This is a genomic window from Citrobacter amalonaticus, assembly GCF_002918555.1.
Lineage (GTDB): Bacteria > Pseudomonadota > Gammaproteobacteria > Enterobacterales > Enterobacteriaceae > Citrobacter_C > Citrobacter_C amalonaticus_A.
The window spans coordinates 173,015-230,685 of the sequence record NZ_PQMB01000004.1 but is presented as its reverse complement, the minus strand read 5'-3'; the positions used below and the strand labels follow the sequence as shown (position 1 = coordinate 230,685).

51 protein-coding genes and 1 pseudogene (2 of these 52 running past the window's edge) are annotated in these 57,671 nt (G+C 52.3%); 31 read left to right on the top strand and 21 right to left on the bottom strand.

From position 1 onward, the window contains the following. A protein-coding gene (satP, locus tag C3432_RS18800) for an acetate uptake transporter (protein WP_103778083.1) crosses the window boundary here: on the bottom strand, positions 1-486 show its 5' portion. The gene continues 81 nt to the left of window position 1, outside the view; the window shows 486 of its 567 coding nt (coding positions 1-486); its start codon is at positions 484-486; the stop codon falls past the left edge of the window. Positions 487-658: 172 nt separating this feature from the next. On the opposite strand from satP, the gene C3432_RS27495 reads away from it, so the two are divergent. The 5 genes from C3432_RS27495 to nhaR all read left to right on the top strand — a co-directional run bounded on the left by C3432_RS27495 (position 659) and on the right by nhaR (position 6,588). Then, complete coding sequence (locus tag C3432_RS27495) at positions 659-982, top strand: hypothetical protein (protein WP_146050929.1); 324 nt, start codon at positions 659-661, stop codon at positions 980-982. A 168-nt stretch (positions 983-1,150) separates the two neighbouring features. Further along, a complete protein-coding gene (gene dnaK, locus C3432_RS18795; protein WP_103778082.1) occupies positions 1,151-3,067 on the top strand; it encodes a molecular chaperone DnaK in 1,917 nt (638 codons plus the stop codon). An 86-nt stretch (positions 3,068-3,153) separates the two neighbouring features. Beyond that, the gene (dnaJ, locus tag C3432_RS18790; protein ID WP_103778081.1) at positions 3,154-4,287 is read left to right on the top strand and encodes a molecular chaperone DnaJ; all 1,134 of its coding nucleotides are present in this window, start codon (positions 3,154-3,156) and stop codon (positions 4,285-4,287) included. A 175-nt stretch (positions 4,288-4,462) separates the two neighbouring features. Continuing rightward, entirely contained in the window at positions 4,463-5,629 is a 1,167-nt protein-coding gene (nhaA, locus tag C3432_RS18785; protein WP_103778080.1) for a Na+/H+ antiporter NhaA, read from the top strand. A 59-nt stretch (positions 5,630-5,688) separates the two neighbouring features. Next, positions 5,689-6,588 carry a transcriptional activator NhaR gene (gene nhaR / locus C3432_RS18780; protein ID WP_181012957.1) on the top strand — a complete coding sequence of 300 codons (900 nt, stop codon included), beginning with the start codon at positions 5,689-5,691 and terminating at the stop codon, positions 6,586-6,588. 21 nt (positions 6,589-6,609) lie between these two features. Here the strand turns inward: nhaR and C3432_RS28055 are convergent, their stop codons facing one another. Continuing rightward, positions 6,610-6,732: a hypothetical protein gene (locus C3432_RS28055; RefSeq protein WP_258041627.1), complete on the bottom strand. Its 123-nt coding sequence runs from the start codon at positions 6,730-6,732 to the stop codon at positions 6,610-6,612. A gap of 417 nt (positions 6,733-7,149) precedes the next feature. Between C3432_RS28055 and C3432_RS18775 the strand changes: the two genes are divergently transcribed. Together C3432_RS18775 and C3432_RS18770 are read left to right on the top strand one after the other, a co-directional pair. Then, on the top strand, positions 7,150-8,631 hold the full coding sequence (locus C3432_RS18775) for a glycoside hydrolase family 18 protein (RefSeq protein WP_103778078.1): 1,482 nt from the start codon (positions 7,150-7,152) through the stop codon (positions 8,629-8,631). A 260-nt stretch (positions 8,632-8,891) separates the two neighbouring features. Then, positions 8,892-9,620, top strand: coding sequence for a transcriptional regulator (locus C3432_RS18770; protein WP_103778077.1), 729 nt, complete (start codon positions 8,892-8,894; stop codon positions 9,618-9,620). 110 nt (positions 9,621-9,730) lie between these two features. On the opposite strand, the pseudogene C3432_RS28050 reads toward C3432_RS18770, so the two are convergent. Beyond that, positions 9,731-10,030 (bottom strand): annotated as a pseudogene (locus tag C3432_RS28050) (transposase domain-containing protein); the annotation flags it as partial. A gap of 160 nt (positions 10,031-10,190) precedes the next feature. After that, positions 10,191-10,454 (bottom strand): 30S ribosomal protein S20, encoded by a 264-nt coding sequence (gene rpsT / locus C3432_RS18760; protein ID WP_103778076.1) that lies wholly within the window; start codon positions 10,452-10,454, stop codon positions 10,191-10,193. A gap of 102 nt (positions 10,455-10,556) precedes the next feature. Between rpsT and C3432_RS28045 the strand changes: the two genes are divergently transcribed. The 9 genes from C3432_RS28045 to C3432_RS18715 all read left to right on the top strand — a co-directional run bounded on the left by C3432_RS28045 (position 10,557) and on the right by C3432_RS18715 (position 19,273). Next, positions 10,557-10,775 carry a DUF2575 family protein gene (locus C3432_RS28045; protein ID WP_103778075.1) on the top strand — a complete coding sequence of 73 codons (219 nt, stop codon included), beginning with the start codon at positions 10,557-10,559 and terminating at the stop codon, positions 10,773-10,775. 7 nt (positions 10,776-10,782) lie between these two features. After that, positions 10,783-11,718 (top strand): bifunctional riboflavin kinase/FAD synthetase, encoded by a 936-nt coding sequence (gene ribF / locus C3432_RS18750; protein WP_103778074.1) that lies wholly within the window; start codon positions 10,783-10,785, stop codon positions 11,716-11,718. A gap of 163 nt (positions 11,719-11,881) precedes the next feature. Further along, the gene (ileS, locus tag C3432_RS18745) at positions 11,882-14,731 is read left to right on the top strand and encodes an isoleucine--tRNA ligase (RefSeq protein ID WP_103778073.1); all 2,850 of its coding nucleotides are present in this window, start codon (positions 11,882-11,884) and stop codon (positions 14,729-14,731) included. After that, positions 14,731-15,219, top strand: coding sequence for a signal peptidase II (lspA, locus tag C3432_RS18740; RefSeq protein WP_103778072.1), 489 nt, complete (start codon positions 14,731-14,733; stop codon positions 15,217-15,219). Before ileS ends, lspA begins: the two co-directional genes overlap by 1 nt. Positions 15,220-15,309: 90 nt before the next feature. Next, a complete protein-coding gene (gene fkpB / locus C3432_RS18735) occupies positions 15,310-15,759 on the top strand; it encodes an FKBP-type peptidyl-prolyl cis-trans isomerase (protein WP_103778071.1) in 450 nt (149 codons plus the stop codon). 1 nt (position 15,760) lies between these two features. Continuing rightward, the gene (ispH, locus tag C3432_RS18730) at positions 15,761-16,711 is read left to right on the top strand and encodes a 4-hydroxy-3-methylbut-2-enyl diphosphate reductase (RefSeq protein ID WP_103778070.1); all 951 of its coding nucleotides are present in this window, start codon (positions 15,761-15,763) and stop codon (positions 16,709-16,711) included. A 206-nt stretch (positions 16,712-16,917) separates the two neighbouring features. Further along, a complete protein-coding gene (rihC, locus tag C3432_RS18725) occupies positions 16,918-17,832 on the top strand; it encodes a ribonucleoside hydrolase RihC (protein ID WP_103778069.1) in 915 nt (304 codons plus the stop codon). A gap of 102 nt (positions 17,833-17,934) precedes the next feature. Next, positions 17,935-18,498, top strand: a complete 564-nt coding sequence (locus C3432_RS18720; RefSeq protein WP_103778068.1) for a glucose-6-phosphate isomerase family protein — start codon at positions 17,935-17,937, stop codon at positions 18,496-18,498. Beyond that, positions 18,491-19,273 (top strand): glucose-6-phosphate isomerase family protein, encoded by a 783-nt coding sequence (locus C3432_RS18715; protein WP_103778067.1) that lies wholly within the window; start codon positions 18,491-18,493, stop codon positions 19,271-19,273. The genes C3432_RS18720 and C3432_RS18715 overlap by 8 nt, the downstream gene beginning before the upstream one ends. A gap of 67 nt (positions 19,274-19,340) precedes the next feature. Here C3432_RS18715 and C3432_RS18710 read toward each other — a convergent pair whose 3' ends face one another. The 5 genes from C3432_RS18710 to C3432_RS18690 are packed head-to-tail and all read right to left on the bottom strand — an operon-like array spanning position 19,341 to position 23,651. Then, the gene (locus C3432_RS18710; RefSeq protein WP_103778066.1) at positions 19,341-20,159 is read right to left on the bottom strand and encodes a PTS system mannose/fructose/sorbose family transporter subunit IID; all 819 of its coding nucleotides are present in this window, start codon (positions 20,157-20,159) and stop codon (positions 19,341-19,343) included. Next, positions 20,159-20,956, bottom strand: coding sequence for a PTS mannose/fructose/sorbose/N-acetylgalactosamine transporter subunit IIC (locus C3432_RS18705; RefSeq protein WP_103778065.1), 798 nt, complete (start codon positions 20,954-20,956; stop codon positions 20,159-20,161). Before C3432_RS18705 ends, C3432_RS18710 begins: the two co-directional genes overlap by 1 nt. Before the next feature lie 10 nt (positions 20,957-20,966). After that, on the bottom strand, positions 20,967-21,461 hold the full coding sequence (locus tag C3432_RS18700; protein ID WP_103778064.1) for a PTS system mannose/fructose/N-acetylgalactosamine-transporter subunit IIB: 495 nt from the start codon (positions 21,459-21,461) through the stop codon (positions 20,967-20,969). 11 nt (positions 21,462-21,472) lie between these two features. Continuing rightward, positions 21,473-21,901: a PTS sugar transporter subunit IIA gene (locus C3432_RS18695; RefSeq protein ID WP_103778063.1), complete on the bottom strand. Its 429-nt coding sequence runs from the start codon at positions 21,899-21,901 to the stop codon at positions 21,473-21,475. A gap of 4 nt (positions 21,902-21,905) precedes the next feature. After that, complete coding sequence (locus tag C3432_RS18690; RefSeq protein ID WP_103778062.1) at positions 21,906-23,651, bottom strand: class I mannose-6-phosphate isomerase; 1,746 nt, start codon at positions 23,649-23,651, stop codon at positions 21,906-21,908. 345 nt (positions 23,652-23,996) lie between these two features. Here C3432_RS18690 and C3432_RS18685 point away from each other — a divergent pair, with 345 nt between their 5' ends. Then, positions 23,997-25,025 (top strand): LacI family DNA-binding transcriptional regulator, encoded by a 1,029-nt coding sequence (locus C3432_RS18685; RefSeq protein ID WP_103778061.1) that lies wholly within the window; start codon positions 23,997-23,999, stop codon positions 25,023-25,025. Between the two features lie 137 nt (positions 25,026-25,162). Here the strand turns inward: C3432_RS18685 and C3432_RS18680 are convergent, their stop codons facing one another. From C3432_RS18680 to C3432_RS18670, 3 genes are all read right to left on the bottom strand, one after another. Further along, a complete protein-coding gene (locus C3432_RS18680; protein WP_103778060.1) occupies positions 25,163-26,872 on the bottom strand; it encodes a sugar phosphorylase in 1,710 nt (569 codons plus the stop codon). Positions 26,873-26,948: 76 nt separating this feature from the next. Further along, entirely contained in the window at positions 26,949-29,600 is a 2,652-nt protein-coding gene (locus C3432_RS18675) for a glycoside hydrolase family 38 N-terminal domain-containing protein (RefSeq protein WP_103778059.1), read from the bottom strand. 13 nt (positions 29,601-29,613) lie between these two features. Further along, positions 29,614-31,572 carry a fructose-specific PTS transporter subunit EIIC gene (locus tag C3432_RS18670; protein ID WP_103778058.1) on the bottom strand — a complete coding sequence of 653 codons (1,959 nt, stop codon included), beginning with the start codon at positions 31,570-31,572 and terminating at the stop codon, positions 29,614-29,616. 223 nt (positions 31,573-31,795) lie between these two features. On the opposite strand from C3432_RS18670, the gene C3432_RS18665 reads away from it, so the two are divergent. Beyond that, the gene (locus C3432_RS18665; protein WP_103778057.1) at positions 31,796-32,539 is read left to right on the top strand and encodes an oligogalacturonate-specific porin KdgM family protein; all 744 of its coding nucleotides are present in this window, start codon (positions 31,796-31,798) and stop codon (positions 32,537-32,539) included. 9 nt (positions 32,540-32,548) lie between these two features. Here the strand turns inward: C3432_RS18665 and C3432_RS18660 are convergent, their stop codons facing one another. After that, positions 32,549-33,208 (bottom strand): MurR/RpiR family transcriptional regulator, encoded by a 660-nt coding sequence (locus C3432_RS18660; protein ID WP_103778056.1) that lies wholly within the window; start codon positions 33,206-33,208, stop codon positions 32,549-32,551. A gap of 341 nt (positions 33,209-33,549) precedes the next feature. On the opposite strand from C3432_RS18660, the gene dapB reads away from it, so the two are divergent. From dapB to caiF, 4 genes are all read left to right on the top strand, one after another. Further along, positions 33,550-34,371 (top strand): 4-hydroxy-tetrahydrodipicolinate reductase, encoded by an 822-nt coding sequence (gene dapB, locus C3432_RS18655; RefSeq protein WP_103778055.1) that lies wholly within the window; start codon positions 33,550-33,552, stop codon positions 34,369-34,371. Positions 34,372-34,826: 455 nt separating this feature from the next. Continuing rightward, positions 34,827-35,975, top strand: a complete 1,149-nt coding sequence (carA, locus tag C3432_RS18650) for a glutamine-hydrolyzing carbamoyl-phosphate synthase small subunit (protein WP_103778054.1) — start codon at positions 34,827-34,829, stop codon at positions 35,973-35,975. Between the two features lie 18 nt (positions 35,976-35,993). Beyond that, positions 35,994-39,218, top strand: a complete 3,225-nt coding sequence (gene carB / locus C3432_RS18645; RefSeq protein ID WP_103778053.1) for a carbamoyl-phosphate synthase large subunit — start codon at positions 35,994-35,996, stop codon at positions 39,216-39,218. A 249-nt stretch (positions 39,219-39,467) separates the two neighbouring features. Beyond that, the gene (caiF, locus tag C3432_RS18640) at positions 39,468-39,863 is read left to right on the top strand and encodes a carnitine metabolism transcriptional regulator CaiF (protein ID WP_103778052.1); all 396 of its coding nucleotides are present in this window, start codon (positions 39,468-39,470) and stop codon (positions 39,861-39,863) included. Between the two features lie 231 nt (positions 39,864-40,094). Here the strand turns inward: caiF and caiE are convergent, their stop codons facing one another. The 6 genes from caiE to caiT form a co-directional block, all read right to left on the bottom strand. Further along, positions 40,095-40,688 carry a carnitine operon protein CaiE gene (caiE, locus tag C3432_RS18635; RefSeq protein ID WP_103778051.1) on the bottom strand — a complete coding sequence of 198 codons (594 nt, stop codon included), beginning with the start codon at positions 40,686-40,688 and terminating at the stop codon, positions 40,095-40,097. A 57-nt stretch (positions 40,689-40,745) separates the two neighbouring features. Continuing rightward, the gene (caiD, locus tag C3432_RS18630) at positions 40,746-41,531 is read right to left on the bottom strand and encodes a crotonobetainyl-CoA hydratase (RefSeq protein WP_103778050.1); all 786 of its coding nucleotides are present in this window, start codon (positions 41,529-41,531) and stop codon (positions 40,746-40,748) included. 246 nt (positions 41,532-41,777) lie between these two features. After that, on the bottom strand, positions 41,778-43,331 hold the full coding sequence (caiC, locus tag C3432_RS18625; protein WP_103778049.1) for a crotonobetaine/carnitine-CoA ligase: 1,554 nt from the start codon (positions 43,329-43,331) through the stop codon (positions 41,778-41,780). 57 nt (positions 43,332-43,388) lie between these two features. Then, on the bottom strand, positions 43,389-44,606 hold the full coding sequence (gene caiB / locus C3432_RS18620) for an L-carnitine CoA-transferase (RefSeq protein ID WP_103778048.1): 1,218 nt from the start codon (positions 44,604-44,606) through the stop codon (positions 43,389-43,391). Positions 44,607-44,719: 113 nt separating this feature from the next. Further along, positions 44,720-45,862, bottom strand: coding sequence for a crotonobetainyl-CoA dehydrogenase (gene caiA / locus C3432_RS18615; RefSeq protein WP_103778047.1), 1,143 nt, complete (start codon positions 45,860-45,862; stop codon positions 44,720-44,722). Between the two features lie 32 nt (positions 45,863-45,894). Further along, the gene (caiT, locus tag C3432_RS18610) at positions 45,895-47,412 is read right to left on the bottom strand and encodes an L-carnitine/gamma-butyrobetaine antiporter (protein WP_103778046.1); all 1,518 of its coding nucleotides are present in this window, start codon (positions 47,410-47,412) and stop codon (positions 45,895-45,897) included. Between the two features lie 470 nt (positions 47,413-47,882). On the opposite strand from caiT, the gene C3432_RS18605 reads away from it, so the two are divergent. From C3432_RS18605 to folA, 9 genes are all read left to right on the top strand, one after another. Continuing rightward, a complete protein-coding gene (locus tag C3432_RS18605) occupies positions 47,883-48,653 on the top strand; it encodes an electron transfer flavoprotein FixA (RefSeq protein WP_103778045.1) in 771 nt (256 codons plus the stop codon). A gap of 15 nt (positions 48,654-48,668) precedes the next feature. Continuing rightward, positions 48,669-49,610: an electron transfer flavoprotein subunit alpha/FixB family protein gene (locus C3432_RS18600; protein WP_103778044.1), complete on the top strand. Its 942-nt coding sequence runs from the start codon at positions 48,669-48,671 to the stop codon at positions 49,608-49,610. Positions 49,611-49,684: 74 nt separating this feature from the next. Beyond that, entirely contained in the window at positions 49,685-50,971 is a 1,287-nt protein-coding gene (locus C3432_RS18595; protein WP_103778043.1) for an FAD-dependent oxidoreductase, read from the top strand. Then, entirely contained in the window at positions 50,968-51,255 is a 288-nt protein-coding gene (gene fixX / locus C3432_RS18590; RefSeq protein WP_103778042.1) for a ferredoxin-like protein FixX, read from the top strand. The genes C3432_RS18595 and fixX overlap by 4 nt, the downstream gene beginning before the upstream one ends. Before the next feature lie 108 nt (positions 51,256-51,363). Further along, complete coding sequence (locus C3432_RS18585; RefSeq protein WP_103778041.1) at positions 51,364-52,695, top strand: MFS transporter; 1,332 nt, start codon at positions 51,364-51,366, stop codon at positions 52,693-52,695. A 242-nt stretch (positions 52,696-52,937) separates the two neighbouring features. Then, entirely contained in the window at positions 52,938-53,171 is a 234-nt protein-coding gene (locus C3432_RS18580) for a YgdI/YgdR family lipoprotein (protein WP_103778040.1), read from the top strand. A 282-nt stretch (positions 53,172-53,453) separates the two neighbouring features. Further along, a complete protein-coding gene (gene kefF, locus C3432_RS18575; RefSeq protein ID WP_103778039.1) occupies positions 53,454-53,984 on the top strand; it encodes a glutathione-regulated potassium-efflux system oxidoreductase KefF in 531 nt (176 codons plus the stop codon). Then, positions 53,977-55,839 carry a glutathione-regulated potassium-efflux system protein KefC gene (gene kefC / locus C3432_RS18570; RefSeq protein WP_103778038.1) on the top strand — a complete coding sequence of 621 codons (1,863 nt, stop codon included), beginning with the start codon at positions 53,977-53,979 and terminating at the stop codon, positions 55,837-55,839. Before kefF ends, kefC begins: the two co-directional genes overlap by 8 nt. Positions 55,840-56,036: 197 nt before the next feature. After that, on the top strand, positions 56,037-56,516 hold the full coding sequence (gene folA, locus C3432_RS18565) for a type 3 dihydrofolate reductase (protein ID WP_103778037.1): 480 nt from the start codon (positions 56,037-56,039) through the stop codon (positions 56,514-56,516). A gap of 42 nt (positions 56,517-56,558) precedes the next feature. Here folA and apaH read toward each other — a convergent pair whose 3' ends face one another. Together apaH and apaG are read right to left on the bottom strand one after the other, a co-directional pair. Continuing rightward, a complete protein-coding gene (gene apaH / locus C3432_RS18560; protein ID WP_103778036.1) occupies positions 56,559-57,407 on the bottom strand; it encodes a bis(5'-nucleosyl)-tetraphosphatase (symmetrical) ApaH in 849 nt (282 codons plus the stop codon). A gap of 10 nt (positions 57,408-57,417) precedes the next feature. Next, positions 57,418-57,671 carry the 3' portion of a Co2+/Mg2+ efflux protein ApaG gene (gene apaG / locus C3432_RS18555; protein ID WP_103778035.1) on the bottom strand. It continues 124 nt past the right edge of the window, so 254 of the gene's 378 nt are visible here — the last part of the coding sequence; its start codon lies off the right edge, out of view; the stop codon is at positions 57,418-57,420.

Here is a 57,671-nt window from a genome sequence, read left to right as displayed (position 1 = left end):
GGCACCACACACTAAGCCAACCCAACCTGCAACATGGATCACCGCTTCGTTACCTGCGATGTTGCCAACGGCCAGCAGGGCGAACAGGACGGTCAGGCTCAGGAAGACGAACTGTAATGCACGAGCGGCTTTCAGCGTGCCGAAGAACATAAACAGAGTGAACACGCCCCACAGCCCCAGGTACACGCCGAGGAACTGTCCGTTCGGCGCATCAGTCAGACCCATTTTCGGCATGAGCAGAATCGCGACCAGCGTCAGCCAGAAAGAACCGTAAGAGGTAAATGCGGTTAAGCCGAAGGTATTGCCTTTTTTGTATTCCAGCAGACCGGCAAAAATTTGCGCGATACCGCCGTAGAAAATTCCCATCGCGAGAATAATACCGTCAAGGGCGAAGAAACCCGCGTTGTGCAGGTTAAGCAGAATGGTGGTCATGCCGAAGCCCATCAGGCCCAGCGGTGCCGGGTTAGCCAACTTAGTGTTGCCCATAATTCCTCAAAATCATCATTGATTGAATGGTGAAATAGTTTCCCCAAAAAACGGTATTCAGTTTGGGGCGCGGCATAATAATCAGGGGCAGGGTGGCTGTCTATGATCTGATGAGGGGAAAATGAATTATTTTCCCCTGTGATGACTATCACACCTGGGGCGCGGCGATCGTTTGGCGCAAACTGGCGATTTGCAATTCTGTGAGGGACGGTGGTGCGGACTGGCGGCTTTTACACCGCTCAGCGCCGCGCAGAATGCGGGTTTCCGGGCAGGAAAGAGCAGGTACGACGCCTCTTTTACCCGCTTACGGTTTTTCATGATCGGCGGCAGTAATGCCTCCTGCTCTGCGATTTTGTCATCAAGCGCTGGCAGGAATTTCTGCTTTTATGTGAATGATTTTATTTTTGCCATTCCAGTTTTGAATGATTGCCGGGTGTTGGCTCTGCGTTTTCCCCCGCCGTGGCTATTTTTTGGCTCCTGGAAGCCACAATCATAAAAATTTTTTTCATCTCCCCCTTGATGACGTGGGTTACGACCCCATTTAGTAGTCAACCGCAGTGAGTGAGTCTGAAAAAAACGATTCAGGGTAGTTGAAACCGCATGTTTCGCCCTTATTACAGATTCACAACCACATGATGACCGAATTTTTAGTGGAGACGTTTAGATGGGTAAAATTATTGGTATCGACCTGGGTACTACCAACTCTTGTGTAGCGATTATGGATGGAACTCAAGCACGTGTGCTGGAGAATGCCGAGGGCGATCGCACCACGCCTTCTATCATTGCCTATACCCAGGATGGTGAAACTCTGGTTGGTCAGCCGGCTAAACGTCAGGCAGTGACAAACCCGCAAAACACCCTGTTTGCGATTAAACGCCTGATTGGTCGCCGCTTCCAGGACGAAGAAGTTCAGCGCGATGTTTCCATCATGCCGTACAAAATCATCGGCGCCGACAACGGCGACGCATGGCTTGATGTGAAAGGTCAGAAAATGGCACCGCCGCAGATCTCTGCTGAAGTGCTGAAGAAAATGAAGAAAACTGCAGAAGATTATCTCGGCGAGCCGGTAACTGAAGCGGTTATCACCGTACCTGCTTACTTCAACGATGCTCAGCGTCAGGCAACCAAAGACGCGGGTCGTATCGCAGGTCTGGAAGTAAAACGTATTATTAACGAACCAACCGCTGCTGCTCTGGCCTATGGTCTGGATAAAGAAGTCGGCAACCGTACTATCGCGGTTTATGACCTCGGTGGCGGTACCTTCGATATCTCTATTATCGAAATCGACGAAGTTGACGGCGAAAAAACCTTCGAAGTTCTGGCAACCAACGGTGATACCCACCTGGGTGGCGAAGACTTCGACAGCCGTATGATCAACTATCTGGTCGAAGAATTTAAGAAAGATCAGGGCATTGACCTGCGTAACGACCCGCTGGCTATGCAGCGCCTGAAAGAAGCGGCAGAAAAAGCGAAAATCGAGCTGTCTTCCGCTCAGCAGACCGACGTGAACCTGCCGTACATCACCGCAGACGCCACTGGTCCGAAACATATGAACATCAAAGTGACTCGTGCGAAACTGGAAAGCCTGGTCGAAGACCTGGTGAACCGTTCCATCGAGCCGCTGAAAGTTGCGCTGCAGGACGCTGGCCTGTCCGTATCTGATATCAACGACGTTATCCTCGTTGGTGGTCAGACACGTATGCCGATGGTGCAGAAGAAAGTTGCGGAGTTCTTTGGTAAAGAGCCGCGTAAAGATGTTAACCCGGATGAAGCCGTGGCTATCGGCGCTGCCGTTCAGGGCGGTGTATTGACCGGTGAGGTGAAAGACGTTCTGCTGCTCGACGTTACCCCGCTGTCTCTGGGTATCGAAACGATGGGCGGCGTGATGACGGCGCTTATCACCAAGAACACCACTATCCCGACCAAGCACAGCCAGGTGTTCTCTACCGCTGAAGATAACCAGTCTGCGGTAACCATCCATGTGCTGCAGGGTGAACGTAAGCGTGCGGCTGATAACAAATCTCTGGGTCAGTTCAACCTGGATGGTATCAACCCGGCGCCGCGCGGCATGCCGCAGATCGAAGTGACCTTCGATATTGATGCCGACGGTATTCTGCACGTTTCCGCGAAAGACAAAAACAGCGGTAAAGAGCAGAAGATCACCATTAAGGCATCTTCTGGCCTGAACGAAGAAGAAATTCAGAAAATGGTTCGTGAAGCAGAAGCGAACGCAGAATCTGACCGTAAGTTTGAAGAGCTGGTTCAGACCCGCAACCAGGGCGACCATCTGTTGCACAGTACTCGTAAGCAGGTTGAAGAAGCTGGCGACCAATTGCCGGCAGACGACAAAACGGCTATCGAATCTGCACTGAGCGCACTGGAAACGGCTCTGAAAGGTGAAGACAAAGCGGCTATTGAAGCGAAGATGCAGGAGCTGGCGCAGGTTTCCCAGAAGCTGATGGAAATCGCTCAGCAGCAGCACGCACAGCAGCAGGCGGGTTCCGCTGATGCTTCTGCAAACAATGCGAAAGATGACGATGTTGTCGACGCTGAGTTTGAAGAAGTGAAAGACAAAAAATAATCGCCCTGATGCAGGGTAGTTAATCGGCACGGGCGAAGAGGTTTCCTCTCCGCCCGTGCACGTATGTTAAGGGCAGATAAAAAGAGATGGCTAAGCAAGACTATTACGAGATTTTAGGCGTTTCCAAAACAGCGGAAGAGCGTGAAATCAAAAAGGCCTACAAGCGCCTGGCCATGAAATTCCACCCGGACCGTAACCAGGGTGATAAAGAGGCCGAAGCTAAATTCAAAGAGATCAAAGAAGCCTATGAGGTTCTGACCGACGCGCAGAAACGCGCGGCCTACGATCAGTACGGCCATGCTGCGTTTGAGCAAGGTGGTATGGGCGGCGGTGGCGGTTTTGGCGGCGGTGCTGACTTCAGCGATATCTTTGGTGACGTTTTTGGCGATATCTTTGGCGGCGGCCGCGGCCGTCAACGTGCGGCGCGTGGCGCTGATTTACGTTACAACATGGATCTTACTCTGGAAGAAGCGGTTCGTGGCGTGACCAAAGAGATCCGTATTCCGACGCTTGAAGAGTGTGATGTTTGCCACGGTAGCGGCGCGAAGGCAGGGACGCAGCCACAAACGTGTCCAACCTGTCATGGTTCCGGCCAGGTACAGATGCGCCAGGGCTTTTTTGCCGTGCAGCAGACCTGTCCGCACTGTCAGGGACGCGGGACGCTGATCAAAGATCCATGCAATAAATGCCACGGTCATGGCCGCGTTGAGAAGAGCAAAACGCTGTCAGTTAAGATTCCGGCAGGAGTTGATACCGGCGATCGTATCCGTTTGTCTGGTGAAGGCGAAGCGGGTGAGCATGGCGCGCCGGCTGGCGATCTGTACGTTCAGGTACAGGTGAAACAGCACGCTATCTTCGAGCGTGAAGGCAACAACCTCTACTGTGAAGTGCCAATTAACTTCGCAATGGCGGCGCTGGGGGGCGAAATTGAAGTCCCGACGCTGGATGGTCGTGTGAATCTGAAAGTTCCGGGCGAAACCCAGACCGGCAAGCTGTTCCGCATGCGCGGAAAAGGCGTGAAATCCGTACGCGGTGGTGCGCAGGGCGATCTGCTGTGCCGCGTTGTGGTGGAAACCCCGGTGGGTCTGAACGACAAGCAGAAACAGCTGCTGAAAGAGCTGCAGGAAAGCTTTGGCGGCCCGACCGGTGAGAAGAACAGCCCACGTTCAAAAAGCTTCTTCGACGGTGTGAAGAAATTCTTTGATGATTTGACCCGCTAACCACTTTCATCATTCTGTTAAAAAGCCCGGGATTGAGAAATTTCGGGCTTTTTTTGGGCTGTTATATTACATCGATAAAATCGAGCTATTTAGCATGTATTATCTAATTTTATCGATATGTTAAGTGAGGTAAGATAGTTCTTACGAAGTATTCACCAGTTAGAGAGAATAAAAAGTGAAACATCTGCACCGATTTTTTAGCAGCGATGCCTCTGGAGGCATCATTCTTATCATCGCCGCTGCGCTGGCTATGCTTATGGCTAACACAGACCTCACCAGTGGATGGTACCACGACTTTCTTGATACTCCTGTCCAGTTGCGGGTTGGTGCGCTTGAGATCAACAAAAACATGCTGTTGTGGATTAACGACGCGCTGATGGCGGTATTTTTCCTGCTGATCGGCCTGGAAGTTAAGCGTGAGCTTATGCAGGGGTCGCTCGCCAGCCTACGGCAGGCTTCTTTCCCGGTGATTGCGGCGCTGGGCGGAATGATTGTTCCGGCACTACTGTATCTGGCATTTAACTTTGCCGATCCGATTACTCGTGAAGGGTGGGCAATTCCGGCGGCAACGGATATCGCTTTTGCGCTGGGCGTACTGGCATTATTGGGCAGCAGGGTGCCACTGGCGCTGAAAATCTTTCTGATGGCGTTGGCGATTATCGATGACCTGGGGGCTATTGTCATCATCGCGGTGTTCTACACCAATGATCTCTCAATCGTTTCTTTGGGCGTTGCGGCGTTTGCCATTGCGCTTCTGGCATTGCTCAATCTATGCGGCGTAAGGCGTACCGGCGTGTATATCCTGGTCGGGGTAGTACTCTGGACAGCGGTGCTGAAGTCTGGCGTGCACGCGACTCTCGCTGGGGTGATTGTTGGGTTCTTTATTCCGCTTAAGGAAAAGCACGGTCGTTCCCCGGCAAAACGGCTGGAGCATGTTTTACATCCGTGGGTGGCGTATCTGATCCTGCCGCTGTTCGCATTTGCCAATGCGGGCGTTTCTTTGCAGGGAGTGACGGTAGATGGGCTGACATCAATGCTGCCGTTGGGAATTATCGCGGGCCTGCTGATTGGCAAACCGCTTGGGATAAGCCTGTTCTGCTGGCTGGCGCTACGTCTTAAACTGGCGCAACTGCCGGAAGGAACGAACTATCAGCAAATAATGGCCGTTGGCATTCTGTGTGGCATTGGCTTCACGATGTCTATCTTCATTGCCAGCCTGGCCTTTGGTAGCGTCGATCCGGAACTGATTAACTGGGCGAAGCTGGGGATCCTAATCGGTTCTCTGCTTTCAGCGGTGATTGGTTATAGCTGGTTACGTATGCGTTTAAGTCCGGCGATTTGATGGAACAGGGAGCCGAAAGAGGCTCCCTCTGCGACTCTGAGTCAGGGAGATAAATGAGTATGTCTCACATTAATTACAACCACCTTTATTACTTCTGGCACGTTTATAAAGAGGGGTCGGTGGTTGGCGCAGCGGAGGCGCTTTTTTTAACCCCGCAAACTATTACGGGTCAGATTAAAGCGCTGGAAGAACGTCTGCAGGGTAAGCTGTTCAAGCGTAAAGGACGCGGCCTGGAGCCGAGTGAACTGGGGGAGCTGGTTTTTCGCTATGCGGATAAAATGTTCACCCTGAGCCAGGAGATGCTGGATATCGTGAACTACCGCAAGGAGTCGAATCTGCTGTTTGATGTCGGTGTAGCGGATGCCCTGTCGAAACGTCTGGTCAGCAATGTGCTGGATGCGGCGGTCGTGGAAGAGGAGCAAATCCATCTGCGCTGCTTTGAATCAACCCATGAAATGCTGCTGGAGCAACTGAGCCAGCACAAGCTGGATATGATTATCTCCGATTGCCCAATCGACTCAACGCAGCAGGAAGGGTTGTTCTCCGTGAAGATCGGCGAGTGTAGCGTCAGCTTCTGGTGTACGAAGCCGTTGCCTGAGAAGCCTTTTCCGGCATGTCTGGAAGAGCGGCGACTGCTGGTGCCAGGACGGCGCTCCATGTTGGGACGTAAGCTGTTGAACTGGTTTAACTCACAGGGGCTAAACGTTGAGATTCTGGGAGAGTTTGACGATGCGGCGCTGATGAAAGCGTTTGGCGCGGCCCACAATGCTATTTTCGTCGCCCCAACGCTCTATAAGCATGACTTTTACGCTGATGATTCGATTATAGAGATAGGTCGCGTGGAAAATGTGATGGAAGAGTACCATGCCATTTTTGCTGAGAGAATGATTCAGCATCCGGCGGTACAGCGTATTTGTAATGCGGACTACTCCGCCTTATTTACCCCTGCGGGCAAATAATCAAGGCGTAATCGTCATACTTCACGTTGCGGGGTTGGCTTTGTTACCCGGCCCATTCCTGGGCCAGTCGGTGCATAACGACACCATTGGCACCACCAATACACCGATGACGCCAGCTCCGATAAGGTGCTGTTGACGATCCATATCGACTACCAGTACGACGTTTTAATCTGCTGGCGGTACACCACGCGCTGCTGCAAACCGGAGAGCCGCGAATTTCATCGCGACGTCTTCCTGGCGGGGCGGCAACCGTTTCTGATGGTTCCTGCTCTCTGCCACCCTGTGGCAGAGTCACTGGCGTGTGCTGAGCAAAGTGGATGCACCGACGCAAAAGATATAGCAAATCAAACAGAAAGAGATTTTCTGAGACCCTCCATCTCCCTTCCTGCCATATCACGTTACCTGTTTTATACAGAAAATGAGATCTCATCAAACCGATATCTCATGGTTTCAAAGCGTTTGTGATTAGCCCCCCTCGCATAATGGGAGCATTACATAGGTGTCCCGCCGGACGGATGGGACACGCTATTTCTTCTATGACTCATTAACGAGGTAAGCATTATGACGAACAGCAAACTGGTACAAAATGATTCGCTCAGTACAAAAGAGTACGAGCAGAACGGATTTGTGGCGGCCACGGAAACCAATGAGTTTAGCTATACATCGGCGCGCGTCGCGAAGGTAGCCTACAACGAGTACAAACCCAACGAATTTAAAGTGTCCGGTTACTGGACGGACTGGTCGCAATATGACGGTCGTCTCGACGGCGATTTTGCGCCTTCCAGCTGTGGGCGCGGCGTTGACCTGGCGTTATTAGACCCCTTTGCTTACGATAAAATTACGCTGGGTTTCTGCGGGATCGTCGGCGATACCGGCGAGAAAGCGACGACTATCAACAATGCCGCAGTCGACTTCCAGCGCACGCAATGGCAACCCACCTTTGTCGATGCGTGGGGAGATGTTGCCTCCTACCGCAACTGCGGCTTTGCGGGTTGGGTAAGCAACGATTACATGGCGCTTTTCCATCAGTACGATGCGCAGGGCGTTCTGGGGGGGTTACGCGACGTACAGAAAAAGAACCCGAATCTCCATCTTTCAATGAGCATCGGCGGCTGGACCATGAGCCAGGCGTTCCACTTTATGGCTAAGGATCCGCATAAACGAGCCCTATTCTGCGACGGCCTGACCGATCTGTTCACCCGATTCCCGATGTTTAGTGAAATCGATCTGGACTGGGAATATCCGGGCGCGCCGGGAAATACCGGTAATACCTACGATGATACTGACGCACCGAATTTTGCTGCCTTGATTAAGGATGTGAAAGCCGCGCTGAATAAAATCAATCGCAGTGATGTGAAAATTAGCGTTGCCGCGGCGGGTGATATCGAGAAACTGAAAAAAGCCAATATTCCAGCGCTAATTGATGCGGGGGTCTGGGGCATTAATTTAATGACCTACGACTTCTTTGGTACGCCGTGGGCTACCGAGCTGGCGCATCATACCAATCTCTACCCGAATGGCAGCGCGAATAACTGGAGCGTGGAGACCGCCGTTAATTATCTGGAGTCGATTGGGGTACCGCTTAAACAGGTCTTTATCGGTTATGCCGGTTATAGCCGTAATGCCCATGATGCGACGATCCAGAGCGTATCTCCGCTGAAAGGAACTTACACGCCAGGATATGGCACGACGGTCGGGACATTTGAATCCGGCTCAACGGAATGGTACGACCATATCGCAAATTATCTTGATCTGGAAAACCAGACCGGTCGCAATAATTTTATTGTTTACACCGATGAAGTGGCGGATGCGGATTTCCTGTATAACCCACAGTCTAAAGTCTTTATGTCGCTGGATACCCCGCGCACCGTGAAGGCCAAAGCCGAGTACGTGAAATCCCGCGGCCTGGGCGGACTGTTTACCTGGACGGCGGATTTGGACCGTGGCCCGCTGGTGAACGCGGCTCGCGAAGGGCTGGGCTGTGAAATGACGCGACAAGCTGTTGATATGAGACCGTTCTATTTTAAAGGTATTACGAAGTAAGTGCTCACGTCCCCCTGTAAAGGGGGACGTTTTCGGCTGTCTGAATCGTGTAAAAAACATAAAATAAGTAAATAAAAATTGAGTATCAGGTGAATTATTTTTATGGATGGAATAAGTAAATTCATATTATATATTTATGATATCGCCTTCTCCTTTTCGGAATTTTTTATGGTTTTTTACAGCAGGTTTGACAACTCTCTCAGTTAGATGATTATCTTTGGTACTAAAATAAATCATCTCAATAATTAATGGATTTTCAAATGGTTACATCATTCATGATTGGAAATGATTTATTGTTTGATACAAGTGAAATGGTTCTTCACCATCTTAAGGACGGGGAAAGTATTCATTTATCCGGCGTGAAAGGTCGCTGTTTGAAGTGTCTCATCTCGCATACCCAACAAGATATAACGACAAAAAAGCAAATTTGCGATGAGGTATGGGGACAATTTGGTTTATTCGCCAGCGATAGTACGTTATTGCAGACGATTTATGCTTTGCGGCGTGATTTGCGGGATATAGAGATGACGGATTTAATCATTACCCATCCCCGACTGGGCTACCAGATCAATCCGGCCTATAGCATTACACCAGTTGCTGAATTAGGCGCCGAAAAAAATGAACCGACTGCCACTGAAGTATTTCCCTGTCCTTCTGACGTTGATATTCTCAGCGCCCATTATGAAATTCAGAGCAAAGTGGAGGGTAAAAAAACAGACGTTGCCGTTAATCTCTCCCTGCATAAGGAGAGGGTTATTTTAGCTTTCCTGACATTTGTATTGACTACAGCATTAGTACTCCTGACGGTGTTTTTCTACAGGGAAGAGTTACGTCTTCTTCATGATGGCGGGAAAAACCTGTATCTTAATCCTGAAATCAGAAAAGAAATTCACGGACAAAAAGGATTTATCCTGTGCAAGTGCAATAAGCACGATACAAGCGGAAATTGCAAAAGTCATGAATATATATGTAGAAAAGTGACCTCATGATATTTTTCGTTACGTAATGCAACCTAAGTTTATTACGCGTCTGTTGGATAAGGCGCGAGCGTCAGCTTGCCACCGGAAAGCTCGGTTAATCGTTGTTCGGCAAGATGATGCGTCCAGTGATGAGCCGGTCAGATGAAATAATGCCTCAGGCGGTGCATCACGGAATCTCCGGCAGGCCTGATTAATAGAGATGGCAGCCAGAATGTCACCCGGAACACGATCGAGTTTTGTCACCACATCGGTGATGGGACGATCACGATAAAGCCCATTCCGATAATTAACCAGATAACGAGTTCAGCGGAAAGTTTATGCTTTCTGATACTGCCTTTATCTGTGGATCGAAGAACCTGAGAGAAACATTTAAGAGGTATTGAGCGCCGAAAACAGGAAAGAGGCTTGGGTTCCGCCCAGTTTGTGTCTCATAGCGACAGGCTGAAAGCATGAAAAAGCCCCATCAAAAAATGATGAGGCTTATTGTGCTACGCTTGCCGGATCGTTAAACAATCATTTTGCTTAACCAATCGGCGTTACGCTTTCGCGGTTTTTTACAAAGCGACGACAAACAGACGATTAAGCCAGTTTGTTGATCTGTACAGTCAGATTAGCTTTATGACGTGCAGCTTTGTTTTTGTGGATCAGACCTTTAGCAGCCTGACGGTCCACGATCGGTTGCATTTCATTAAATGCTTTCAGTGCAGCAGCTTTGTCGCCAGCTTCGATAGCTGCGTATACTTTCTTAATGAAAGTACGCATCATAGAGCGACGGCTTGCGTTGTGCTTACGAGCCTTTTCAGACTGAACGGCGCGCTTCTTAGCTGATTTGATATTAGCCAAGGTCCAACTCCCAAATGTGTTCTATATGGACAATTCAAAGGCCGAGGAATATGCCCTTTTAGCCTTCTTTTGTCAATGGATTTGTGCAAATAAGCGCCGTTAATATGGCGGCACTCGTTACGTAGTGATGGCGCAGGATTCTACCAGCTTGCGACCTGCGAATACAGCTTTTCCACGATAAAAATTGCAAAGGCCCGCCAGTTTTATGCCCTGGTTCGTTCCATAGCAATGAAATCCATCTTCTTTATGTTTCCCGGCAGAAATCGCCGGTTAACCTTGACCGCTGTACAAGGTATACTTTGGCGATTTTCACTGTTTTGAGCCAGACATGAAGCTGATACGCGGCATACATAATCTCAGTCAGGCCCCGCAAGGGTGTGTGCTGACTATTGGTAATTTCGACGGCGTGCATCGTGGTCATCGTGCGCTGCTGCAAGGTTTGCAGGAAGAGGGGCGCAGGCGTGGCTTACCGGTAATGGTGATGATTTTTGAACCACAGCCGCTTGAACTGTTTGCGACTGAAAAAGCGCCAGCGCGCCTGACACGCCTGCGGGAAAAACTGCGCTATCTCGCCGAGTGCGGCGTGGACTATGTGCTGTGCGTGCGTTTTGACAGGCGCTTTGCTGCACTAACGGCACAGACCTTTATCAGCGATCTTCTGGTGAAACGCCTCGGTGTGCAATTTCTTGCCGTTGGTGATGATTTCCGCTTTGGCGCTAGCCGCGCGGGCGATTTCTTGTTATTACAGAAGGCTGGATCTGAGTACGGCTTTGATGTTACCAGTACCCGGACTTTCTGCGAAGGCGGCGTGCGTATCAGCAGTACGGCGGTGCGTCAGGCTCTGGCGGAAGATAATCTGGCGCTGGCTGAAAGTTTGCTGGGACATCCCTTTACTATCTCTGGGCGTGTGGTGCACGGTGATGAACTTGGTCGCACCATCGGCTTCCCGACGGCGAATTTGCCGCTACGTCGCCAGGTTTCCCCAGTGAAAGGGGTGTATGCGGTGGAGGTGACAGGGCCTGGCGAGAAGCCAATGCCTGGCGTTGCTAATATTGGCACGCGTCCGACGGTGGCTGGCGTGCGTCAGCAACTCGAAGTGCATTTGCTGGATGTTGCAATGGACCTTTACGGTCGCCATATAGATGTAGTGTTGCGTAAAAAAATACGCAACGAGCAGCGATTTGCTTCGCTTGATGAACTGAAAGCGCAGATTGCGCGTGATGAATTAACGGCCCGCGAATTTTTTGGGCGATACCCTAAATAATTCGGGGTGCAGGAAGCCGGCAAGTGAGTGAATCCCAGATGTGCGTACACAGATATGTCACTGGGATGAATGAGTGCAGCCAACACACCTGCTACCTGAAGTATGACGGGTAAATCAAACCCGGCTTAAATGCCTACGTGATAAATACGGAACCGAGAATCTGATGAGTGACTATAAATCAACCCTGAATTTGCCGGAAACAGGGTTCCCGATGCGCGGCGATCTCGCTAAGCGTGAACCGGGAATGCTGGCGCGTTGGACTGATGATGACCTGTACGGCATCATTCGTGCGGCCAAAAAAGGCAAAAAAACCTTCATTCTGCATGATGGCCCTCCGTATGCGAATGGCAGCATTCATATTGGTCACTCTGTAAACAAGATTCTGAAAGACATTATCGTGAAGTCCAAGGGGCTTTCAGGATACGACTCGCCCTATGTTCCGGGCTGGGACTGCCATGGTCTGCCAATCGAGCTGAAAGTTGAGCAGGAGTTTGGCAAGCCGGGTGAGAAATTCACCGCAGCGGAATTCCGTGCGAAGTGCCGTGAATATGCCGCGACTCAGGTTGACGGTCAGCGTGCTGACTTTATCCGTCTGGGCGTGCTGGGCGACTGGCAGCATCCGTACCTGACCATGGACTTCAAAACCGAAGCCAACATCATTCGTGCGCTGGGCAAAATCATCGCCAACGGTCACCTGCATAAAGGCGCGAAGCCTGTGCACTGGTGCGTTGACTGCCGTTCTGCGCTGGCAGAAGCGGAAGTGGAGTATTACGACAAGACTTCCCCGTCTATCGACGTGGCGTTCCACGCGGTGGATCAGGATGCGGTGAAAGCCAAATTTGGCGTGTCGTCCGTCAATGGCCCGATCTCCCTGGTTATCTGGACCACCACCCCGTGGACCCTGCCAGCGAACCGTGCGATCTCTCTGTCCGGTGAGTTTGAGTACGCGCTGGTGCAGATTGAGGGTCAGGCGGTTATCCTGGCGAAAGATCTGGTTGAAAGCGTGCTGAAACGCGCGAACATCACCGAATATACCGTGCTGGGCACCGTGCAAGGCGACGCGCTGGAGCTGATGCGCTTCAGGCATCCGTTCCTGGACTTCGACGTGCCGGCAATCCTGGGCGATCACGTGACGCTGGATGCGGGTACCGGTGCGGTGCATACCGCCGGTGGTCACGGTCCTGACGACTACAGTATCAGTCTGAAATACGGTCTGGAAATCGCTAACCCGGTTGGTCCGGACGGCGCTTATCTGCCCGGTACTTACCCGGCGCTGGACGGGATCAACGTTTTCAAAGCGAACGACATCATCGTCAATATGCTGCGCGACAGCGGCGCACTGTTGCACGTTGAGAAAATGCAGCACAGCTATCCGTGCTGCTGGCGTCACAAATCGCCGATCATCTTCCGGGCGACCCCGCAGTGGTTCGTCAGCATGGAAAGACAAGGCTTGCGCATTCAGTCTCTCAAAGAGATCGACCGTATTGAGCAGGAAGGTCTGGCGAAAGAAAACCTGAGCGGCTGGATCCCGGCATGGGGTAAAGCGCGCATCGAATCGATGGTTGCCAACCGTCCTGACTGGTGTATCTCCCGTCAGCGTACCTGGGGCGTGCCGATGGCGCTGTTCGTGCATAAAGACACCGAAGAGCTGCACCCGCGCACCACTGAACTGATGGAAGACATCGCTAAATACGTAGAAAAAGACGGTATTCAGGCGTGGTGGGATCTCGACCCGCGTGAAATCCTCGGCGACGACGCTGACAACTACGTGAAAGTGCCGGATACCCTGGACGTCTGGTTTGACTCCGGTTCAACCAGCTACTCCGTTGTGGACGCGCGCCCGGAATTCGGCGGTCATTCTGCTGATATGTACCTGGAAGGTTCTGACCAACACCGCGGCTGGTTCATGTCCTCTCTGATGATCAGCGTCGCCATGAAGGGTAAAGCGCCGTATCGCCAGGTGCTGACCCACGGCTTCACCGTTGACGGTCAGGGCCGTAAGATGTCCAAATCTATCGGCAACACCGTTTCTCCGCAGGATGTGATGAATAAACTGGGCGCGGATATCCTGCGTCTGTGGGTGGCATCCACCGACTACACCGGTGAAATGGCCGTCTCCGATGAAATCCTGAAACGTGCGGCTGACAGCTATCGTCGTATCCGTAACACCGCACGCTTCCTGCTGGCAAACCTGAACGGGTTCGATCCGGTAAAAGACATGGTGAAACCGGAAGAGATGGTGGTGCTGGATCGCTGGGCGGTAGGCTGTGCGCAAGCGGCGCAGGAAGACATTATGAAAGCCTACGCCTCTTACGATTTCCACGAAGTGGTACAGCGCCTGATGCGCTTCTGCTCCGTTGAAATGGGCTCGTTCTACCTCGACATCATCAAAGACCGTCAGTACACCGCGAAAGCGGATAGCGTGGCGCGTCGTAGCTGCCAGAGTGCGCTGTATCATATTGCAGAAGCGCTGGTTCGTTGGATGGCGCCGATTATGTCCTTCACCGCAGATGAAATCTGGGGCTACCTGCCGGGCGACCGTGAGAAGTATGTTTTCACCGGTGAATGGTACGAAGGTCTGTTCGGTCTCGCCGATGCCGGGGCGATGAACGATGCGTTCTGGGCCGATCTGCTGCAGGTTCGTGGCGAAGTGAACAAAGTCATCGAACAGGCGCGTGCGGACAAGAAAGTGGGCGGCTCTCTGGAGGCGGCTGTAACCCTGTACGCGGAACCCGAACTGGCTGCGAAGCTGACCGCGCTGGGCGACGAATTGCGATTCGTCCTGTTGACCTCGGGGGCGAAAGTCGCTGACTATGCGGAGGCTTCTGCTGACGCACAGCAAAGCGAACTGCTCAAAGGGTTGAAAATCGCATTGAGTAAAGCCGAAGGTGATAAGTGCCCGCGTTGCTGGCATTACACTACTGATGTCGGCAAGGTGGCGGAGCACGCAGAAATCTGCGGCCGCTGTGTCAGCAACGTCGCCGGTGATGGCGAAAAACGTAAGTTTGCCTGATGAGTAAGCCTCTCTGTTCAACAGGACTGCGCTGGCTGTGGCTGGTTGTGGTTGTGCTGATTATCGATCTGGGCAGCAAGTACCTGATCCTCCAGAACTTTGCTCTGGGGGATACGGTGTCTCTGTTCCCGTCGCTTAATCTGCATTATGCGCGTAATTACGGTGCGGCGTTCAGTTTCCTCGCCGATAGCGGTGGCTGGCAGCGCTGGTTCTTTGCCGGTATCGCGATAGGTATCTGTGTCATCCTGACGGTGATGATGTATCGCTCTAAGGCGACGCAGAAGCTGAACAACATCGCTTACGCATTGATTATTGGCGGCGCACTGGGCAATCTGTTCGACCGCCTGTGGCATGGTTTCGTTGTCGATATGATTGATTTTTATGTCGGTGACTGGCATTTCGCCACCTTCAATCTCGCCGATAGCGCAATTTGTGTCGGTGCGGCACTGATTGTGCTGGAAGGTTTTCTGCCGAAAAAACAGGCGTAATCAAATGCCGGATGGTGGCGTCAATGCCTTATCCGGCCTACAAGTTTTATCGATCTTTGCGCTTTTGGGCACAATAAGTGAGCAACCTGCATGTCTAAATCAGTACAGAGTAACAGTGCGGTGCTGGTGCACTTCACCTTAAAGCTCGACGATGGCTCCACCGCAGAGTCAACGCGTAACAACGGTAAGCCAGCGCTGTTTCGCCTGGGTGACGCATCTCTGTCTGAAGGGCTGGAGCAGCATCTTCTGGGGCTGAAAGAGGGGGCGAAAACCACCTTCTCGCTGGAGCCGGATGCCGCGTTTGGCGTGCCAGATCCGGATCTGATTCAATACTTCTCGCGCCGTGAATTTATGGACGCAGGCGAGCCCGAAATTGGAACGATTATGCTTTTTACCGCAATGGACGGCAGTGAGATGCCTGGTGTGATCCGCGAAATTAATGGTGATTCGATCACCGTTGATTTCAACCATCCGCTGGCCGGGCGTACCGTTCATTTTGATATTGAAGTGCTGGAGATCGATCCGGCGCTGGAGGCGTAAAATGCAGATCCTGTTGGCCAACCCGCGCGGTTTTTGCGCAGGTGTAGACCGCGCTATCAGCATTGTAGAAAACGCGCTGGCCATCTACGGCGCGCCGATTTATGTCCGTCACGAAGTGGTGCACAACCGCTACGTGGTTGATAGTCTGCGCGAGCGCGGGGCGATTTTTATCGAACAAATCAGCGAAGTGCCGGATGGCGCAATTCTGATTTTCTCTGCTCACGGTGTGTCTCAGGCGGTGCGTAACGAAGCGAAAAGCCGCGACCTGACCGTTTTTGATGCCACCTGCCCGCTGGTCACCAAAGTGCATATGGAAGTGGCACGCGCCAGTCGCCGCGGGGAAGAGTCGATTCTGATCGGTCACGCGGGTCACCCGGAAGTTGAAGGCACGATGGGTCAGTACAGCAACCCGGAAGGGGGAATGTATCTGGTTGAGTCGCCGGATGATGTCTGGACGCTTGATGTGAAAAACGAAGGCAAGCTCTCCTTCATGACCCAGACCACGCTCTCTGTAGACGACACGTCTGATGTTATTGACGCCCTGCGGAGCCGTTTCCCGAAAATAGTCGGGCCGCGGAAAGATGATATCTGTTATGCCACCACCAACCGCCAGGAAGCGGTACGAGCGATGGCTGAACAGGCAGATGTGGTGCTGGTTGTCGGGTCAAAGAACTCTTCAAACTCCAACCGCCTGGCTGAACTGGCACAGCGTATGGGGAAAAAGGCGTTTCTTATCGACGATGCTACCGATATCCAGGAAGTGTGGGTGAAAGGCGCGGAATGCGTCGGTGTGACTGCTGGTGCTTCTGCGCCGGATATCCTGGTGCAGAACGTGATCGCTCGTTTGCAGGAACTTGGCGGTGGCGAAGCCGTCCCGCTGGAAGGCCGTGAAGAGAATATTGTTTTTGAAGTGCCGAAAGAGCTACGTGTGGATGTGCGTGAAGTAGAGTGATAACCCGTCATACTTCAGGTTGCCGGTGCGCTGCCTTTTCGCGCTCGCTCAGGTTACGTACAGGTGTACGCGCCGGGGGCAAATGAGGGATATTCTTATCTCTCAGCGAAGACAGCCTTCCTGCAACCCGAATTTTTAGGGGATATTGCTCGTCAATCTGTGCGAAGATGCCAGGCGTAATGTCTGGCATTTTTTATGGAGGAAACATGCGCCTGCCAATTATTCTTGATACCGATCCGGGCATTGATGATGCCGCCGCCATTGCCGCCGCGCTATTTGCCCCACAGCTTGACCTGCAGCTCATGACCACCGTTGCGGGAAACGTCTCTGTAGATAAAACCACCCGTAATGCCCTGCAACTGCTGCATTTCTGGGATGCGGATATTCCTCTGGCGCAGGGTGCCGCCACGCCGCTCTTGCGCTCATTACGCGATGCTGCCTGTGTTCACGGTGAGTCTGGTATGGAAGGCTACGACTTTGTGACCCATGAACGACAACCTCTGGCAAAACCAGCGTTCATCGCCATTCGTGATGCGCTGATGAGTGCCGCAGAGCCGATCACTCTGGTTGCTATTGGCCCGTTAACCAACATCGCGCTGCTACTGATGCACTATCCGGAGTGTGCGTTCAATATTCGCCGTCTGGTGATTATGGGTGGCTCCGCCGGACGAGGGAACTTCACGCCAAACGCGGAATTCAATATTGCTGTCGATCCGGAAGCCGCCGCTCGTGTGTTCCGGAGCGGGATAGAGATTGTGATGTGCGGGCTGGATGTGACGAATCAGGCGATGTTAGCCCCGGATTATCTGGCGACACTGCCAACGCTTAATCGTACCGGGAAAATGCTACATGCGCTGTTCAGCCACTACCGCAGCGGCACGATGAGCACCGGCGTGCGGATGCATGACCTCTGCGCCATTGCCTGGCTGGTGCGCCCGGATCTGTTTACTGTAAAACCGTGCTTTGTAGCGGTAGAAACACAGGGCGAATATACGGCGGGTACAACGGTAGTGGATATTGAAGGGCGTTTCGGTCAGCCGGCTAATGCGCAAGTGGCGCTGGATATTGATGTGGTTGGTTTTCAGCACTGGGTGGCAGAGGTGCTGGAGCTGGCACCTTAATTAAGGTTTGTGATACGGCCCGCAAGATTCTGTGATGAATAGCAGGTTAATCGATTAATCTGCTATTCTGAAGGCGTTGTTCTCCTCGGGCCGGAGACACATATGAATCTTTCTTTTATCCAGCCACCGCAGGTGGCATGGGCGAGCGGCGCTTTAGCCGGTGGCTCATTATCGCGTAAATCCACTCGAGTTCAGGATCTTGTTGGCGTATTTGCCGATGAGCCTGCCCGCCAGCTTCTGGCCGGTGAGCAGATAGTCTATGACGTTGAAATCCTCGATACTTCCTCTGCTGAAGGTGAACTCTATACTGGTGTCACCCATCTTTATCCAGGGCGTGTCGGCGGCGAGTTTTTCATGACCCGGGGGCATTTCCATGCGCGTCGCGAACAGGGAGAGGTCTATTTTGGCCTGTGCGGTAACGGATTACTGCTTCTGCAAAATGAACAAGGTGAAGCGCGGCTGGAAAAGGTTTTTGCCGGGTCTGTCCACATCATTCCTGGATTTACCGCTCATCGGTTAATAAACACCGGTAGTGAGGTGCTTTCTGCGCTTGCCGTGTGGCCAACGGTGGCTGGACATGATTATGCGGCATTAGCGAAGGGCTTCAGCTTGAGGGTCTTTGAGGTTGACCACAACGTGCAGGTGAAGGCGGTGCAACATGGCTGATTTTGCCCATCTTTTTGGTCTGGATATGAAGATTCACCATCATCCACTGGGTTTTAGCTATGGGGATGATGTGACCGGGCCGATGCCGGAAATCCGCCGACTTGAGCAGATCCGCGCTTCGCTGCGTGATCCGCACTGCGAAGGCCCGGAAGAGGTGTACGCCATTGCGATGGACGTTGCGCGAATGCAGGATCGTGAAGAGCTGAAAAAGCGCATGCTGCTGTTTGGCGTGGTGACCTATGCTGCTGGTCGATTGGGTGAGGAGCCGATTCGCAGTCAGGGGCATGTCCATCGTATCAGTCAGCATAGCGGGTGGTCGCCGCCGGAGCTGTATGAAATCTGGCAGGGGAAAGCGATTATTTATATGCAGGAGTATGTTGATAACGATCCTGGTCGTTGTTTTGCGGTGATTGCCGGGCCTGGTGAAAAAGTGCTGGTGCCGCCAGGATGGGGACATGCCACCATATCTGCCGATCCAGAGCAACCCTTAACCTTTGGGGCGTGGTGCGATCGTGAATATGGTTTCGAATATGAGGCCGTCCGGGCGCATAAAGGGCTGGCATGGTATCCGCTATTGCAGAATAACCATATTATCTGGCAGCACAATCCACGCTACATTCCCGGTCGATTGCAGGCCGTTACGCCCCGGCAATATACCGAATTTGCGCTGACCTCTGCCCCCATTTATGCGCAATTTCTCGAGGATCCCGGACGTTTTCAGTTTATCTCTCGTCCGGATAAATGCGCAGAGCAGTGGTGCAACTTTCATCCATAAAGGCCAGTGAGTTACGCAGGCCGGATAAGGCGTTTACGCCGCTATCCGGCACTCCAGGTTATCGTTATTAACCCGCAAACAGGCCAGTTGCTACTCCAAGTGCGGCGAGTATCAAAAGTAAGATCATCGCTTTCACCGGAGAAACACCGCGTTTTGCCATCAAATACCAGGTACCAAGCACAACAACCAGCGGCAGCAGTTGAGGAAATATGCCGTCCAGCATCTGCTGGACATGGATATTCACGCCATCTTTGGTCGTAAACTCCAGCCCGGTACCCAGCTTAACGTAGCTGGCCGCGACCCCGCCCATCACAAAAACACCCAGCAGCGATAAGGCTTCGCGCAGGCGGGCAGACTTGCTGCTTACCAGCATTTCCACCGAGCCGGAGCCCATTTTGTAGCCTTTCAAAAATAAGAACCACGATCCGGGAATGATGATGGCCAACCATGCGATGGTATAAAACAGTGGCCCCAGGATATTACCACCCGCTGCCAGGGCCATGCCGATGCTGAGCAGGATAGGGATCAGCATTCCGGGGATCATTGAATCACCGATCCCGGCAATCGGCCCCATCAGACCGACTTTCAGGGTGTTGATCGTTTCTCCGTCGATCGGTTCGCCATTGGCTTTTTTCTCCTCAAGCCCCAATACCATGCCGTTTACGATGGCGCCGATCTGCGGTTCGGTGTTGTAAAATGACGCGTGGCGGCGGAGCATTTCAGTGCGCTGGGCGGCGTCAGGATAGAGCTTTTTCGCGACGGGGAGCATGCTCAGGCAAAAGCCAAATGATTCCAGTCGTTCGAAACTCATGGAGGACAGGTTATGCATCATCCATGCGCGCCAGCAGCGGCGAAGATCTTTGCGGGTAAGGGTACGGTCTTCCATCAGAATTCATCCTCATCATCGGCGGGCGACTTCACATTTGCAGCCTGTGGCGCTTCCGGCTTGTAGTTATAGTGGATTAACGCCAGGAGCGAACCGACGATCACCAGCGCAACCATGTTGAGTTTCAAAAAGACGATGCAAACGAAACCGACAAGAAAGTAGATCAACATGGTGTAGTTCTTGATGATCTGTTTGAGCAAAATCGCGATCCCTACTGCGGGTAAAATGCCGCCCAGCACATTCATCGTCGACAAAATGACTTTTGGCAAACTGTCCATAAAACCGCTGATGTACTGTGCGCCAAAATAGACGGCAATAAAGGTGGGAACGAAGCGCAAAACAAAGTTCGTTACCTGCGGCCAGATGGCGCTGTTCAGATAGATCCCGCGTTCGTCGCCGCGCTCCAGCGCCACGTCGGCCCGGTGGTTCCAGAAAGAGTTCAGCACCATCATGGCATTAAATAAAATGGTCCCGGCAATACCGATTGTTGCCGCCAGCGCGACCGCAACCTCCGGGCCTTTGCCTGAGAGGATCCCAAGAGCAATGGCCGGGTATGCAACAAAATTCAGATCGGCGGGCATGGAGCCGCCAGGGGTCACCATCGCGATATACACAGCCTGAACGGCGACGCCAATCATAATCCCGGTTTTTATGTCACCCAGAATGATGCCAACCAGCATGCCAGAAATCAGCGGTCGGGTGATCAGATACCATCCACCGGTCAGTCCCAGAAGCCAGGGGCTACTGAGAGCGCCGAGATAGCAAAGAATGCCAATCAACGTAGCTTCGATAATCATCGTGCTCTCCTTATTTCAGCTTTTGTCGTGCGTCCTGCCAGCTGTAACAGCTGGCATCCGGTACCAGGCGAAATTCAACCCGATGCCCGTGCTGTGTGAGCCAGTCAAAAGCGGCGATTTCATCAACATTGACCGATTGATTAGGGCCGATCGTGGTGGTATCGGCGCGGGCGCTCATCGGACCCACGTTGATCTTGCCGTTGGCGTTTTGCAAACTGATCCCCGCTTCTTCAATACGCTTCAGCGTGACGGGAGATTTTCCTATCACGAAATAACGTTTCTCGCTGGCGATGACCTTTGGCAGTTTTTCAATGGCTGTCGCCGTATCAAACAGCCAGACTTTGAGATCCTGAACAGCGCCTTTCATGACCGATGAAAGGAGCGGGTCGGCCGCAACGGCATCGTCAATGGCGACAATCCCATCACAGGGCAGCTCTTTGGCCCAACGTGTCACGAGCTGCCCGTGGATAACGCGGTCATCAATACGTACAAAAGAAATACTCATAGCGGGCTCCTTTAAAAATCATCTGACTGAACGGATAAAACCGGGGCGGCTTTAATCAGTGTGGGGAGGGTTAACGCCAGTAGCTCATCGGCTGCGGCATGGACATCCGTTAAAGGGTGGATCTCTTCACTTTGCAGGAGCATGGGGAAATTGACGCCCGCCACGACGGCGACGGGAGGAAACGTGAGTGAAGAAAATGCGTGATGGCAGGCAACATTCCACGGCGTGCCGCTTTGCATGTCACATAACACCAGCACGCCGTCAGCGTTTTGTCCTGCACGGGCGAGCACCTGGGAAAAGTTATCTTTAAACCCTTCGATACCCGTTTGTTCGCTCAACGTAACGGCGTATACATGCGGCAATTCGCCGTAAACCATACGGCTGCTGGCAAGCAGCGCCTCCGCCAGCGGACCATGGGTAGCAACAATAATATTGATCATCGGTTTATCCTCTAACCCAGGCTTTAATGGTCGCGAGCCGCTGGCCAATGCTTTCGCCAGAGGGCGAAATGCGATATTCGCCAACTGCTGCTGGAATGATAAAGGTCTCGGCATAGTGAACGATAAATGGGGCAAAGGCACCGTCCGGACTGTCGACAACGGCTTCTGCGCCTTCCACCAGGTTCAGGACGTTAACGCCGCCGTGAGTATGGTGCGTGACAGGCGTGGTGAACCAGTGGCGGCGCGTTTCGATAAATTCTCTCTCGTGCATGCCGGTTCTTTCTTCATGCCAGCCTTCGCCTTCAGCGATGGGTTCAATGCGGTTGACCAGGTTGTCATAAACCCATTGCGTGTCGCGCTGCCAGTCGATGACCTGCTGACCATGGTCCAGATGAACTGGGCGCGGTAACCCATCTAAACCCAGGCGTCCCCAGTCCCACAGCTTGAAGGTGAAAATATAGGGCGTCGCGCTGATCTCAAGGACCATGGTGCCTGCGCCTGAGCAGTGCACCGTACCCGCTGGAATAAGAAAGTGATCGTGCTTGTGTGCAGGGATCTGATTCACAAAGCGCTCGTCATCAAACTCTTTTTCTCCACGTCCTGCCGCCCGCAGGCAGTCCAGCATTTCCTGAGGCTCAACCCCGGTTTTGGTTCCAAGGTAAACCACGGCATCCGGTTCTGCCTCGAGGATGTAGTAGCTCTCATCCTGGGTATAATGCATGCCGAATTGTTGCTGGATATATTCGGTGACAGGATGCACCTGGAAGCTAAGATTCTGACCGCCAATGGTATCCAGAAAATCGAAGCGGATCGGGAATTCCGCCCCGAAGCGAGCGTGAACTTTCTCACCCAGCAGAGGGCGAGGATACATCAGTACCAGATCCTGCGAGGGGATCTCGATCCGCACGTTGCCAAAACGCAGTAACAGGCTGTTTTCCTCGGGCACGCAATCAAAACACCACGCGTAATTTGGCGCTGAGGGATCGAGATCGAATTGTTGTTTCATCCATTGGCCGCCCCAGACGCCGGGATCGAAAAAGGGCGCAACCCGAAACGGCTGTAAGGTGGTTTGCTGTAAACCCGCCCGTAGCGCGTCGCCGCTCACCATCGCAGGGGTATTATCTTGTGTGGTATCAAGCAAATAATCGGCGCGCTTGAGCAGTGGCGTTTTATGCCGGTCGAAGACCCGCCATTCGATGAAAAAAGCGCGTTTGTAGCGACGCAGAATATCTTCATCCTGATTCTGCGCCCCCCAGTTGCCGAGACTTTCATGACGCATCCGCTGCTGAATTTCCCAACGCGGGAGATCGGCATAAACCAACAGGTCGCCAGGGTGCGCCAGTGCGGCGCCCGAACCATAAACGATGACGAGGCCTTCCGTAACCGCATCAATTTGTTGCCGTAGTAGATGCAGTTTTTGCTGATCAAAAAACTCATCAAGATGGTGACAGGAGAGAACGCCGAATACACGATCGTCAGTCAGGTTGCGTGCCAGCATATCGTGAAGAGCCAGTTCATCATGACGCGCATTTTCGATGTTAACGATCAGCGCGGCATTCAGCGCCGGGAATAAACGGGTAACAAGCTCGTCGAGATTAACACCCGGATAGCAATCGACAGTCAGTACCGTTTTTGGCGAATCAGAAACCCGGCTGTTAAGCACTGACTGAACAGATTCCCAGCCTTGCCAGGCCTGGTGGTCATAACCCTGAACATGAACTTCCGGGAATTTATTATAGGTTGTCGGCATTCTCTTTCTCCATATTAGCCAGGAGCCTGGCTCATCAGACTATTTTGCTTACCACTTTGAACCTGGGGCACAGCTCGCATCCTCACGTACTCCGTGTACGCACCGTTGGCTGTGCGCGCTGTCCGTGTTCAAACTGTCTGCGCCAGTTACGCCTGATGGATCAGGCTCTAAATAAAGATTAATCGATTAACCTTAATTTGATAGTGTGGTTAATGCGATTAACCCGCCATAATGAACAACTCAAGCGATTAAATACGTGCTGATGTGACGGTAATCACACGTTAAAATGTAAAAAATAGGTTATTCGATTAACCTGCTATATGACGTAGAGAAACGGGAGGGATCATGACAGCAATTACCCTGGCGCAGGTCGCAGAACGCGCGGGCGTCTCCACTGCGACCGTTTCAATGGTGCTGCGTAATCGGGGAAGAATTTCACAGGCCACTCGCGAGCGAGTGCTAAAAGCACTGGATGACAGCGGCTATGTCTACAATCAGACCGCTGCTAACCTGCGTAATCGGAGCAGTAACCAGGTCGGATTGCTGTTACACGATATCACCAACCCGTTTTATGGCGAGATGACGGCAGGTCTAAGCCATGAAATGGAACGCCACGATCTGCTGCTCTTTCTGGCTAACAGTGAGGAGTCCGGGGAGCGTCAGCAGAAATTTGTCGACTCGCTGATGCGTAATAATGCCTGCGGTATGGTGCTATGCGCCGCGCGTGAGACGCCAGCGTCATTCTTTGATGCGCTGAAAAGGCGCAATATTCCGGCCATTATGGTGGTGCGCCCACTCAGCGATCCGGATTTTGATTTCGTGGGTACCGATAACTTCCTCGGAACCCAAATGGCGACGACTCACTTATTAAAGATGGGGCATAAGAATATTGCTTTCATTGGCGGGAGTCCAAACTCCGGCAGCAGGGCACAGCGTATTGGGGGATTTACCAGTACATTACTGGAACACGGAATATCGCCCAATCCGGACTGGATTGTCGCAGCTCAGGCAAGCCAGATTGATGGTGCGAAAGTCGCGGAGTCTCTGTTGAGCCTCAATCCGCAAATTACCGCTGCAGTGTGTTATCAGGATATTGTTGCGTTAGGAGTGATGCAGGCGCTACGTAAAATGGGGCGGGAACCTGGACGCAATTTTGCGCTGGTGGGTTTTGATGACATTACTGAGGCCGCGTTGGTTCAACCTGCGCTGACGACCGTTTCGGTGGCGGCGAAAGAGATTGGCCGGAAGGCGGGAGAGCTGCTCTACAGTCGAATTCAGGGGAATGATGAACCGCCGAAGCGCATTATCCTGCCGCCTGCGCTGGTGGTCAGAGAGTCATGCGGTTTTGCGAATGGGGTTCAAAAATACCCGTAACAGATTGCAGACAAACGCTAGATCTGTTTTGCCGGAGAACGTCGCAAGCGCCGTATCCGGCCTGTGGATCACGCTAATATCAACGAGTCTGGTGCGATAAAATTGCGCTGCCCCGTCGTCCTGCGACGACGGCGGGACTACCGCACGGAATGTTTAACCCAAAGAGTTTGCCAGGGGGCCAGGATTAACTCGCCATTAAATGCCCGATGGCTGAGCAAACAATTTCCCCGAATATCAAGCTGTAACAGACAATGCTCTGCGCTGACATTCACGATGCAGGTTATTTTTTCTCCGCTGTTTTGATCGCAGCGTTCAACAGCAAAAAAGGCATCTGCCAGAAGTAGCGTTTTTTGTTCGGCCCAGGGAGAAAAGGCGGGATGGTTTTTGCGGATCTGCAGCATGTTATGCAGGGCGCTAAAAACCTTTGCGCGCAGATTTTCAGGAGAAGAAAGCTCTGTTTCCAGGCGAGCCAACGAAAGTTTTTGGCGATTAATCCGGCGGTTGATACCCGACTGTTCGACTGCGTCCTGATCGTTTTCGCTACCTAACAAACTGTGATAATACAAGGCGGGAACGCCTTTTAATGAGAATAAAATGGCATGGGCTGCCAGCATTTTTGCCGTTTTAATCTCATTGTTATCATTGGGTTCAGACAGTGCGCTGAGGTAATTGATATTTAATTCATAAGGGGAGGCGGTGCCATCGCCATTATTTTTCCACGATACCCGCCCATTTTTTCTCAGGGTTTCACTGACCAGAAAATCTCTTTCGCTATCCTCCAGCAAATTCTCCGTTGGGCGGATGCCAATACCATCATGGCTGGCGATAAAATTAAAAAAGGTCGTACCAGCAGGCAGCGATTCTCTCTCCAGAGAGCGGGACCATTCCCGTAGCCAGCGTGCGTTACCGCGCAAAAAAGCATGTAGCGTCAATGGCGGTAGTGGAAACTGATACACCATGTGCGCCTCGTCACCCTGTCCGAAATACGCAATATTTTCATGATGCGGAACATTGGTTTCCGTTATTATTCGGCAGCCCGGAAATACCGTATCCAGTATTAAACGCCACAGTTTGATAATCAGGTGGACCTGCGGCTGATGGATGCAGCGCTCTCCCGGCTCTTTCCAGATAAAACCAATGGCATCGAGGCGGATGGATGTCGCCCCCTGCGCGGCATAGAAGAGTAATATATTGATACTTTCCAGTAGTACCCTGGGTTCTTTAAAGTTCAGATCAATTTGATCATCACTGAATGTGGTCCAGATATTCACCTGCCTTCCGTCGCTGTGGGTAAAAGGGGTCAGCAGGGGAGTGGTTCTTGGGCGAACCGCGTTCTGATAGTCAGCGTGGATATCGGCTTCAATAAAATAACGCTGATAATCCGGGTTATCCTTAAGATATTCAGTAAACCATTGACTGTGTTTTGATATATGGTTAATAACACAATCAAACATCAGAGAAAAGTCATGTGATAATGCCCGAATATCAGACCATGACCCTGATGCGGGGTCCACCTGATAATAGTCAATAACGCTAAATCCATCGTCGGAGCTAAAGGGATACATCGGTAATAAATGGATATCGCTCACTGTCTCTGTAAGATAATTCTTTGCAAATCTGTGCAGCGCGGCCAGCGGCGATATATTTGGTGCGGAAAATGCGTCGCCGTAAGTAATCAGATAAATGCTGTCCTCTTTCAACGGTGGACGGTTTTCCTCGATGGGTAATCCTTTTCTGACGCTTGTCAGTATGTTTTCGGTAAGCGCCGTATTATTTTTCTCAGGGTAGATTGCATTGAGTATTAACAGGATTTGGTTTTGCAAAGAGGCCTGGTCAAGTTTGTTCATTACATTTTCCCGGAAGAATATTAAAAAAACTGGACGACATGCTGCGTTGTTTCACGCAACATGCCGCCTTTGCATATCAGCTTTTTATAATCTGAATGGCTAAGGTCATATAATCTTTCGCGTCGATAACAATCTCTCCGTCAAGAGATTCCTGGACTTCATCCTGTAAAGAAAGGCGGTAAATTTGGTACTGGCAGGCAGAGGAAAGTTCTACTTTTTGCCTGGTATCGCTGGGGTTGAACAACCTGATGATAAACGAATTCACGTTATTGCCGGGTTTACACATACTCAGCATGATGGCGCGATTACTCTGTGTCAGCCAGGCGTCTGTCGGAGAGACCTCGCTGTTCGTTATTGGGATCGTGAAGCGTTCGAGGCGTTCTTCAAAAGTATTAAGCTGCTGGAGCTGATAGGTCAGATAGTGTTCGCGATAATGCTTACAGGCATTGAATAAGGTCGCATCATCGACAGTGCTGTCCATTATTAACGCATAGTCGAATTGCATTGCCTGATGCATTTGCGCATCAGGCGTTTCGACGACCTTATTATTAATGCCGGATGCCCGGCCTGGTCTCCACAGGGTATCGTCTTTACCCAATAAACCGACGCTGCGAAACAGCGTTAGCGCCAGAATGTTATCTTCGGGGAGTACTTCATACTCCTTGATACCTTTAGTCATAACGCCAAAAAAGTGATTGTTATCACGCAACGCGACACAGTTTTCCAGGGTGTAGATGGGCATCGGTTTTTCAACAAACCCCGCTTCTCGCCAGCCTGTTACGTACCGGCTGGTGGTCTCCCTGCGGAGCAAGGCATAGCCTTGATCGGCATAAGAGTACTCAGGTGCAACCACTGGCGTTTTAATGTGTACGCGCAGTCGATGCTCATCAGCCTGATTGTCCAGATGATGCTGGACGCGCACATACTGCTCATGTCGGCGCAGCTCGAGGGTGGTCAGAATTTGCATTGATACCGTCGGTTCTGCGGTCAGACGATGCTGAATATCCTGTGGAATTAAGAGGGTGGTTTCCAGCGTCATGCGTGAGACCAGCGGACCGATCTCACAGGAAAGCAGGGAGAAAGCGGTCGCAATTAACGGCTGTTCCCCGGGCAGGGGGGCAAAATCAAACTCATCACCGTCGTCCCCACAGTCGACGAATGAGAGAAAATCATTGATACACTGTCGGGTACTGAGGTTTTCCAGCGTTAACGCGCCATGGCAGAGGCTGATGCGATAACGATCGTTTTCAATCGTTTGTCGATTACTGCGGATTAGCGGCGAACTCGCGGTGTGTTCTTCGATAAGCCAGGTTTGATAGCCCAGTCCGTTAACACCTTCGGCCTGAAAGATAATTTCACTGCGATAATAGTCATCCACCCGTTCCAGTTTTTCGCCTTCTGCCGTGACGATGACGCGCTGCCCGCCATCCAGTATCTGCTGATCCAGCAGGGTACACTCAACGCGTTTATCCCCCTGACGTAAGGTGACATTTTTACTTTTGGTAAAAACGACCGCGCGCGTCAGGCGATCCAGTGGACTGATGTCGCAATTGAAGACCACCAGAATATTATCCTGACCCATACGGCGGCTGATGGCATGGCTGATTTTCTTTTTCAGCAGGTTGATCAGACTCAATGCTGAACGCTCAACGCTAATTAAACGCTGCTTAATGTTGTGATTAACCGGATCGGCGTTCGTCGCCTCAATGCCATTATGCGCATGCGCAGAGAACACCGTTTTCCACAGGCTGTCCATCAACGGTTGGGGCCAGTGGATGCCAAGCTGGGTGGCTATGACGGCAAGCGGCTCCAGGTGATCGATCAGCAGATGCTCTGTTTCCCAGGTCTGACGCTTGATGTCATATCGGGTCGAATGGCAGGTTCGGTGAATACGGGACTTCTGACAAGCGAACAGTTCACCATCGATCACGTGGGTAAACGGACTCCCGGACCACGCGTCGCGCATATAACTTTCGTAATCTGCCATTATAAAATGATAAGGCGTATCGAGCCGGTTGAGCGCTTTTACCGTTTCCGGGAACTGTGCGTTCGGCAGTACCTGGTCTCCGCCGCAGGGCAGCAGCAGCCTGTCTGTGTGGGTATTCATCGCGCTCAATTGTTGGAGTATGGGTAACAGGCGATGTTGAACATAATCAGCGTCAGCGGACAAAAATTTTCCGGGTCCGTAACCGTAGTACATATAGTTTGTCGCGACTATTTTCTGGTTTGGCGCGCGCCATAAGAAATTAAGGTCGCCATGAATCTGGTCGTTATAAATGCCGCGTTGCAACACGCAATACTCAATGCCTGCATCGGTAAACAGGGCGGGCAGATAAGCATGTTGACCGAAGATATCCGGTAAATAACCAATATTCATGCTATGACCAAACCGCTTTGCGGTGCGGATACCGTACTGCAAATTGCGGATCAGCGATTCACTGCGAATCAGCAGAGAATCACATTGTGTATACCAGGGGCCGACGAAAAGCCGATGCTTACTTACCAGCGCTTCAATGCGTGGCGCATTTTCCGGACGAACCTGTAAATAGTCATCAAGGACTACGGCCAGGCCGTCAAATGTGTAACTGGGAAAGTCGGCATCGTTTTCCAATAGATCTAACAAATAATCCAGATTTTCGACCAGCAAAATATGGGAATCTTCACAGGTAAAATACCATTCAGCATCCCAGTGACAGTGTGGTACGACATAGACTTGCTTCCGAACCATTTTTCATCCCCAGTTAATTCAATGCGATCTTGCCGATCTTGATTAAGTAATAGCGAACGAAAACGTTAGCCAATGCGATAAATGCGATGCCAATAAACATGCCAGACAGGTATGCGGGAAGATTTTGCACCAGTGGCCAGCCCCAGATGGCGGGTAATGGAAACCATTGCACTGAACCTAAAACAATGGCGGTCACCGATCCTATAACGGCCCCAATGATGTTAATTGAGATGGTGATAACCGGATTTTTTAGCATAAAGGGGATAGCCCCTTCGCCAATCGCCAGAAACCCCAGAATCAAAGATGTTGTTCCGGTGATGCGCTGGTTTTCGTCGAAGACACGCCGTCTGACAATAAAACGATCGATGAGGGTTGCAAGGCCGATCCCGACAGGCGGGATCACAATCCCCAGCACGCGCGCTGTGAGGGGGAAGATATGATCCGCGGCCAGGCCAATGGCGATAGCACCAGCGGATTTATTCACGGGGCCGCCCAAGTCAAAGGCCGTCAGAGCGGCAATAATCACTGCCAGCATTAACGCGCTGGAGGTACCCTGCTCCGTGATAAATTGCTGCAAAAATCGGTTAATGCCGCCAAAAACGGGATCGACAAAGTAAAAATTGATAAAGAAGATAGCGAGTACCGACAGGCCAGGAACGATGAGCATTGGCTTCATGGCCTGCAAATGCTTATGCAGCCGAATGTGTCGATTCAGATAATCAGCAATAAATCCGGCTAGCGCGCCGAGAATCAGTGCGCCGATAAATCCCGAAGGGACGCCGCCGCTTACCGACCAGAAGGTATAATGCAGCCCACCGGCAAATGCCCCGCCGATGAATCCGGGGACCAGCCCTGGCCTGTCGGCGATGCTCCAGGCCATATAGGCGGCAAAAACCGGATACATAAACTTCATGATCATATTGCCGTACAGCGTTAAAAAGTGGCAAATGACCAGCAGGGTGCTGCTCTGACTGGCGTAGCGATTATTTCCGATGTCAGTGATGCCGAACAGACTGGCTGCCAGTTGCCCCACGCCGATCATTAAACCTGCGGCGACGATCACCGGGATCATGTAGGAAATGCCGCTGGAGATGCCCTGGTAGAGCTGTCCGCCAAAGGATAGCGTGCTTTTCCGGGTCATCTGTTCGCCGCTTTCGGCTTCGTCAACAATACCATCAGGCTGCGTCAATATTCGCTCAATTAACCCATCGGGATCCTTTAAGGGTTCGGACACAGAGGTCGCGATAAAGGGTTTACCGTTAAAGCGCGCTTTCCCTTTTGGCGGTAAGGAGGCCGCAAAAATGACCCCGCTTGCCTGACGAATTTGCTCATCATTGACCTCATCTTCGATGCCGCTAGCCCCCTGTTTCTCGCTGAATACCCGGATACCCCGGGCTGCACCCGCTTTCTCCAGCGCTTCGGCGGCCATATAGGTATGGGCAATACCCGCTGAGCAGGAGGTGATCACAATCAGGCTTTTCCCGCTGTCGTTGACAATGTTTTTTTCTGCTGTCGCGTCGTGATTATCCAGATGTGCGAGAAAATCCTCGACCGTTGACGCTTGTTTCAGCGCGGTGACGTTTTGCTCATCCATCAACGCCAGGCTGAGCGTGGAGAGTAAGCGCAAATGACCATCGTCATCCCCCAGCGGCACGGCCAGCAAAAAAACCAGAGAGACTTTATCTTCGCCATCCATTGTTGGCCAGTCATCGACGGGGTGTGTCAGCCGTACTGCGGCAAAGGCTGGCTGGTTAACAACAGGCGATTTGCCATGTGGGATGGCGATACCCTGTTCAAAACCCGTTTCTGAAATATTTTCCCGTTCCCATACCGCCTGGAGAAAAGCGGATTTATCCGCGATCTTCCCTTTTTGAAATAGAAGATGGGATAAGTTTTCCAGAATAATTTCACGATTGTTCCATTCTTGATCCAGAAGAATCAAATCGTGAGACGTCACATCGCTTAGCAGCATATAGTCCTCAATGTGTCGATTTGCTCATTAGGTTAATTTATTAAAAATAAAATGACTCTCTTCCTGGGGTGTTTAGTTTTCTAAATTTAAATTTGCTGTAACAATAGGGTTTGCATTATTTTTGTCAAGAGTATGACCATACAATGAATGTACCATAAAATGGTTTGAACTCCATTTGCAGATAGTAAGGTGATAGCGTGAATTAACTTTATGAGAATGTTTTATGAATAATAATTTAAAAGTCTTATTGTGTGTGCCTGTGATATACAGTTCGTTTAGCTGGAGTGGTGATACCTGGGTTGATGTTCGTGCTGCACATAATATGCGTGCGGATACTAACGAAACCAGGATTAAATTTATGCATCAGGCAAATAACGGATTCTATTTTTCGGCTGAAGCGACGCAAAACCATAATGAGTCCTTTTTTGGCGATGAAGATAGTAAGGATGGAAAAGATGATGGTGTTACTGGGGTATCCCAGGAAATAGAAACGCGCTGGCAGTTTAAGTTAGGTGATGGTTATTCAATTGCTCCTGGCATGACGACAATTTTCACCAAAACGAATACCCATTATCGACCTTTTATTCAGGGATGGAAGGATTTTGGTAACGGTGTCAATATCTCAGCACGCTATCGTTATAACACCACCAATGATGCGCACAGCGATCTGATGGTTGGTAGTGATGAGTATACTCGCCGTCAGTCTCATCAGTTCGATATCTGGATAGCCTACAATATTGGTCGATTTGGTATGTCATGGAATCCGCGTTTTCGCTACCAAAATGGAGTGGATCAGGGAAACGGAAAAGATACCTATTGGGAGCATACGCTGGCGTTCAATTATAAAATGGATGATGACTGGACGCCCTACATTGAGCTGGGGTCAATCGATAAAACATATATCGATAGTGATGGTAACCACAAAAACGAATTTGTGGGACGTCTGGGTATCACCAAAAAATTGTGATATCCGCAATCAGGTATCGGATGTATTAAGTAATCGATATCCGATACCGTCAATGAAATTCAATAACCGTATCTGTGATTCTCTCTGGTAAAGCGAAGAGGCATCAGTTGTTGTCTCAATACACCAGGAGCGGGATGCAATTCGAGATAAAGTTGAGTTTTTCTGCGTGATGGCAATGACTTTGATATTTTTTCTTTTGGCGCTTCGGGCCATTTCTGTAATATCTTTTGTTTCGCCAGATTTACTGACAATTAATAACATTCCTTTATTGATTAGTGCAAGTTGATGAACATCGGTTAACTCCAGGTGAGGAATTCCGGCAATCGATATAAAACGTGATAAGTAGTTGAGGCTGGTTATTGTTGCGCCTCTTGCGTATAAATAGACATGGGATGCATTACTGAGTGTCTGGCAGAGGCTGTTGATTTCGTTCTCTGTACTATCGGTCTCCGAGGTACAGACAGGCATTTTCCCATGTTGTTCTGAACTCCATTTATAGCGCAACTCCGTATATCCGGAATAGCCCATTTTTTTACTGACTCGATTAACAGAGGTTGTTGTCGTAAAGGTCTCGCTGGCGATTGTTTTAGCAGACATCATTGCTAATCTGTGGGTATTACAAAGTATATATTCATACACAATACGCTCTGTCCGTGAGAAAGTATTCATATCGACCACCATTTATATTTTACTGCCAGCAGTTAGTATTGTTTGAGGTTAATCGGTTAACCTTAGTTTTGTAATGTGGTAAACTTGATTAACCAACCAAAATGAGTAAATTGCTGGCACACTGTACACATTAGTGTGAAACCAGTCACAGGCTGTATTCATCTGATTATCATCTCTTGCCTGACAGAGCAAAATGTAACTGTTGAGTGTCATTTATCGCTTTCACTGATATTCCTTCCTACATATCATTAAATTCTAATTATCGCCATTTTCGGTGGCAGCGCGGCGATGCGCTGGTTACTCTGAAAAGGTTTACGCAAAATTAACAAAAGAGAATAGCTATGCATGATGCACAAATCCGCGTTGCCATCGCGGGAGCCGGGGGACGCATGGGGCGTCAGTTGATTCAGGCCGCGCTGGCAATGGAAAACGTGACGTTGGGCGCCGCACTGGAGCGGGAAGGGTCTTCATTGCTGGGCAGCGACGCCGGGGAGCTGGCGGGGGCCGGGAAGACAGGCGTTACCGTGCAGAGCAGTCTTGATGCGGTAAAAGATGATTTTGACGTATTTATTGATTTTACCCGTCCGGAGGGCACGCTAAATCATCTGGCGTTTTGTCGGCAACATGGCAAAGGGATGGTCATTGGCACAACGGGCTTCGATGACGCAGGCAAACAGGCGATCCGCGACGCCGCGCAAGAGACCGGCATTGTCTTTGCGGCTAACTTTAGCGTGGGCGTTAACGTCATGCTGAAGCTGCTTGAGAAAGCCGCGAAGGTGATGGGCGACTACACCGATATTGAAATTATTGAAGCGCACCACCGTCATAAAGTGGATGCGCCATCGGGAACCGCGCTGGCGATGGGTGAGGCGATTGCCCATGCGCTGGACAAAGATCTGAAAGAGTGTGCGGTCTACAGTCGGGAAGGTCATACCGGCGAGCGCGTGCCGGGGACTATTGGTTTTGCGACCGTGCGTGCGGGCGACATTGTGGGTGAACATACCGCCATGTTTGCTGATATTGGCGAGCGGGTCGAGATTACCCATAAAGCGTCCAGCCGTATGACCTTTGCCAATGGCGCAGTGAGATCGGCTTTATGGGTAAGCAAGAAGCCAAATGGCCTTTTTGATATGCGAGATGTGCTTGATTTGAATAATTTATAGTAATTTATTATCTTTTTTCTGTGATTGTGTTTGTAATAATGCATTGATTATAAAGGGTAATTTTTATTGCCCTTTTATTTTCTCTTTGTTTTTTATGTTTTTAAATGGAATCTCATAAAATTTACTGTTTACCATGCAAATTCTGTTGCCTGAATGTAAATTTTGACCGGATGGTCCACTTTTCATGCGTCTGAATGCATTTTTTACAATGTTTATCGCACGCAAGCGTTTTCCAGAATGACTTAGGTGATCTTTTTGCTTGTTAAATCGTGAAAATAGTTCGTGACTGGCAAATTAACACAAAAAATAGCGCCTTTAAGTTGACTTTTACCCGCCAAATCTCCAGAATGCCGCCGTTTGCCAGAAATATATGGGTAAGCAGATTTGCATTGATTCAAACGATGTAAATGAATTAATATGCAAATAAAGTGAGTGAATATTCTCTGGAGGGTGTTTTGATTAAGTCAGCGCTATTGGTTCTGGAAGACGGAACCCAGTTTCACGGTCGGGCCATAGGGGCAACAGGTTCGGCGGTTGGGGAAGTCGTTTTCAATACTTCAATGACCGGTTATCAAGAAATCCTCACTGATCCTTCCTATTCCCGCCAAATCGTCACTCTTACTTATCCCCATATCGGAAATGTCGGCACCAATGAAGCTGACGCAGAATCCTCTCAGGTACATGCGCAAGGTCTGGTCATTCGCGACCTGCCGCTGATTGCCAGCAACTTCCGTAATACTGAAGATCTCTCTTCCTGGCTGAAGCGCCATAACATTGTGGCGATTGCCGATATCGATACCCGTAAGCTGACCCGTCTGCTGCGCGAGAAGGGAGCACAGAACGGCTGCATCATCGCGGGCGATAGCCTCGACGCGGCGCTGGCGCTGGAAAAAGCCAAAGCCTTCCCGGGACTGAACGGCATGGATCTGGCAAAGGTTGTCACTACCAACGAGACTTACAGCTGGACTCAGGGAAGCTGGACCCTGGCGGGTGACCTGCCGGAAGCAAAATCTGCCGATGACCTGCCGTTCCACGTTGTCGCTTATGACTTCGGCGCGAAACGCAACATTCTGCGTATGCTGGTGGACCGCGGCTGTCGTCTGACGGTGGTTCCGGCGAAAACCTCTGCCGAAGAGGTACTGAACATGAATCCGGACGGCATCTTCCTCTCCAACGGCCCTGGCGACCCGGCACCGTGCGATTATGCCATTGACGCGATACAAAAATTCCTCGAAACCGATATTCCGGTGTTCGGCATCTGTCTCGGCCATCAGCTGCTGGCGCTGGCGAGCGGCGCGAACACTATCAAGATGAAGTTCGGCCACCACGGTGGCAACCACCCGGTGAAAGATATCGACAACAACACGGTGATGATCACCGCGCAGAACCACGGCTTCGCAGTGGATGAGGCCTCTATGCCTGCTAATTTGCGCGTAACGCACAAATCACTGTTCGACGGCACCCTGCAGGGGATTCATCGCACCGATAAGCCAGCGTTCAGCTTCCAGGGACACCCGGAAGCCAGCCCTGGCCCACACGATGCCGCACCGCTGTTCGATCACTTCATCGAACTTATCGAGCAATACCGTAAGACCGCTAAATAATCAGGAGCTGAGAAGACAATGCCAAAACGTACAGACATAAAAAGCATCCTGATTCTGGGCGCGGGTCCGATTGTTATCGGTCAGGCGTGTGAATTTGACTACTCCGGCGCACAGGCCTGTAAGGCGCTGCGTGAAGAGGGTTACCGCGTCATTCTGGTGAACTCCAACCCGGCAACCATTATGACCGATCCGGAGATGGCCGATGCGACCTACATCGAGCCGATTCACTGGGAAGTGGTGCGCAAGATTATTGAAAAAGAGCGCCCGGACGCAGTTCTGCCTACTATGGGCGGACAGACGGCGCTGAACTGTGCGCTGGAACTGGAGCGTCAGGGCGTGCTGGAAGAGTTCGGCGTGACCATGATTGGCGCCACCGCTGATGCGATTGATAAAGCAGAAGATCGCCGCCGCTTCGACATCGCGATGAAGAAAATCGGTCTCGACACCGCGCGTTCCGGTATCGCCCATACGATGGAAGAGGCGCTGGCCGTGGCGGCCGATGTGGGCTATCCGTGCATCATCCGTCCTTCCTTTACCATGGGCGGCACCGGCGGCGGTATCGCTTACAACCGCGAAGAGTTTGAAGAAATTTGCACCCGCGGTCTGGATCTCTCCCCAACCAACGAACTGCTAATTGATGAGTCGCTGATTGGCTGGAAAGAGTACGAGATGGAAGTGGTGCGTGATAAGAACGACAACTGTATCATCGTCTGTTCTATCGAAAACTTCGACGCCATGGGGATTCATACCGGCGACTCCATTACCGTTGCGCCAGCCCAGACGCTGACCGACAAAGAATACCAAATCATGCGTAACGCCTCGATGGCGGTGCTGCGTGAAATCGGTGTAGAAACCGGGGGATCTAACGTCCAGTTTGCGGTGAATCCGAAAAATGGCCGTCTGATCGTTATCGAGATGAACCCGCGCGTTTCCCGTTCCTCCGCGCTGGCTTCAAAAGCGACCGGCTTCCCAATCGCCAAAGTCGCGGCAAAACTGGCGGTGGGTTATACCCTCGACGAACTGATGAATGATATCACCGGGGGGCGTACTCCGGCGTCGTTCGAACCGTCCATCGATTATGTGGTGACGAAGATCCCACGCTTCAACTTCGAAAAATTTGTTGGCGCTAACGACCGTCTCACCACTCAGATGAAATCTGTGGGTGAGGTGATGGCGATTGGTCGCACGCAGCAGGAGTCTCTGCAAAAAGCGCTGCGCGGTCTGGAAGTGGGTGCCACCGGTTTTGACCCGAAAGTCAGCCTGGATGACCCGGAAGCGCTGACCAAAATTCGCCGCGAGCTGAAAGACGCAGGGGCTGAGCGTATCTGGTATATCGCCGATGCTTTCCGCGCAGGCCTGTCAGTAGACGGCGTGTTCAACCTGACCAACATCGACCGCTGGTTCCTGGTGCAGATTGAAGAGCTGGTGCGTCTGGAAGAGAAAGTGGCGGATATGGGCATCAACGGCCTGGACGCGGACTTCCTGCGCGTGCTGAAGCGTAAAGGCTTTGCCGATGCGCGTCTGGCTGCGCTGGCGGGCGTGCGTGAGGCGGAAATCCGCAAGCTGCGCGAGAAGTCAGGCCTGCACCCGGTCTACAAGCGTGTGGACACCTGCGCGGCAGAATTTGCCACCGACACCGCGTATATGTACTCCACTTATGAAGACGAGTGTGAAGCGAATCCGTCCGTTGACCGCGACAAAATCATGGTTCTCGGCGGCGGCCCGAACCGTATCGGTCAGGGTATCGAATTTGACTACTGCTGCGTCCACGCCTCGCTGGCGCTGCGCGAAGACGGTTACGAAACCATTATGGTTAACTGTAACCCGGAAACGGTCTCAACCGATTATGACACTTCTGACCGTCTCTACTTTGAGCCGGTGACGCTGGAAGATGTGCTGGAAATCGTGCGCATCGAGAAACCGAAAGGGGTTATCGTCCAGTACGGCGGTCAGACGCCTCTGAAACTGGCGCGTGCGCTGGAAGCCGCAGGCGTACCGGTAATCGGGACCAGCCCGGATGCCATCGACCGCGCGGAAGACCGTGAACGTTTCCAGCATGCGGTTGACCGTCTGAAGCTGAAGCAACCGGCTAACGCCACGGTGACCGCCATCGACATGGCCGTTGAAAAAGCGAAAGAGATTGGGTATCCGCTGGTGGTACGCCCGTCTTACGTCCTCGGCGGGCGCGCGATGGAAATTGTTTACGACGAGGCGGACCTGCGCCGTTATTTCCAGACGGCGGTAAGCGTCTCCAACGATGCGCCGGTGCTGCTGGATCACTTCCTGGATGATGCCGTGGAGGTGGATGTCGATGCCATCTGCGATGGCGAAATGGTGCTGATTGGCGGCATTATGGAGCACATCGAGCAGGCTGGCGTACACTCCGGCGACTCTGCCTGTTCTCTGCCAGCGTATACGTTGAGTAAGGACATCCAGAATGTGATGCGCGAGCAGGTACAAAAGCTGGCCTTTGAACTGCAGGTGCGCGGCCTGATGAACGTGCAGTTTGCGGTGAAAGACAATGAAGTGTATCTGATTGAAGTCAACCCGCGTGCGGCGCGTACCGTGCCGTTCGTCTCCAAAGCCACCGGCGTACCGCTGGCGAAAGTCGCGGCGCGCGTGATGGCAGGGCAAACGCTGGCACAGCAGGGTGTCACCAAAGAAATCATCCCGCCGTACTACTCGGTGAAAGAAGTGGTGCTCCCGTTCAATAAGTTCCCGGGCGTTGACCCGCTGTTAGGGCCAGAAATGCGCTCTACCGGGGAAGTGATGGGCGTGGGCCGTACCTTCGCGGAAGCGTTCGCGAAGGCACAGCTGGGCAGCAGCTCCACCATGAAAAAACAGGGGCGTGCGCTGCTCTCCGTGCGGGAAGGCGATAAAGAGCGCGTCGTTGACCTGGCTGCGAAGCTGCTGAAACAGGGCTTCGAGCTGGACGCAACCCACGGTACGGCGATTGTGCTGGGGGAAGCCGGTATCAACCCGCGTCTGGTGAATAAAGTGCATGAAGGGCGTCCGCATATTCAGGACCGTATCAAGAATGGCGAGTACACCTACATCATTAACACCACCGCAGGCCGTCGGGCGATTGAAGACTCCAGGGTCATCCGTCGCAGCGCGCTACAGTATAAAGTGCATTACGATACTACGCTGAACGGCGGTTTCGCCACCGCGATGGCGCTGAATGCCGATGCGACTGAGAAAGTGATTTCTGTGCAGGAGATGCACGCGCAGATTAAAAAATAAATGACGGGTCAGTTGGTTGCCTGATATAAAAATGGCTTCGGAAACGGAGCCGTTTTTTTATTCGATAAGTTAATTCCTGGTCATATATGCCGTAATGGCAACATTTCAATGTAACAAGCAAGATTTGGCTCACACTAATGAGCCGCTAAGTTGCATACTATCCCCTATACCCACAATTTTAATATGGTCTTGTTCTGCCTGCTGGGAACAGGACATAGCAAGTTTTTTAATTTGTGAAATGGTGTGCTTATGTGTGAAGAATATGTTGAAAAACCGCTTTATTTGTTGATCGCTGATTGGGTGATGGCAGAAAAGCGTTGGGTGAGCGCGAAAGAGATCGCAAAGCATTTCAATATGGATCACTGCAAAGCGATTAATACGGTCTCGTATATTCTTGCCGAAGTTGGGGAAATAAGCTGTGAGACTAAGACCATCCCTAATCAGCTGGAAGGTCGGGGCTGTCAGTGTCAGCGTCTGGTGAGAGTGACGCAGATTGATCCCCAGCTTTATGTTCGCCTGGGACATAGCGTACAGGAAAAAATGGTGAGCGCCGTAAAAACGCCGCGCATGCCAGCCGTTCCGCCTGCGGAGCTTAACCGCGAGCAGAAATGGCAGATGATGCTGTCAAAGAGTATGCGTCGGTAATGTCAGAGTGCCGGATGGCGGCATAACGCCTTCTCCGGCATGAATCACTCAGAACCTGACCCACCGGGCGTCATTGGCGCAGGCCGTTCACTGCTACCGGATCGTACACGCCGTGCGTGAGGATGATTCGCGACGCTCACTCTTTGGGCCGCCGCAAGCGGCGCTGTCGCGTTTTGTGCGAGCATTGCCCAGGTTCAACGTGGCAAGCAAAATAGCCTGATGGGCCAGGCTCTAAGCCGATTTGGGTTTTACCTCTGTCGTGCCTTTCAGGCGCGGGCGATTTTTTTCGACCTGAGTTAAGGGCTGCGTTTCTCGTAGTGAGGCCCGACAGCGTACGGCGAGATCCTGATATTCCTGAGTATTCAGCCGCTTCCAGTGCAGCTCCTTTTCCGTCACTTCACGGATAACGCGAGCCGGTGAGCCGACCAGGAGCTGTCGGGCCTCGCCAATAAAACCGGCTTTAACAAAGCTCATCGCGGCGACAATGCTCTCTTCGCCGATGACCGCCCCGTCCATAATCACGCTGTTCATACCGACCAGCGCATCCCGGCCAATCACGCAGCCATGCAGAATAGCACCGTGTCCGATGTGTCCATTTTCATGCACGATAGTGTCGGTATCGCAGTAACCATGCATAATGCAGCCATCCTGCAGATTCGAGCCCGCTTCCAGAATCAGGCGCCCATAGTCACCGCGCAGCGAGGCGAGTGGGCCGACATAAACGCCAGCCCCCACGATGACATCGCCAATCAACACGGCGCTGGGGTGGATATACGCCTCTGGATGGACTACCGGGATCAGGCCTTCAAAGGCGTAATAGCTCACGTGATCTTCTCCTGAATTGCCGGATGAGGCGCTATGCCGCCATCCGGCATGGCAACATTAACAACCCTTCCAGACCGGATCGCGTTTTTCAGCAAACGCCTGCGGTCCTTCGGTGGCATCTTCAGAATGCAGTACCGCCGGATAATGCTTCAGTACGCCGCTACGGATAAAGCGATAGCCCTCTTCGACCGGCATTTCGCTGGTTGTGCGGTAGATCTCTTTGAGCGCAGCAATGGCCAGCGGAGCGCTGTTTACCAGCTGTTGCGCCAGTTCGCGCGCGCTGTCCATAAGCTCAGCCTGGCTGACGACGCGGTTAACGATTCCCCAACGCAGCGCTTCTTCCGCGTCCATCCTTCTGCCGGTCATCACCATTTCATTGACGATTGCGGGTGGTAGTCGCTTAGGCAGGCGCAGTACGCCGCCGCTGTCCGGGACGATGCCAAGTTTGGCTTCCGGCAATGCGAAGCTGGCATTCTGCGCACAAACGATAAAGTCCGCCGCCAGCGCCAGCTCAAAGCCGCCGCCAAAGGCATATCCGTTAACGGCTGCAATCACCGGTTTATCCAGGTCGAAAATTTCCGTTAAACCCGCAAAACCGCCGGGACCAAAATCCGCATCCGGCGCTTCGCCTTCCGCAGCCGCTTTTAAATCCCAGCCTGCTGAGAAGAATTTTTCTCCGCCACCGGTGATGATCGCCACACGTAATTCAGGATCGTCACGGAAGTTAAGAAAGACTTCACCCATCTCAAAACTGGTTCTGGCGTCAATCGCGTTGGCTTTGGGGCGATCCAGCGTAATTTCCAGAACAGGTCCGTTGCGGGTCAAACGTAATGATTCACTCATATTTTTCTCCTGTTTCGTTTTACAGAGACGACAGGGACTCTACAAAACAATGCATATACTCGTCATACTTCAGGTTGCTGGTGCGTTGGCTTTATTACCCGGCCCATCCATGGGCCTCGCCCCTTTGGGGCCAGCGCAAGCGCTGTTCAAAACGACTACGTGTTTTGTCCCGCAACTCGAATTATTTAGAGCATATATTTCGTCACGGTATTATTATCCGGCGAGAAAATACTCTCGCCGGGCGGTTTATTTCAGATTTTTTTTGATTATTTTCCCTGAACAATTTCGCGGCAGATCTTTTCTTATCTCCAGAAAAGAGGGGACTTTAAATTTCGCCATATTTTGCGCGCAGAAACTGAAAAATTCCTCTTCACTCAGCGTTTCACCTTCATTCAGCACGACAAAGGCTTTTATCGCTTCGTCGCGAATAGAGTCTTTAATACCAATTACCACGATGTCCTGAATTTTAGGGTGCGCGGAGATGATATTTTCCAGCTCGACGCAGGAGACATTTTCGCCGCCGCGCTTGATCATGTTGCAGCGCCGGTCAACGAAATAGAAAAAGCCTTCCTCATCCCGATAACCGGAGTCGCCAGTATGCAGCCATCCGCCAGGTTCCAGCGCTTTGGCGGTGGCGTCGGGTCTGTCGTAGTACTCTTTGAAGAGGGTTTTACCCGGCACGCCCTTAATGCAGATTTCACCAATTTCTCCGGCGGGTAGCGAACGGTTCTGTTCATCGCGAATATCTGCCTCGTAGCAAAACCCAGGGCGCCCGATAGACGGCCAGCGCCGCTTATCGCCGGGGCGATCGCCAATGATACCGACAATGGTTTCAGTCATGCCGTAAGAGGTCAGCAGACGCACGCCAAAGCGTTCAATAAAGGCGTCTTTTTCCTGAACCGACAGATTGAGATAGAACATCACTTCGCGCAGACAGTGCTGCTTCTCTTCTGGCGTTGCGGGTTGTACCATCAGCGTTCTGATCATCATCGGAATACATTCCGTGACGGTCACGCGATATTTACGTACCTGTTCCCAGAAGGCCCGGGCGCTGTATTTCTCTATCAGCACGAAGGTGGCGCCGACAGAAAAAGCCGCCATTGCCGCCGTGCACTGGCAGTCGATATGAAAAGCCGGCATGACGGTCATATAGATATCATCATCACGCAGGGCGCACTGCCATGATGAATAGTAGCCTGCAAAGCGCAGGTTGTAGTGGGTGATCACCACGCCTTTAGGACGGGAGGTGGTGCCGGAGGTAAACAGGATTTCCGCGGTATCGTCAGTAGATAACGGTGGTGCATAGCACAATGTTGCAGGTTGTTTCTCTTTCAGACTGGCGAAGTGGCTGACGCCTTCTTCGACCGGGACATCTTCACCAATCAGACAGATGGCGGTAAGCAGGGTATTGTCTTCACGCCAAATCTGGCGATACATCGGATAAAAAGGTGCGCTGGTCACCAACAGACTAACCTGGCTGTTTTGCAGGATCCAGGCGCTCTCCTCGCGCAGCAGACGAGCGTTAACTGGCACCATAATGGCGCCAATTTTTGCCAGTCCAAACCAGCAAAAGAAAAATTCCGGGCAGTTATCCAGATGCAGAGCGACCTTATCACCTTTGCGAATGCCCAGTGTGTAGAAAAGGTTCGCTGTGCGATTGATCTCCTCATTGAGCGAGGCATAGCTGAACTGCTGTACGTTACCGTCGCAGGATTCACAAATAAGCGCCGTTTTATTGCCATATACCCCGGCCAGGTCGTCCCACATCTGACGTAAGTGTTGTCCGCCTACGATATCCATTGCACCTTCATCCCTTTATACCTGCGCTAACCGGACGCGCCGGTTAGCGCCTCGAGTCTAGTTCTCAACTTTGGCCAGACCCTTGCTGACCAGCTCCGTAATCTCTGTTTCGCTGTAGCCGATATTTTTCAAAATGGCAGCAGTATCCATGCCGTGCGACGGCATGCCGCGCCAGATTTTCCCCGGATTGTTTTTGAATTTCGGCATGATGTTCGGGCCTTTGCAGGTGCGACCGTCCATCGTTTGCCACTCGGTAATCGATTCACGGGCGACGTACTGCGGATTGCCCTCCAGTTCAGGAATAGTCAGCACTTTGGCGCAGGCGATATTCAGCTGTGCAAAGCGTTCCTGTACTTCGGCAATGGTGTGCACGGCCAGCCACGCGTCCAGTTTTTCCTCCACCAGCGGTCCGTACGGGCACTCCACGCGGTGAATCAGCTGGGTGCCTTCCGGGACTTCCGGCGTGCCGAGAATGTGCGCCAGGCCGATATCCTTAAAGCACTCGTTGATCTGCGTAATACCGACCAGCTCCATCACGATATAGCCGTCAGCGCATTTATACAGGCCGCAACCGGCATAGTAGGGATCTTTGCCTTTGGTCATTCGTGGGCAAATTTCGCCGCCGTTGAAGTAATCCATCATGAAGTACTGGCCCATGCGCAGCATCACTTCATACATCGCGACATCAATACTTTCGCCTTTGCCGGTTTCCCTGACTTTATGCAGGGCTGCCAGCGCCGCGGTTGTTGCCGTCATGCCGGAGAAGTAGTCGGCGGTGTATGGGAAAGCGGGCATTGGCTGATCGACGTCGCCGTTCTGGATCAGATAGCCGCTGAACGCCTGAGCAATCGTGTTATACGCCGGGAGGTTGGTGTACTCATCGGTGCCGTACTGACCAAAACCGGAAAGGTGAGCGATAACCAGTTTCGGGTTATGTTCCCAAAGGACTTCATCGGTGATACCGCGGCGAGCAAACGCCGGTCCTTTGCTGGCTTCGATAAAGATATCGGTGGTTTCCATTAACTTCAGAAACGCTTCCCGTCCTTCATCTTTGAAAATGTTTAATGACAGCGCGTGCAGGTTGCGGCGCGACAGCTGTGGGTAGTTGGGCTGAACACGAATCGTATCGGCCCAGGCTACGTTTTCAATCCAGATCACTTCCGCGCCCCATTCGGCAAACATCTGTCCGGCGAACGGCCCGGCGATTTCGATGCCGGAGAAGACAACCCGCAGCCCGGCAAGGGGGCCAAAGGCAGGCATGGATAGACGATTCATAAATTAGCTCCTGGCTTTTTTATTATGTCCAGGCCGGATAAGCGCAGCGCCATCCGGCATGATTGCCTGATGGCGACGCCAGCGCGTCTTATCAGGCCTACAGGGTGCCCCGGTTAACGGTATTGCTTCAGCACGGCACGGCCAAGCGTCAGGATCTGCATCTCGTCAGAACCGCCGGAAACGCGGTCCACGCGCAGGTCACGCCAGAAGCGGGTAACGCGGTGGTTGCCGGCAATCCCTACGCCGCCCAATACCTGCATGGCGCTGTCCACCACTTCAAAGGCCGCATTGGCGCAGAAGTATTTACACATCGCCGCGTCGCCGGAAGTAATGGTGCCGTTATCGGCTTTCCAGGCGGCTTCCAGCAGCATGTTTTTCATGGAGTTTAATTTGATTGCCATATGGGCAAACTTCTCCTGAATCAGCTGGAAACGGCCAATCGTTTCGCCAAACTGCACGCGCTGATTGGCGTAACGCGCCGCATCTTCAAAGGCGCACATTGCAGTACCGTAGTTGGTGAGGGCTACCAGGAAACGTTCGTGATCGAACTCTTCTTTTACGCGGTTAAAGCCATTGCCTTCCCGACCGAACATGTCCTTTTCGTCCAGTTCAACATCGTCAAAGTTGATTTCACAGCAGCTGTCCATGCGCAGGCCGAGCTTCTCCAGTTTATTGACTTTGATGCCGGGTTTGCTCATGTCGACAAACCATTCGGTATAAACCGGTTTGTCCGGGGAAGCGCCGTCTCTTGCCATTACCACGATGTAAGGGGTGTAGGCGCTACTGGTAATAAAACACTTACTGCCATTAAGATAAACCTTACCATTTTTGCGGGTATAGGTGGTTTTTAAACTGCCCACATCCGATCCGGCTCCCGGTTCCGTGATGGCAGAGTTCCACATCTGTTTACCCGTCCCCTGGAAGGCCATAATCTTATCAATCTGCTCCTGGGTACCTTCACGCAGGAACGTATTAAAACCACCGGGTAACTGATACAGAACATATGTCGGCGCACCCAGGCGTCCAAGTTCCATCCAGACGGCGGCAACGGTGACGAAGCCGGCTTCCAGGCCGCCGTGTTCTTCAGGGATCAACAGGCTATCGATGCCCATATCCGCCAGCGCTTTCACAAAACGCTCCGGATAGACGCTGTCACGATCGCACTCGGCAAAATAAGCTTCCCAGTTTTCACTGGCCATCAGTTCACGAATACCGGCGACAAACAGTTCCTGCTCATCATTTAAATTGAAATCCATCTTCTAACCTCTATGTCGTGGGGTAATTAGGTTTATTTATCTTTCCAGTGCACTTTGGCGTCTTTGATAAAAGAAAGCGTCACCATGATGTTGACGAAGAACAGGGGGCACCCTCCGGCGATAATCGCGGTTTGAATCGGCTTCAGCCCGCCAAGCGCCAGCAAAACGATGCCGATGATGCCGACCAGCACGGACCAGCCAATACGTACCAGCAGCGGCGGTTCTTCGCCGTCACGGACTTCGCGACAGGTGGACATTGCCAGGGTATAGGAGCAGGCGTTAATCAGCGTAACGGTGGCAATAAAGCAAAGGATAAAGAATCCCCACATCGTGGCGGTACTGAGCGGCAGGGCGGCCCAGGTTTCGATAATCGCGCGCGCCACGCCATGCTGTTCAATCAGCTGCGGAATGTTGATGATGTTTTTGTCGATCAGCAGCAGGGTGTTGCTACCGAGTACGGTCCACAGGATCCAGGTGGAGGCCGTCAGACCCAGCACCATCCCGAAGCACAGCTCACGGACGGTACGACCGCGAGAAATACGCGCCAGGAAGATACTCATCTGGATGGCGTAAATTACCCACCATGCCCAGTAGAAGACGGTCCAGCCCTGTGGGAAGCCGCCTTTGGCAATCGGGTCGGTATAGAACAGCATCCGCGGCAGGTACATCAGCAACATACCGACGGAATCGGTGAAGTAATTCATGATGAAGCTGGCACCGCTGACGATGAACACCCAGCCGAGCATCAGAAAACTCAGGTAGCTGCGCACGTCGCTGGCGATTCTGACCCCTTTTTGCAGGCCGCAGGCCACGCAAATGGCGTTCAGAATGATCCAGCAGGTAATAATGATGGCGTCCAGCTGCAGCGTATGCGGGATGCCGAACAGATACTGCATACATTCGGTCACCAGCGGTGTGGCCAGACCGAGACTGGTGCCCATCGCGAAGATCAGCGCCACCAGATAGAAGTTATCAATGATGGTGCCGAACAGCCCTTTGGCATGTTTTTCACCAACCAGCGGTACCAGGGTGGAACTGGGGCGAATGACGTCCATTTTGCGGACAAAGAAGAAGTAGGCGAACGCGACCGAAAGGAAGCTATAGGTTGCCCACGGCAAGGGTCCCCAGTGGAACAGGCTGTAGGCAAGACCAATCTCTTTTGCGCTGGTGGAGTTCGGTTCCAGGCCAAACGGCGGGGTGGAGATATAGTAGTAAATCTCTATAGAGCCCCAGAACAGCACGGCAGCCGAGGTGCAGGAGGCGAACATCATGAAGATCCAGCTGGCGGTGCTGAATTCAGGTTTCTCATCACCCAATTTCTTTTTGGCATAAGGGCCAAAAACCAGCCAGAACCAGCCGATGAGCATAATAACCATATACCATTCGAACGCCCAGCCCCAGACAGTAGTGACGTAACTGAATACCGCATTAATAACGACATTCGCGGCGTCGAGATCGCGAACCGTTAGCCAGCAAAGGATCCCGACTATTATTAACGGCGGGAAAAAAACCTTCGGTTCAATTCCTGACTTTCTCTTTTCATTTTTCATGAGTTAATTCCAGTGTGAAAACGAAATTTATTTAGCGTTCCCGTTTGTTTTATTTTTATTAATAATTTGTTGATAACTATTTAACCTCAGAACGCGTTGACGAGTAACTCATAATGGGTATTCATTTCGCGGCATTCTGTTACCTTTATCACACTTTTTGCCAGGGCTGTCAGACTCGCTTTTTGCTCATTTTATTTAATAAAATCATGTTGTTATTTGGTTGTTTGTTGGCTTTTAATCCATTTAGCGTTCAATATTGGTGATCCGTGAAACAATATTGAAAGTTTTTATATTCAGGCCGCACCGTTCAATATTGGTGAGGTACTTAACAATATTGAAAGTTACGAATATCAGTGTGTGACATTTTCAATATTGGTGATTAAGGTTTTAATTCAGAATTAAAGAGCGTGATATCTGTATTTAAGCGTGCCGATATAGACGACGTTTCCTTCATGATTTCTGGAGATGCAATGAAGATAATTACTTGCTACAAGTGCGTACCTGATGAACAGGATATTGCGATTAATAATGCTGATGGCTCACTGGATTTCAGCAAAGCGGATGCAAAAATCAGTCAATACGATCTGAATGCTATTGAAGCGGCCTGCCAGTTAAAACAGCAGCTCGGCGATGCGCAAGTTATCGCGATGAGCGTGGGTGGTAAAGCGCTGACGAATGCGAAAGGGCGCAAAGATGTGCTTTCTCGCGGCCCTGATGAACTGGTGGTCGTGATTGATGACCAGTTTGAACAGGCGCTTCCCCAGTACACTGCCGCTGCGCTGGCCGCCGCCGCGCAAAAAGCGGGTTTCGATCTCATCATCTGCGGCGACGGCTCTTCCGATCTTTACGCACAGCAGGTCAGCCTGCTGGTAGGCGAAACGCTAAATATTCCAGCTATCAACGGCGTGAGTAAAATTCTCTCCCTGACGGAAAGTACGCTTACCGTTGAACGTGAGCTGGAAGATGAAATTGAAACTCTGAGTATTCCCCTCCCGGCGGTGGTGGCGGTCTCTACAGACATCAACGCGCCGCAAATCCCGTCGATGAAAGCGATTCTGGGCGCGGCGAAGAAGCCGGTTCAGGTCTGGTCTGCCGCAGATATTGGTTTCAGCGCGCCTGGCGTGTACTCCGTGCAGAAGGTTGCCGCGCCGAAACAGCGTGAGCGTCAGCGGGTGGTCATTGAAGGGGATGGCGAAGAACAGATCGCCGCGTTTGTCGAAAGCCTGCGCAAAGTCATTTAATTATCAGGGGATGTTATGAACAAGTTTTCTCATGTTTGGGTATTCAGCGATACCCCTTCTCGTCTGCCGGAACTGATGAGTGGCGCGCAGGCCTCGGGTGAACAAATTAATGTGTTTGTGCGCAGCGATGCCGAAGGGGAGACGGCAATCCAGTCAGGCGCGAACCACATATGGCTTTTGTGCGGTAAGCCGGACGATCGCATGGTGGAAGATTATGCCGACGCGATGGCGCAAACCATTCGCCAGCAGAGTGATGCTGGTCTGGTGCTGCTGCCGAACACTCGTCGCGGCAAACTGCTGGCGGCAAAGCTGGGTTATCGCCTCTGTGCGGCGGTCTCTAACGACGCCAGTGCGGTGACGCAGCAGGATGGTCATACAACGGTTAAACATATGGTTTATGGCGGTCTGGCCATTGGCGAAGAGACGATTACCTCGCCTTTTGCGGTCATGACCCTCAGCAGCGGAACGTTTGAGGCCATGCAGCCGGACGCCGGACGCCGCGGCGAAACGCACGTCGTGCAGTGGCAGGCGCCGGAAGTTGCCGTGACGCGTACCGCGACGCAGGCACGTCAGAGCAACAGCGTCGACCTCGATAAAGCGCGTCTGGTGGTCAGCGTTGGGCGCGGCATCGGCAGCAAAGAGAATATCGGGCTTGCGCAGGCGCTGTGTCAGGCAATGGGGGCAGAGCTGGCCTGTTCACGTCCGGTGGCGGAAAACGAAAAATGGATGGAGCACGAGCGTTACGTTGGTATTTCAAACCTGATGCTCAAACCGGAACTGTACCTGGCCGTGGGGATCTCCGGACAGATCCAACACATGGTGGGGGCCAACGGAGCGCAGACCATTTTTGCCATTAATAAAGATAAGAATGCGCCAATCTTCCAGTATGCGGATTACGGCATCGTCGGCGACGCGCTGAAGATCCTGCCTGCGCTGACGACGGCACTGGCGCGTTGATCTATTTGGGCAGAGCCGGATATATCCCATTAAGCGATGACGGATATGGGCTCTGCCGCTAACAGGGAGTATTTATGTCCGAAGATATCTTTGATGCCATCATCGTGGGTGCAGGGCTGGCCGGGTCGGTAGCCGCACTGGTGCTCGCCCGCGAAGGGGCACAGGTGTTGGTTATCGAACGCGGCAATTCCGCTGGCGCGAAGAATGTCACCGGCGGGCGCATTTATGCCCATAGCCTGGAGCGCATTATTCCGGGCTTTGCGGAGCAGGCACCCGTTGAGCGAACGATCACCCACGAAAAACTCGCCTTTATGACCGATACAGGGGCGATGACGGTGGACTATCTCAATGGCGAGGAGGTCGCGCCGTCTCAGGTCTCTTACTCGGTGCTACGCAGTAAATTCGATGCCTGGCTGATGGAACAGGCGGAAGAGGCGGGAGCGCAGCTGATTACCGGTATCCGCGTGGATAACCTGGTTCAGCGCGACGGTAAAGTCGTTGGCGTTGAGGCCGATGGCGACATTATTGAATCAAAAGTGGTGATCCTGGCTGATGGGGTTAACTCCCTGCTGGCAGAGAAATTAGGCATGGCGAAGCGCGTCAGTGCTGAACATGTTGCGGTAGGGGTGAAGGAGCTGATCGAACTGCCCGAATCGGTCATTGCGGATCGCTTCGGATTACAGGGAAACGAAGGCGCCGCCTGTCTATTCGCCGGTTCTCCTACCGATGGTCTGATGGGGGGCGGCTTCCTCTATACCAATAAAACAACCCTCTCTCTGGGGCTGGTTTGCGGTCTTCACCATCTGAAAGACGCGAAGAAATCGGTCCCCCAAATGCTGGAAGATTTTAAACAGCATCCGGCGGTCGCCCCGCTGATTGCTGGCGGTAAGCTGGTGGAATATGCCGCACACGTTGTCCCGGAAGCGGGAATGAATATGCAGCCTGAGCTGGTTGGCGATGGCGTACTGATTGCCGGTGATGCCGCTGGAATGTGTATGAATCTCGGATTTACCATTCGAGGGATGGATCTGGCCGTGGCTGCCGGGGAAGCGGCAGCGAAAACGGTGCTTTCTGCAATGCAAAACAACGATTTCAGTCGTCAGGGACTCACGGCATACCGTCAGCATCTGGATAACGGGCCTGGTCGGGACATGCGGATGTACCAGCGTCTGCCTGCTTTTCTCGATAACCCCCGTATGTTTACCCGCTACCCGGAAATGGCGGTGGGGATCGCCCGCGATCTGTTTACCGTCGACGGCAGCGCGCCGGTACCGATGCGTAAGAAAATCCTGCGCCATGCGAAGAAGGTGGGCTTTATCAACCTGCTGAAGGATGGTCTTAAAGGAGTGACCGTATTATGACTTCTCCCGTCAATGTGGACGTCAAGCTGGGCGTCAATAAATTCAATGTGGATGAAGAGAATCCACACATCATTCTGAAAACGTCTCCGGACAAGCAGGTGCTGGAGGTGCTCATCAAGGCCTGTCCCGCCGGGCTGTACAAAAAGCAGGACGACGGCAGCGTGCGCTTTGATTACGCCGGATGCCTGGAGTGTGGCACCTGTCGAATTCTTGGACTCGATACGGCGCTGGAGAAATGGGAGTACCCCCGCGGCACCTTCGGGGTGGAATTTCGCTACGGCTAAATCTGTTGTCGGATGACGGCTTCGCCTTATCCGGCCCGCAGGCACAGTACTCAGGCCTTAACGCTACGCGCCATCAGGCATCAAGTTAAAACAAAACAGGACGCGGCTATGCAGCAGCCAAGGAACTTTGACGACATTAAATTCTCATCCGTTCACCGCAGGATCATGCTGTGGGGAAGCGGTGGCCCGTTCCTGGACGGTTATGTGCTGGTCATGATTGGCGTCGCGCTGGAGCAGCTAACTCCCGCGCTGAAGCTGGATGCGCAGTGGCTGGGATTGCTGGGGGCTGGGACGCTGGCCGGGCTGTTTGTCGGCACGTCGCTGTTCGGTTATATCTCGGATAAAGTTGGGCGGCGCAAAATGTTTCTCATCGATATCGTCGCCATTGGGGTGATATCGGTGGCGACGATGTTTGTCTCTTCGCCGATGGAGTTGCTCGTAATGCGTGTGCTGATTGGGGTGGTGATTGGCGCCGATTACCCCATCGCCACCTCGATGATCACTGAGTTTTCCAACACCCGCCAGCGCGCTTTCTCAATCAGTTTTATTGCTGCGATGTGGTACGTCGGTGCAACCTGCGCCGATCTGGTCGGCTACTGGCTGTACGATGTGGAGGGCGGATGGCGCTGGATGCTGGGGAGCGCAGCGATTCCCTGCATCATGATCCTGATTGGACGTTTTGATCTTCCCGAATCACCGCGCTGGCTCCTGCGTAAAGGGCGGGTGAAAGAGTGTGAGGAGATGATGATTAAACTGTTTGGCGAACCGGTCGCGTTCGATGACGAACCGCCGCAAGAGACTCGCTTCCTCCAGCTGTTTAATCGCCGTCACTTCCCGTTTGTCCTGTTTGTTGCCGCCATCTGGACCTGCCAGGTTATTCCGATGTTCGCCATTTATACCTTTGGTCCGCAGATCGTTGGCCTGCTGGGGTTGGGGGTCGGAAAAAGCGCGACGCTGGGCAATGTGGTGATCAGCCTGTTCTTTATGCTGGGGTGTATTCCGCCGATGTACTGGCTCAACAGTATGGGACGGCGGCCGCTGCTGATCGGCAGCTTTGTAATGATGACGTTGGCGTTGGCTGTACTGGGGCTTATTCCTGAAATGGGGATCTGGCTGGTGGTTACGGCATTTGCGGTGTATGCCTTTTTCTCCGGCGGGCCCGGTAACCTTCAGTGGCTCTATCCGAATGAGCTGTTTCCGACGGATATTCGCGCCTCTGCCGTTGGCGTGATCATGTCCCTGAGCCGAATCGGCACCATTCTTTCAACCTGGGCGCTGCCGATCTTTATCACCAAATACGGTATCAACCATGTCATGCTGATGGGGGCAGGGATCTCGCTGATTGGTCTGCTGGTCTCTGTCGCCTTTGCGCCGGAGACGCGCGGATTGACGTTGTCCCAGACGAGCAGTATGACCATGCGCCGCAAGCCGTTGCGTTAAGGGAAACCTTCAGAGTGTTCTGTATTTGCTTTTGCGTTCAGCTGATGAGTCTATACTCGTCATACTTCAGGTTGCAGATGCGTTGGCTTTGTTACCGGGCCCATTCCTGGGCCTCGCCCCTTCGGGGCCAGCACAAGCAGCGTTCAAAACGACTACACGTTTTGTCCTGCAACTCGAATTATGTAGAGTATCATAGTTAATCGGTATGTTAATGAAAATGAAAGAAAAACAGGGAGAACACCATGCAAAAACATATCCTCATCGCGTCTATTTTTGCCACAGCAACGCTGTTTACCGTCGCGGGCTGTTCCTCTAACCAGGCTGTGAAAACGACCGATGGCCGAACCATTGTCACTGACGGGAAACCGCAGGTTGATGACGATACGGGCCTGGTTTCGTATAAAAATGCCCAAACCGGGAAAACGGAACAAATTAACCGCGACCAGGTAAAAAATATGAGCGAACTGGATAACTAATTCCTGCGCTTCATCCTTCAGGCTACATCCGTGTTGGCCGCGCTCATTCACTCCAGTCACTGACATGAGTTAGCTTCTGGGGATGAATGAGGGTCATTCATCCCCTACCGATTCCCACACCGAAGGCAGCCTCCGTCTGTGCACATTCGTGCAAGGCGCATTTGTCACCTGATGCAGCCTGAATGAATTTGTACACAGGCCTCAATAATATTGACTTTTAGCCTGCTGATTAACTGTCTAAACTCATTGTTATTACAATCATGCAGTAACAGCAGGCAAATCATGATTCTCATTATTTATGCGCATCCCTATCCGCAGCACTCGCATGCAAATAAACGGATGCTGGCACAGGCAAGAACGCTGGAAGGCGTCGAAGTTCGTTCTCTTTATCAACTCTATCCTGATTTCAATATCGATATCACTGCGGAACAAGAGGCGCTCTCTCGCGCCGATCTGATCGTCTGGCAGCATCCTATGCAGTGGTACAGCGTTCCCCCTCTTCTCAAACTGTGGATGGACAAAGTTCTTTCGCACGGCTGGGCCTACGGTCATGGCGGCACGGCGCTACGCGGTAAACATATGATGTGGGCAGTGACGACCGGCGGTGGCGAAAGTCACTTCGACATCGGCTCCCATCCGGGGTTTGACGTGCTCTCACAGCCGCTGCAGGCGACGGCGCTTTACTGCGGTCTTCACTGGTTACCGCCTTTTGCCATGCACTGTACCTTTATCTGCGATGACGAGACGCTGCAGGCGCAGGCGCGTCATTACAAGCAGCGTCTGATGGCGTGGCAAGAGGTGAATAATGGATAGCCATACCCTGATACAGGCGTTGATTTATCTCGGATCGGCGGCGCTGATCGTCCCGATTGCCGTACGTTCAGGTCTCGGCTCCGTTCTGGGTTACCTGATTGCCGGTTGTATCATCGGCCCCTGGGGGCTGCGTCTGGTTACCGACGCCGAATCTATTCTGCACTTTGCTGAAATAGGTGTGGTGTTGATGCTGTTTGTCATCGGTCTTGAGCTGGATCCGCAGCGCTTATGGAAACTCCGCGCATCAGTGTTTGGCGGTGGCGCGTTGCAGATGGTGGTTTGTGGCGGTCTGATTGGTCTGTTCTGTATGCTCCTGGGTCTGCGCTGGCAGGTGGCGGAGCTGATTGGTATGACGCTGGCGCTCTCTTCGACGGCGATTGCCATGCAGGCGATGAATGAACGCAACCTGACCGTGTCGCAAATGGGGCGTAGCGCGTTTGCGGTGCTGCTGTTCCAGGATATTGCGGCGATCCCGTTGGTGGCAATGATCCCACTGCTGGCAACCAGCGGCGCCTCTACTACGCTGGGGGCGTTTGCGCTCTCTGCGCTGAAGGTCGCCGGTGCGCTGGTGCTGGTGGTTCTGCTGGGGCGCTATGTCACCCGGCCGGCGCTGCGTTTTGTCGCCCGTTCCGGACTGCGGGAAGTGTTCAGCGCCGTGGCGCTGTTCCTGGTATTTGGCTTTGGACTGCTGCTTGAAGAAGTGGGGCTGTCGATGGCGATGGGCGCATTTCTGGCGGGTGTCCTGCTGGCAAGCTCAGAGTACCGTCATGCGCTGGAGAGTGATATCGAGCCGTTCAAAGGGCTGCTGCTGGGGCTGTTTTTTATCGGCGTCGGGATGTCTGTCGACTTCGGCACGCTCATTGATCATCCGCTGCGGATCATCATTTTGCTGGTCGGTTTTCTGGTCATCAAAACGGGGATGCTATGGCTGATAGCTCGCCCCTTAAAGGTGCCCAACAAACAGCGTCGCTGGTTTGCGGTCCTGTTAGGGCAGGGAAGTGAATTTGCTTTTGTGGTCTTTGGGGCGGCCCAGATGGCTAACGTTCTTGAACCCGCGTGGGCAAAAGCGTTGACGCTGGCGGTGGCGCTTTCGATGGCGGCAACGCCGATTTTACTGGCGATCCTGACGCGTCTTGAGAAATCAGCTTCCGGTGAAGAGCGTGAAGCAGACGAAATTGATGAAGAGCAACCGCGGGTGATCATCGCCGGGTTTGGTCGCTTTGGTCAGATCACTGGCCGTTTGTTGCTGTCGAGCGGCGTGAAGATGGTAGTACTTGACCACGATCCGGATCATATCGAAACGCTGCGTAAATTCGGTATGAAGGTCTTTTATGGCGATGCCACACGTATGGACCTGCTGGAGTCTGCGGGTGCAGCAAAAGCAGAAGTGCTGATCAATGCGATTGACGATCCGCAGACCAGTCTGGAACTGACGAAAATGGTGAAGGAACATTTCCCGACGCTGCAAATTATCGCCCGCGCCCGCGATGTCGATCATTACATTCTTCTGCGCCAGGCCGGTGTGGAGCAACCGGAGCGTGAGACTTTTGAAGGGGCGTTAAAAACCGGACGTCTGGCGCTGGAAAGTCTCGGACTCGGACGCTATGAGGCACGCGAGCAGGCCGATCTGTTCCGCCGTTTTAATACCCGGATGGTGGAGGAGATGGTGAAAGGAGACAATGACGCCACGTCCCGCGCCGCCGTCTATAAACGCACGAGCGCGATGCTGAGTGAGATCATCACGGAAGATCGCGAACATCTTTCGTTAATTCAACGTCATGGCTGGCAAGGCACAGAAGAGGGGAAGCATACGGGAGACGTCGCCGATGAGCCGGAAATGAAACCGTCAGCATAAGTAAAAAATGTGATGTACTGCAAACTTTACTGCTAACAGATTGTTTTTGAACTACTGTAATGCAGACGCTCCACTTTAAATAAGTCGGGTCGCCAGCAGAACGAAAAATTTTCGTGCGCAAGCTCTTTCCGCCAGTCGACGAAAGATTGCTCTTTCCGTATAGTGGCGACAATTTTTTTGTATCCGGGAAACATTCAATGATCAGTCTGATTGCGGCGTTAGCGGTGGATCGCGTGATCGGTATGGAAAATGCCATGCCGTGGAACCTGCCTGCCGACCTCGCCTGGTTTAAACGTAATACGTTAAACAAACCTGTCGTCATGGGACGCCATACCTGGGAATCCATCGGACGACCGTTGCCAGGGCGTAAGAATATCGTTATCAGCAGCCAGGCTGGCACCGACGATCGCGTGCAGTGGGTGAAGTCTGTTGATGAAGCGATTGCCGCTTGTGGCGATGCGCCAGAAATTATGGTGATCGGCGGTGGACGCGTGTACGAACAATTTCTGCCGAAGGCGCAGAAACTCTATCTGACGCATATTGATGCCATCGTTCCAGGGGATACCCATTTCCCGGACTACGAACCGGACGACTGGGAATCCGTGTTCAGTGAATTCCATGACGCCGATGCACAGAACTCTCATAGCTACTGCTTCGAGATTCTGGAACGTCGTTAAACATGATGCCTGGCAGTTCATGCTGCCCGGCATTCATCTCTTTCAGGACGCCACCGCCTCGCCAGCGTCTAAATTCTGTTGACGATTTGAGCGCTGCACAAAATACTGCTTATCTTCCCAGCGCAGGCAGGTTAGATCGCCTCCCCAGCAGCAGCCGGTATCCAGCGCATAGATCCCGTCCGGCGTGCCTTTCCCTTCCAGTGAGGCCCAGTGCCCAAAAACGATACTGTACGCCTCGCTGACGGGGCCAGGGATGGCAAACCACGGCTTCAGCGGCGCAGGGGCGTTTTCCGGCGACTCTTTGCTGTACATATCCAGCTGACCATTCGGGAAGCAGTAACGCATCCGGGTAAAGGCGTTGGTGATGAAACGTAACCGCGCCAGTCCACTGAGTTCCGCCGACCAGTTGTTGGGCATATCGCCGTACATTGCATCGAGGAAGAAGGGATAGGAATCGCTCGACAACACGGCTTCAACATCACGCGCGCAGTCTTTGGCTGTCTGCAAATCCCACTGTGGCGTAATGCCCGCATGCGCCATCACCAGTTTCTTCTCTTCGTCAACCTGGAGCAGCGGCTGGCGGCGCAGCCAGTTAAGCAGTTCGTCGGCATCGGGCGCGTCCAGCAGCGGAGTCAGTCTGTCTTTTGGCTTATTCCGGCTGATTCCGGCAAACACGGCGAGCAAATGCAGGTCGTGATTACCCAGCACCAGACGCACGCAGTCGCCCAGCGATTTGATATAGCGCAACACGTCCAGTGAGCCAGGGCCGCGGGCGACCAGGTCGCCGGTCAGCCAGAGGGTATCGTTCTCAGGGGTAAACTTTACTTGTTGTAACAATGCGATCAGTTCATCGTAGCAACCGTGAACGTCGCCAATAAGGTATGTTGCCATAGTTATTGTTTTAGTGAATGAGCGTTGGAACGGCGAGTCGGAAAACGGGAATATCGATGGTAAAGGCGACGCCATTTTCATCGATCATTTCGTAATGACCCTGCATGGTACCCAGCGGCGTTTCAATGACTGCGCCACTGGTGTATTGATACTCTTCGCCTGGTTCGATGTGCGGCTGAACGCCAACCACACCTTCCCCCTGAACTTCAGTCTCCCGACCATGACCATTGGTTATCAACCAGTAGCGTCCTAATAGCTGCACCG

Bases quoted from the DNA above. Each gene is read 5' to 3' on its own strand.
- dnaK (WP_103778082.1), top strand. From the start codon at position 1,151: ATGGGTAAAATTATTGGTATCGACCTGGGTACTACCAACTCTTGTGTA.
- dnaJ (WP_103778081.1), top strand. From the start codon at position 3,154: ATGGCTAAGCAAGACTATTACGAGATTTTAGGCGTTTCCAAAACAGCG.
- nhaR (WP_181012957.1), top strand. From the start codon at position 5,689: ATGTCTCACATTAATTACAACCACCTTTATTACTTCTGGCACGTTTAT.
- C3432_RS28055 (WP_258041627.1), bottom strand. From the start codon at position 6,732: ATGGATCGTCAACAGCACCTTATCGGAGCTGGCGTCATCGGTGTATTG.
- C3432_RS18775 (WP_103778078.1), top strand. From the start codon at position 7,150: ATGACGAACAGCAAACTGGTACAAAATGATTCGCTCAGTACAAAAGAG.
- C3432_RS18770 (WP_103778077.1), top strand. From the start codon at position 8,892: ATGGTTACATCATTCATGATTGGAAATGATTTATTGTTTGATACAAGT.
- ribF (WP_103778074.1), top strand. From the start codon at position 10,783: ATGAAGCTGATACGCGGCATACATAATCTCAGTCAGGCCCCGCAAGGG.
- ileS (WP_103778073.1), top strand. From the start codon at position 11,882: ATGAGTGACTATAAATCAACCCTGAATTTGCCGGAAACAGGGTTCCCG.
- lspA (WP_103778072.1), top strand. From the start codon at position 14,731: ATGAGTAAGCCTCTCTGTTCAACAGGACTGCGCTGGCTGTGGCTGGTT.
- fkpB (WP_103778071.1), top strand. From the start codon at position 15,310: ATGTCTAAATCAGTACAGAGTAACAGTGCGGTGCTGGTGCACTTCACC.
- ispH (WP_103778070.1), top strand. From the start codon at position 15,761: ATGCAGATCCTGTTGGCCAACCCGCGCGGTTTTTGCGCAGGTGTAGAC.
- rihC (WP_103778069.1), top strand. From the start codon at position 16,918: ATGCGCCTGCCAATTATTCTTGATACCGATCCGGGCATTGATGATGCC.
- C3432_RS18720 (WP_103778068.1), top strand. From the start codon at position 17,935: ATGAATCTTTCTTTTATCCAGCCACCGCAGGTGGCATGGGCGAGCGGC.
- C3432_RS18715 (WP_103778067.1), top strand. From the start codon at position 18,491: ATGGCTGATTTTGCCCATCTTTTTGGTCTGGATATGAAGATTCACCAT.
- C3432_RS18710 (WP_103778066.1), bottom strand. From the start codon at position 20,159: ATGGAAGACCGTACCCTTACCCGCAAAGATCTTCGCCGCTGCTGGCGC.
- C3432_RS18705 (WP_103778065.1), bottom strand. From the start codon at position 20,956: ATGATTATCGAAGCTACGTTGATTGGCATTCTTTGCTATCTCGGCGCT.
- C3432_RS18700 (WP_103778064.1), bottom strand. From the start codon at position 21,461: ATGAGTATTTCTTTTGTACGTATTGATGACCGCGTTATCCACGGGCAG.
- C3432_RS18695 (WP_103778063.1), bottom strand. From the start codon at position 21,901: ATGATCAATATTATTGTTGCTACCCATGGTCCGCTGGCGGAGGCGCTG.
- C3432_RS18690 (WP_103778062.1), bottom strand. From the start codon at position 23,651: ATGCCGACAACCTATAATAAATTCCCGGAAGTTCATGTTCAGGGTTAT.
- C3432_RS18685 (WP_103778061.1), top strand. From the start codon at position 23,997: ATGACAGCAATTACCCTGGCGCAGGTCGCAGAACGCGCGGGCGTCTCC.
- C3432_RS18680 (WP_103778060.1), bottom strand. From the start codon at position 26,872: ATGAACAAACTTGACCAGGCCTCTTTGCAAAACCAAATCCTGTTAATA.
- C3432_RS18675 (WP_103778059.1), bottom strand. From the start codon at position 29,600: ATGGTTCGGAAGCAAGTCTATGTCGTACCACACTGTCACTGGGATGCT.
- C3432_RS18670 (WP_103778058.1), bottom strand. From the start codon at position 31,572: ATGCTGCTAAGCGATGTGACGTCTCACGATTTGATTCTTCTGGATCAA.
- C3432_RS18665 (WP_103778057.1), top strand. From the start codon at position 31,796: ATGAATAATAATTTAAAAGTCTTATTGTGTGTGCCTGTGATATACAGT.
- C3432_RS18660 (WP_103778056.1), bottom strand. From the start codon at position 33,208: ATGAATACTTTCTCACGGACAGAGCGTATTGTGTATGAATATATACTT.
- dapB (WP_103778055.1), top strand. From the start codon at position 33,550: ATGCATGATGCACAAATCCGCGTTGCCATCGCGGGAGCCGGGGGACGC.
- carB (WP_103778053.1), top strand. From the start codon at position 35,994: ATGCCAAAACGTACAGACATAAAAAGCATCCTGATTCTGGGCGCGGGT.
- caiF (WP_103778052.1), top strand. From the start codon at position 39,468: ATGTGTGAAGAATATGTTGAAAAACCGCTTTATTTGTTGATCGCTGAT.
- caiD (WP_103778050.1), bottom strand. From the start codon at position 41,531: ATGAGTGAATCATTACGTTTGACCCGCAACGGACCTGTTCTGGAAATT.
- caiC (WP_103778049.1), bottom strand. From the start codon at position 43,331: ATGGATATCGTAGGCGGACAACACTTACGTCAGATGTGGGACGACCTG.
- caiB (WP_103778048.1), bottom strand. From the start codon at position 44,606: ATGAATCGTCTATCCATGCCTGCCTTTGGCCCCCTTGCCGGGCTGCGG.
- caiA (WP_103778047.1), bottom strand. From the start codon at position 45,862: ATGGATTTCAATTTAAATGATGAGCAGGAACTGTTTGTCGCCGGTATT.
- caiT (WP_103778046.1), bottom strand. From the start codon at position 47,412: ATGAAAAATGAAAAGAGAAAGTCAGGAATTGAACCGAAGGTTTTTTTC.
- C3432_RS18605 (WP_103778045.1), top strand. From the start codon at position 47,883: ATGAAGATAATTACTTGCTACAAGTGCGTACCTGATGAACAGGATATT.
- C3432_RS18600 (WP_103778044.1), top strand. From the start codon at position 48,669: ATGAACAAGTTTTCTCATGTTTGGGTATTCAGCGATACCCCTTCTCGT.
- C3432_RS18595 (WP_103778043.1), top strand. From the start codon at position 49,685: ATGTCCGAAGATATCTTTGATGCCATCATCGTGGGTGCAGGGCTGGCC.
- fixX (WP_103778042.1), top strand. From the start codon at position 50,968: ATGACTTCTCCCGTCAATGTGGACGTCAAGCTGGGCGTCAATAAATTC.
- C3432_RS18585 (WP_103778041.1), top strand. From the start codon at position 51,364: ATGCAGCAGCCAAGGAACTTTGACGACATTAAATTCTCATCCGTTCAC.
- C3432_RS18580 (WP_103778040.1), top strand. From the start codon at position 52,938: ATGCAAAAACATATCCTCATCGCGTCTATTTTTGCCACAGCAACGCTG.
- kefF (WP_103778039.1), top strand. From the start codon at position 53,454: ATGATTCTCATTATTTATGCGCATCCCTATCCGCAGCACTCGCATGCA.
- kefC (WP_103778038.1), top strand. From the start codon at position 53,977: ATGGATAGCCATACCCTGATACAGGCGTTGATTTATCTCGGATCGGCG.
- folA (WP_103778037.1), top strand. From the start codon at position 56,037: ATGATCAGTCTGATTGCGGCGTTAGCGGTGGATCGCGTGATCGGTATG.
- apaH (WP_103778036.1), bottom strand. From the start codon at position 57,407: ATGGCAACATACCTTATTGGCGACGTTCACGGTTGCTACGATGAACTG.